The sequence below is a fragment of the Acinetobacter sp. YH18001 genome (assembly GCF_013416975.1).
GTDB classification, from domain to species: domain Bacteria; phylum Pseudomonadota; class Gammaproteobacteria; order Pseudomonadales; family Moraxellaceae; genus Acinetobacter; species Acinetobacter pseudolwoffii.
In genome coordinates this window covers 1-57,671 of sequence record NZ_VPEU01000008.1, presented here as the reverse complement: position 1 = coordinate 57,671, position 57,671 = coordinate 1, and the positions used below count along the sequence as shown (strand labels likewise).

Here is a 57,671-nt window from a genome sequence, read left to right as displayed (position 1 = left end):
GTCATGATGGTGGTCACTTTCTTATTATTGCGTGAAGACCGTCGTGCAGAGCGTGCCTTGGCAAAACGCCGTTGTATCGAACATACGCCAGTCTATGAAGATGACCAGCAGCAGCTTTCGAGCCGTTAAGTCTACAAATCGCAAAGAAAAAATGCACCCACGGGTGCATTTTTTAGCTTAGAAATATGATACAAACTGCTTAATCAACCTAGCCAAGAATTATGCTAGGATATTTGTCAATTTTCGTACAATTAGAATAGGCATCCTCCATGAAACTGTCGTCCATTCCTGTGTTAAAACTTCCTCTTATTGATATGAGTACCGATCCACTGGACTTGTTGGTCGCGGGTCTGGCTTTACGTATGAAGCAATTGGCACGTACCAGCCCAAAATTTATTGAACTGGTACATGAGCGTCAATTCCGGATCCAGATTGGCACAGATGAAGGTATGGCACGTCAGATCATTGTCAATAATGGCCAGATTGATACGGTTTCAGGTGATGCAGAGAAAGCAGATTTTGTATTGCAGTTTGCTGATAGTGAGCAGGGTGTAAAGACCTTGGTCAAAGGTGACCCGACAGCATTCATGACGGGTATGCAAAGTGGTACCATCAAAATGGAAGGTGACTTTGGCCTGCTGGTCTGGTTTAACCAGGTGGCGAAGATGATTCCACCCAAATTGCCCAAACCGGTCAAAGAAAAAATTAAATTTGCCCGGGCGTTTATTAAAGAAAAAACGGGTAAATAAAACTCTGCTCCTGACTTCCTCTCCTTTTTCAAGGAGGGCTGAGGGCAGGATTCAGCCAGTTTCAATCTGGGTAATGCCAGTCAGTTAGGGAGTTTAGATCTAAGCTCCTTAATTTTTTAAATCTTTTGCAGAAACAATTATTTTCTAATCTTGCGGTACAATACACCTGATGCCCCAGACCGTTGGGGATGAGGTTTCCAGCTACCCCATATCATTATGAATAACAATAATAAAAAACCAGACAGTTTCCTGCCTGATCTCGATTACTGAATCTGAGGGCTTTTTAATGTGGAAAATAATGTCGCTATTCAACTTCTAAATTAAAGGTCACCGGCCCATCATTGACCAAATGTACTTTCATATCCGCTGCAAAAATACCAGTTTGTACATGTTCAAATTGTGACTTTGCATAGTCAACCAGTTGCTCATACAGCTCTTTTGCAGCAGCAGGTGGCATGGCAGGGCCAAAATCTGGACGTAAACCTTTTTGGGTTTGCGCCATCAGGGTAAATTGCGAAACCAGCAGTAAACCGCCTCCGGCCTGACTGACATTCCAGCCCATTTTGCCCTGTTCATCATCAAAGAATCGGTATTTCAATATCTTATCAATCAGCTTTTTACCTTTTTCCAGATTGTCGTCCTTGCCCAGACCCAGAAAAACCAGAATTCCCTTATTTATTTCGCCAGTGGTTTCACCCTTGACCACGACTTTAGCTTCTAAAACTCTTTGTAATAAGGCACGCATTTTACATATTGACTGATAACGATAGATAGGCGTGATTGTAGCAAGAATAAAACCTGAAGCAGTATCAGATGCTAATTTTTATGAGTTTTAAATATTTGAAAATCAATTGATTAATTTTTATAAATTCATTAAAACGATTGAAGTGATAAAAATAATCTGTTTTAACAATTTTTAGTTTTTATATATCTTAGCACCTGCAGGAAAGGTAATAAATTGAGAGATTTAGAAATGTTTAAGCGTTCATTACTGGTTGCAATGCTTGCAACTGTCACAGCCACACAAGCTGCTCCTCTAACTAAAGACAATGGTGCGCCAGTCGGTGATAACCAGAACTCAATCACAGCAGGCCCAAATGGTTCAGTCTTGCTTCAAGACGTTCAATTGGTACAAAAACTACAACGTTTTGGTCGTGAGCGTATTCCGGAGCGTGTGGTACATGCGCGTGGTACAGGGGCTTATGGTGAATTCGTTGCAACTAAAGACCTGTCTGACTTAACAATTGCTTCTCTATTCAAGACCGGTACTAAGACTCCAGTTTTTGTCCGTATGTCTACGGTAATTCATGGTAAAGGTTCACCGGAAACCCTACGTGACCCACACGGTTTCGCGATCAAGTTCTATACTCAAGAAGGGAATTGGGATCTGGTCGGTAACCAGACACCGGTATTCTTCATCCGTGATGCGATCAAATTCCCGGACTTCATTCATGCAATGAAGCCAAGCCCGGTGACAAACGTACAAGATGCCAACCGTGTATTTGACTTCCTTTCGAGCCAGCCATGGGCTACCAACATGCTGACTTATGTGTACGGCAAACAAGGTGTGCCCACCAGCTACCGCGAACAGGATGGTTTCGGTGTACATGCTTACAAGCTATATAACGACAAGGGCGAATACAAATATGTGAAATTCAACTTCCGCTCGCAACAAGGCGTGAAGGGTTTGAATGTGAAAGAAGCTGCCGTGCAACAGGGCAAAGACTTCAATCACTTGACCAATGATCTTTATAACAACATTTATGCCGGCAACTTCCCGAAATGGGATCTGTATATCCAGGTACTGGATCCAAAAGATCTCGGCAAGTTTGATTTTGATCCACTTGATCCCACCAAGATCTGGCCAACTGACTTAGTTCCAGAAGTGAAAGTGGGGACATTGACCCTGAACCGCATGCCAAAGAATTTCTTCAATGAGACTGAACAGTCGGCATTTGCACCAGGTAATCTGGTTCCGGGTATTGAGCCATCGGAAGACCGTCTGCTACAAGGCCGTATCTTCTCTTACTCAGATACGCAAATGTATCGTCTGGGTGTGAATCACCAGCAACTTCCGGTGAACCGTCCAGTGGTTGCTGTAAATAACAACAACCAGGAAGGTTATATGAACGTATCTGAGCGTGACTCGGATGTGAACTATGAGCCAAGCCGCAAAGAGCCAAAAGCTGCAACTGCAAAAGCACGTGCGGTACAAACACCATTATCGGGTCATGTACAGCAAATCGGTGTGAAAGAGCAGAACTTCAAGCAGGCAGGTGAGCTGTACCGCTCGTATACTGCCAAAGAGAAAGATGACCTGATTATGAACCTGGCTGCGGACTTAGGTGCAGTAAAAGATTCAGAAACCAAGCACATCATGTTGTCTTATTTCTACAAGGCAGATGCCGACTACGGTACACGTATGACCAAAGCGGTGAAGGGCAACATCGCAACGGTCAAAGCCAAAGCAGCACAACTCAAAGACTGATTTCGATTGGTCGATCAGGATTGGTGACTAGGGTTTAAGAATTCACCTCCGCAAAGTCCTGTAGAACTCCAAACCTTTCCTGCACCCTAGGGGGAGTTCTACAGGCACTCCGTTTTACTCATCTTATCTAATCTGAATAGAATCATTTTCGATTCATGTCTCTATTTGATTTCTGTTGGAGTTCATCATGAAAGCTATGCAGCATGCAGTTTTAGCCAGTATTCTCGCGATAGGTTCCATGTTCGCAAACGTGGCCACCGCCAAGGAGATCTCCTCCCCCGCTAAAACTGTGGAAAATGTTCAGATGAGCTCACAACAGGAATTAGTTGCATTGTTTTTTGCCGCAGCCAAAACCGGCAATCACGAAGTGATTCATGAATTTCTAAAGTATGGTTTTCCGGTTGATGTACGCAATAGTGCCGGTTTTACCCCACTGATGATGGCGACCTATTATGGTCATCAAACTATTGTGACGACCTTGCTCAATCATGGTGCTGATCGCTGCGCCCGCGACAATAAAGGCAATACCGCATTGATGGGGGCACTGTTTAAAATGGAATTTGCGATTGCCAAACAGCTGCGTCAGGTCAACTGTGATGTCCAAGCCAAGCAGACCGGGCAAAAGACCACAGCTGAATTTGCCAAAGTGATTGGTCAGGAAAAACAGCTGCAGAAAATCATTCAGGAACAGGGGAAAACCCAAGGCCAGTTGTCAAAATAAAACCCATTATACTCTGATACTTTTGTCGCGAATTCAGCTAGCTGTACGTAAATCCTGCAATATTACATAAAATTTTATGCTTTAATGTTGAGATAAGCACAGCGATATTTCCTTAGTTATGGCTCCAATTATCCGTTCCCTGTTAGATACTGACTTGTACAAATTCACCATGTTACAAGTGGTATTACACAAGTTTCCGCAAACGCATAGTGTCTACCATTTTCGTTGTCGTAATCTGGAAGATACAGTCTATCCACTGACGGATATTCTGGATGATCTCAATCATCAACTTGATCTGTTGTGTCAGCTCAACTTCAAAGAAGACGAGTTGCAATATTTAAGAAGTCTGCGTTTTATCAAGAGCGATTTCGTCGACTATCTGGAACTGTTTCAACTGAAACGCCGTTTTATTCAGGCCAGTATCGATAGCGAAGGTCGTTTAGATATCACCATTGAAGGCCCGATGGTTCAGGCGATGATGTTTGAAATCTTCGTACTGGCAATTGTCAATGAACTGTATTTTAGCCGGATCCGTAGTCCTGAAGTGCTGGCTGAAGGTGAGCGCCGTTTACAGGCAAAAATACAATTATTAAAAGAATACGATGCATCGCAACATCCACATGATCCGCCATTTTTAGTGTCGGATTTTGGGACACGTCGCCGTTATAGTTTCGAATGGCAAAAGCATGTGGTAGAAGAATTCAACAAGGCTGCACCACATGTCTTCCGTGGTACCAGTAATGTGTTATTGGCGAAAGAATTGGGAATTACCCCGATTGGCACCATGGCGCATGAATTCCTGCAAGCATTTCAGGCGCTTGACGTGCGTCTGCGTAATTTCCAGAAATCTGCGCTGGAAACCTGGGTACAGGAATATCGTGGTGATTTAGGTATTGCCCTGACTGATGTGGTCGGTATGGATGCTTTCCTGCGTGATTTTGACCTGTATTTTGCCAAACTGTTTGACGGCCTGCGTCATGACAGTGGTGATCCCTATGTTTGGGGTGACAAGGCCTATGCACATTATAAAAAACTGAAAATTGACAGCAAAACCAAAATGCTGACTTTCAGTGATGGTCTGAATCTGGAAAAAGCCTGGAAACTGCATCAATACTTTAAAGACCGTTTTCAGGTCAGTTTCGGGATTGGCACCAACCTGACCAACGACATGGGCCAAACCCCCTTAAATATCGTATTGAAACTGGTGGAATGTAACCGTCAGTCGGTGGCAAAAATTTCGGACAGTCCAGGCAAAACCATGACTGATAATGATACTTTCCTGGCTTATTTGCGTCAGGTTTTCGAGATCACTGAACCTGCTTAAGCACATTTTAGACATGAGCAATTTTAAAAACCGCTTCGCTACAGGGGCGGTTTTTTTATACGAGATGGATTTTTAGCATGACTTATCTAAAATCCTGCTAATCATCTTAAAAGAAACCGCATAAGTGTAAAAATGAGCTGTGCTAAGATCAAAACAATTTGACCCATCATAGCCATGATAACGATGACAGCTTCAGCTTTTAATTTTGGTCTGCTGATCGAGGCAGAAGATTTAGTTCCCTATTTGGGCCATGAAAAACTTCGTATTGTCGACCTCAGCCGGGCTTCTGTGTATGAGCAGTTGCATATTCCACATGCCCTGCATTTACAACCCAAGCTGCTGGTTCGTCAGGAAGATCATACGATGGGGCTATTGCCGGATGTAGAAGGCTTGCAGGCCCTCATTGCTTATCTGAATATTTCGCCTGAGCATCATGTGGTGGCCTATGATGATGAGGGCGGGGCGTGGGCCGGGCGTTTACTCTGGAATCTGCATTGTCTGGGTTTTGAAAATACCAGTCTATTGAATGGCGGGATTCATGCCTGGCTAGGTGCAGGTTTGCCAACCTCGTCCGATCAGGAAATATTTAGCCCGGTGAGTCATTTAGTTCCTGTCAATCTCGAGCAAAAATCAGAGTTTCAGATTGACTATGATGAATTACACCAGCTCATTGAAAATGAACAAGTTCAACTGTGGGATTGCCGCACTGAAGATGAATATACTGGCCTGCGTCTGGCAGCGCGCCGCGGCGGTCATATTCCGGGAGCACGTCATTTTGAATGGAGTACTGCCCTTAACCGGCAAAATCATTTAAAATTGCAGCCTTTACCACGTACTCAGCAGCGTCTGGAACAACTGGGCTTTGATTTGACTCAGCCGGTTGTGGTGTATTGCCAGTCCCATCATCGCTCAGGTTTGGCCTATATTCTGGGCCGTTTACTGGGCTGGAAAATTCGAGCCTATGATGGTGCGTGGAGTGAATGGGGCAATCGCCTCAATAGTCCAATCGCTACAGGGGAGGTGCCATCTTGAGCATCACATCACGTTTAAAACAACAGTTTTTTATTAAAGCTCAACGATTAGTACCGCAACATCGCCTGTCTCGTGTGGTCGGCAAAATTGCTGCCAGCGAAAACCCGATTATCAAAACGGCTGTAATTACTGCCTTTAAGGCACAGTACGGCATTGATATGTCGATTGCTGAACAGGCCAATGCCTTGAAATTCAAATCATTTAATGAATTCTTTACCCGTGCCCTGAAACAAGGGATTCGTGCAGTTGATCCAGATGCCAGCAGCATTGTTTCACCTGCGGATGGGGCGATCTCCCAGCTGGGTAAAATTGAAAATGGCGATGTGTTTCAGGCCAAAGGTCAAAAATTTACTGTAGAAGCGCTGATTGCTGACCCGCAACTGGCTGAACCCTTCAAGAATGGTGAATTTGCGACAGTATATTTGTCACCACGTGATTATCACCGTGTGCATATGCCATTTGCAGGGACTTTGACTGAAACCTTGTATGTACCGGGGGAACTGTTCTCGGTCAATCAGGTCACGGCAGAAAACATTCCGGGTCTGTTTGCCCGCAATGAACGCATGGTCTGCCTGTTTGATACTGAAATTGGCCGTATGGCAGTGGTCTTGGTGGGTGCAATGATTGTCGCTGGTATTGAAACGGTGGCTACTGGCAAGGTTAAACCTTCTGGTCGGATCGAGTTAAACCAGCATGATCTGTTCCTGGAAAAAGGTGCGGAACTGGGCAGGTTCTACCTCGGTTCAACTGCAGTGATTTTATTTGAAGAAAATAAAATGCAGTGGGATGCCGCGTTCAATGCCAATTCTTTGGTGAATATGGGTGAAGCATTGGGGCATACGGTTTAAAAGCTGCTTTTAGCCTCCCTTTATTAAAGGGAGGTTGGAGGGATTAAATATTTTCTAGTTTAGAATAAATAAAAATCCCCCTCAGTCTCCCTTTAAAAAGGAGGAATTTCCTCTTCTATTAAGGAGAAGGTTAGAGAAAGATTTAAATAAAAAAAGCGCCATCAGGCGCTTTTTCTCATTTAAATCTTTAGCGTTTCACCACAATCGAATCAATGCCACTGTGTTGCAAGGTCTGCTGGGCAATCAGTGCCGCATCAGCCGAGTCATAAGGGCCTGAGACCACGCGATACCAGACTTTGCCATTTTCTACGCTTCTGACCACATCAGCAGACAGGCCATTCAGAATAATTTCCGCACGGCGGGCATCGGCCTGATCCGGATCATCAAAGCTGCGTACTTGCAGAATATAGCTGACCGGAGCTGTAACCGGTGCTTCGCTGACTTCCAAGCCAGGTTCGGTGCTTGCTGCAGCTTCAGGAACTTCAGGTCGAGGTGCTTCTACAATCACCACAGTATCCTGTCTTTTAGCTTCAGGTACCGCCTGTTCAGGAATCGGAGTTACTTGTTGTTGTGGCAACAAATCGTAAAAACGGTAATCCTTATTGGTGTCTTCTTCCTGGACAGATGCTGCAGTCGTTTGAGTTTTAGGCTTAACCGGTTCCCATGGCTTCCACAACATCAGTGCCATTAAAAAACTCAACACGATTAAAATGATCACGAGTGTGCCGAGCCAGGTCGGAATCAGTGGCTTTTTAGGCTTATTCGGTCTTTCAGATACACCGCGTTGCGTTTTTCCAAACACTTGGGATTTCCTCTATATGGGGTTGCCTCATAGAAAAGGCATAACAGTGGTTATGCCTGACTATTATTTCATCCTATGTGATTAAGATCCAAATGTCATTATTTAGATCAAACTGCACACCAGATTTATACTTGAACTATTTTTTCAAATAGCTGGCAGAATCTAGCCAGGTATTTTTTGAACAGCTAAAACAACAGTTTTCGTTGTGGCTTCGAGTAGAGCTTTTGTCTTGCGAGCATGCAAAACAATCTATACATGCTTACTCAAGCGAAGCTTTCGCCTTGCGAGCATGCAAAGCGGTGCTTTGCTTACATGCTCTCAGGCGCAGACACACCTAAAAGTTCTAAGCCATTACGCAATACCTGACGTACGTTCACTGATAACAGTAAGCGCGCCTGAGTCAGTTCAGCATCATCACCGAGTACTTTATTGTCGTTGTACCAGCCGTGGAACAAGGCTGCCAGCTCTTTCAGGTAGTTGCCGATTTGATGTGGCTCATGGCTGTTTGCAGCACGCACCAGAATTTCTGGATAGGCAGCCAGTTTAGCCAGAACTTCAGTTTCAGCATCCAGCTCGAGTCGGGCCGCCAGAGTACGCGCTGCCGCAGCGTCAAAATTCACGCCTGTAGAGGCCGCTTTTTCTAACATACGGCAGATTCGGGCATGCGCATACTGGATGTAATATACAGCGTTGTCTTTGCTTTGCGACACCGCTAAGTCTAGATCGAAATCGATGTGTTGTTCAGATTTACGCATCACATAGTAGAAACGTGCAGCATCGTTGCCGACTTCTTTGCGCAGATCACGCAAGGTCACGAACTGACCTGAACGAGATGACATTTGTACCATCTCGCCACCGCGCCACAGGCTGACAAACTGAACCAGAAGCACCGTTAATTTCTTCGAGTCATAGCCCATCGCATCAATCGCTGCTTTTACACGTGCGATATAACCGTGGTGATCGGAACCCCAGATATCAATAATATCGGTATAGCCACGTTGTAATTTATTCAGGTGATAGGCAATGTCAGAGGCAAAGTAGGTGGTCTGGCCATTACGGCGTTTCACCACACGGTCTTTTTCATCACCAAATTCAGTCGACTTGAACCAGATATTGCCATCTTTTTCGTACAGGAAACCACGTTGATCTAAGGTCTGTAAGGCTTCTTCAATTTTGTCGGTTAATGATTCTTCGCTGAACCATTGGTTGAAAGTGACACCAAATTCGCCCAGGTCATCTTTAATATCATCCAGAATCGCTTTGAGTGCTGCCTGTAGGAAGACACGATAGCCTGTACCAATCAACGCCTGAGAATTAAAGATCAAACCATCAATGTGCTTTTCTTTGTCGCCAGACACCACCACTTTGTTGCCATCTGCATCCAGTTCAGCAGCGAATTGCACATCTTCCGGTACATCTTTATACACATCCGCAACCGGGCGGACATAAGCATCGCCATCCTGGTCAATAATGCTTTGCGCGATTTCTTTGACATAGTCGCCTTGGTAAGCATTTTTCGGGAAGACCAGTTCCTGACCATTTAACTCTAAATAACGCAGGTAAGTTGAAGTGGCCAGAATGTCCATTTGACGGCCAGCATCATTGACATAGTATTCGCGATCTACTTTGGCACCAGTCGCCTCTAAAAGATTGGCAACGGTCATGCCATACGCGGCACCACGACCATGACCCACGTGCAGGCTAGAGGTCGGATTGGCAGAGACAAATTCAACCTGAATGCGTTTGTCCGCATTGACCTGGGTGCGACCATAAGCATCTTGCTGTGCTTGAATTTGATCGAGTACCACAAAGCGCTGGTCTGCATTGAGGAAGAAGTTAATAAAACCAGGACCTGCGATTTCCGCTTTGCTGATATCCGCCACTTCAGGAAGAACAGCAAGCATTTTTTCTGCTAAATCACGCGGCTTCATACCCGCAGCTTTAGAGGCAATCATCGCGATATTTGACGCGAAATCACCATGTGTTCGGTCTTTGGTACGCGTCAAACTGCTGGTATTGTTCCAGTCAGATGGGAGGACACCTTCAGCTTGAAGGGATTGCACTGCATGTTCTAGAGCTGCTTGGATTGCCGTGTTCATAATCAGTCGAAAATAAATGTCGCAGAAAAACAGCAAATATAGCAAATTTCATGCTCTTTAGGTAAAAGCATTTCTAGGGAATAAAATTTATACGATCACCCCACAGATTTTTTACAATCTGGTCTTTGGGAGAATGTGATCAATCGGGTGAAAATAACATCAATTTTAATAAAAATGCACCTTCAGAAGTATAAAATTTGGCTTATATTAGTGATCTTAAAATATAGAAAAAGAGCAGTCCGTGGATTCGCAACAACATCCGACCATTATTGGCAATATTCCTAAACTTCCGGCGAAATGGGCACTGATTATTGTGCCGTTTATCTTGTCTGGTCTGATGAGTGGCATCATTTCCATGATCAATATGCTGCGCAATTTAGGCTGGATTGATGGATTCATGCCACTTTGGTTTCACAATTGGATGATTTCCTGGGCAATTGCCTTTCCAGTCGTGGTGACCTTATTACCTTTTGTCCGCAAATTTACCGGACTATTGGTGGATATGTCCGGCCCTCAAGCACCGAAGTGATTGATTAAAACAACTCTGACAATAGTAAGGGTTTCAGCCTTTTAAAAATGCCGATGTGAAAAATAGGGCAGGCAAGTTTTATTTTTAAGGTTGGGCTGATTTTATTCTGTCCCCAAACAGCCTGAATCTGTTGAAGAGCCAAGCTGTATCAAAGAGAAAATGGTTTTTAAATCAGATGCTCCACCGCCGCCCGGATAATCCCGAGCACCAGACCGATACAGGCACCGACCACGACACCATTGACCCGGATCATATGCAGGTCGCCACCGACTTCATTTTCAATCTTGTCGATCATCTCGGTCGAATCCCATTCGTGAATGCGCTCGCTAATGAAACGAATCACTTTTTCACTGTACTGATCACTCAGATCCACCGCGATCCCGCTAAGACGTTTATTCAGCAGCTCACGTACCGAAGCATTCGAGATAATATTTTCTCCGACCTGCTGAATCGCAATTCTGAGATTCTCGGCAATACCGGAATCCGGTTTTTGCAAATCCTCTTTAATGGCATCACATAAAATCACCACGGCACCACTGATAAAATTCAGCACCTGCGGGCTATCGAGCAAGGCATCCTTGGTTTCATTCAGACGCTGGCTGGCTTCACTGTGGTTGTCGGCCAGTTGCAACATCCAGTGATGTCCAGTTTCCTCAATTTTAAGCCGCCAAGGATGATCCGGATCGGCCAGCATCGCTTCAACCCTCTGAATGACAGAATCGATACTGCGTTGCTGTACATCAATTCCAATCCAGCTCGCGCCTTTGGCCAGTTTCCAGACTCCCATTTCCTTGAACAGGTTGCGGGTCAGTTCCCGGGTTTCTTCAGGATGTGAGCTCATCCAGGCATGTACCACGTCTAGGCCGCGTTGCAGTACATCCTGATGAAAATCATTTTCGAGTACGGCGCGCAGCATCTCGCTGGCCAGGGTATTGATCTGGGTGTTCTTGACCCATTGCACGCTATTATTCTGGATAAATCCGGCAATCTGTTCCTGCCCGACAAATTCGAAAACTTTAGGCACGGTTTGCTGGATCACCTGGGTGACCTGGGCATTATTCTGCGGATTGGCCAGCCAGCGCCCCGCGGCCAGACTCAGGTCGGTACTGGCCAGACTGCGCTGTACAATTTGCGGAGAGAGAAAATTTTCCTGCACAAAACGGCCCATTGACTCTGCAATACGGGCCTTGTTGCGGGGAATGATTTCGGTATGGTCACGTAAAAATTTCGGGATCGGCAAGCGGCCAAAAGGATTACGGAACAGTACGGTAATCGCATACCAGTCAGCCAGACCACCGACCACACCGGCTTCTGCAGAGAGCATCAGGATATGAATCAGCCAGACATATTCTGGCAGCAGCTTGGCAGCAAGCATGAGTGCCAACCAGATCAGTACCGCGACCACCAGCGCGATGGTCGCAAAACGTTTACTGCGTTGTAAGCTCGGGGAGATAGGCTCTGTCTGCATAGATCATCCTGTCAAGAGGGATTGGCCGGTTGCGGTTGCAGCACTGCGCCGGATGGACTTAGACCATATTTAGTCCCAAGTGACTGTAAAATCAAGCGCGCATCGAAAGCATCACTAGGTGCCTGACCGGCTTTGAAGCATTCAATGGTATAGGCCACCTGAGCAGGATCCAGGGTGACAGTATAAGGACGGTCATAGAACGGGTCTGGCCAGAACCCCGGATAGCGACGGTAATAACCATATGGATAATAGCTCGGTGCCGGATAGACGATCGCCTGACGTGGCGGTTGCTGGGTACGATTACTTGGATCATTCAGCACTCTAAAGAACTGAAAGCCATTTTGCACAGTGGTCTGCGCGGCTTTGAGCAGGGTAATTTCCTCAGCCGTGCCAAAGCTCATATTGGGCCGGGCCTGAAACCCAATCCGATAGGTGTTGTTGTTGAGTGGCGTGGTACTGTAGCGGCCCAACTGATCAAACGTTAATGGTTTTGAAGGCGTCGTTGCACAACCACTCAGGTTGATGGCAGCGATCACACTCAATCCCAGTAGCATATTTTTCATGTTCGATCTCCTGATGCAATGATCCAGTCACAAAAACAGGCTTTAAAAACTGCTGTCGGGCTGGGTCAGGAAGGTTAACTCTTCATCGGTCGAGTCACGACCCAGGGTCTGGTTGCGATGGGGGTAGCGCCCAAAGCGGTCGATAATCACCTTGTGCTTTTTCTCGAACTCCAGATTGGTCGGATTGCCCAGACGCTGGAACAGCTTTAATGCGAATTCATGGATCAGTTTAGACTCACTGTGCATGAAAGGCATATATAAAAAAGCGCGTTGTTCCGGGCTGAGCTGTTGATCCAGATCCAGGCTAATAGCTTCTTGCGCCAAGGCCAGTGCCAGACTGTCCTGAGCAAAAGCTTGCGGCGAATCACGGAATAAATTTCGTGAAAATTGGTCTAGAACGATAACTTCAGCCAGACGGCCTTCGGCGGTTTTACGCCAGGACCAGAGTTCAGCCTGGGCGGCCTGCTGATGCGTGCTCATGAACTGCCGCGCGATACTTTGGTCGAATTCATGACTCTGGCTAAACCACAACGGCTGGCTGTCAGCATGGAACCAGAAGTCTAAAATATCTTGATAATTCATAACATTTACAATTCATTAGCATTTATTTATTCATAAAATCACAAATTTCACATGTCTTATAGAGGAACTTTGTGTTAAAAAATTGCCAAATTAAAAATCAATGGTTTGCCTGAAAACTAGACAGCCTATCATGTGCCGGCCAGAAATCACGTTATACTGATTAAACTGATGATTTTAATTTAATAGTTTAGCCCCTTTAAGCGAGATTGTAATGAGTCAACCTGAACCGACTTCCCAAAATGTGTTACCGACCTGGGTAGAGTCGTCACTCATCAAAGGCATGCTGCGTGGTATTGAGCGTGAAAGCTTACGTATGCAGAGTGATGGTTTCCTGTCACAGGCAGGGCATCCGCGTGCCTTGGGTTCAGCCTTGACTCATCCACATATCACCACAGACTATTCTGAAGCCTTAATGGAGTTCATTACGCCGCCGCAGGACACGATCAAAAAAGCCTTGGACTATCTCACTGATATTCACGCGATTGTGCATCGTCATCTGGAAAATGAGGAAAAACTCTGGCCGATGTCGATGCCCTGCATGCTGGATAGCCGCGATGAAAGTATTCCGTTGGCGCAGTATGGCAGCTCGAATATCGGCTTATTTAAAACCTTGTATCGTCATGGCTTGGGGGTGCGTTATGGTCGCCGTATGCAGACCATTTCAGGGGTGCATTATAACCTGTCTTTCCCGGATCATCTGTTCGAAGCCTTACAGCAGCAGGAGCAGGATGAAGCACTCAAGGACTTAAGCCTGCAGGATTATCGCAGCCACCGCTATATGGGGCTGATCCGTAACTTTATTCGTCTGACCCCACTGGTGATGTTCCTGGTCGGTGCCAGTCCGGCAGTCTGCCAGTGCTTTATGACCGGTCGTGATCATCATCTATTGCCCTTGGTAAAAGGCACCCTGTATACCCCTTATGCGACAGCATTGCGTATGGGACGATTTGGCTACCAGAACTCAGCCCAGAAACAGCTCGGCATTCACTATAATAACTTGCAAGACTATCTAGAAGGACTGCAAAAAGCAGTCAAAACGCCGTATAAACCCTTTAGTCGTCTTGGACTGAATGCAGCAGATGGCCAGCCGACTCAGATCAATGATCATGTGCTGCAAATCGAAAATGAATATTACAGTCTGGTACGTCCGAAGCAGGTGCCACAAGAGGGTGAAACCCCATCTCAAGCCCTGGAAAATCGCGGGATTGCCTATGTCGAGCTGCGGGCAGTCGATGTCAATCCATATAGCCCGATTGGCATCAATGAAGACACCGCCGGCTTCCTGGAAGTGGTGGCCTTGTATTGTTTATTGCAGGACAGTCCAGCACTTTTCGGTGAGGAGCAGGAGATCATTGAGCAGAATCAGACCGAAGTGGTAAATCGTGGCCGTGCGCCGAATGCTGCAATTCTGGCAGATGGTCAATGCTATCCGATTGAAGACTGGTGTGCCATACATCTGCAACGCATGCAGCCTCTGGCCGAGCTGCTCAATCAGACCTATGCAACCGACCTGTATAGCAATGCCATGAAAATGATGCAGATTCGGGTTGATGAAGTTGATGCGACTTTATCTGCCCTGGTGGTGGGCGATACACGCACTCAAGGCAGTATGTGGCACTTTGGCCAGCATCTGGCTCAGCAACATAGCAGTGTTTATGAAGCACATCAGCTCAGCCCGGAAACACTGGCTTATTTTGAAGAAATGTCACAAAAGTCATTGCAGCAACAACAGCAACTCGAGCAAGATAGCAGCGTCAGTTTTGCTGATTATTTAGCCCAATATCGATAAAAAATAAGAGGATTCACCATGCAATGGGGTTATCGCTTCGTGAGTGGTATGTTATTTTTGGCTGCTGTCATTGGAATGGCATTTGCCTTATATCTTGAGCATGTACAAGGCCTGGTGCCTTGTCCACTCTGTGTGTTTCAGCGTGTGGGATTAATTGGACTGGGGATCATCTCACTCATCGCATGTCTGCATAACCCTAAATCCAATATCATGAAGCGGCTCTATGCCTTGCTAGGTTCGCTGAGTATTTTATGGTCTGTGGGCGTCGCTGCCCGGCATGTCTGGTTACAGAATCTGCCACCGGATCAGGTGCCGAGCTGTGGTCCTGGCCTGGAATACTGGCTGGAAACCTTGCCAATGCAGTCGGTATTGCAACAGGTACTCAATGGTTCTGGCGAGTGTGCCACCATTGACTGGATTTTCTTGGGGCAATCTTTGCCGGTCTGGTCTCTGATCTTCTTTAGTATTTTATTGCTGGTCAGTCTATGGCAACTGCTGCGCAAATATAAAACTGCACCGGTTAAACGGCTCAGAGATAAATATTAATAAGTTCGCATTAACAAGCCCTCAATTGAGGGCTTGTTAATGCGCTGAAAGTTAAGTCAGGGCAATACCTTCCAGACTTTCCAGATCAATTGTATATTCACGAATTTGATCAAAGGCTTCATCTTCTACACTTGGATAGAACCAGCGTGCCACCTGTTCGGCGACCAGCGGATGATATTGAATCTCGAAATGGTTCAAGCCATAGAAAATAGCCTTGTGGGCATCCGGAACTTTGAGCTGGAAACGCGGATTGGGATGCTCGCCCAAAGCGCTTTTGATACTGACCAGATAGTCGCCAATCACGTGCAGGGTCTTGTTTTTGCGGTTTTCAAATTCGATCGTACCTGCAACCAGATAGGTGTCGATATGCGACGGGATCGGGGCAGGTTTACGGTTGTCATCCATAAAGCCGATCCGAAGCGCATTATGCTCCCAATCATCATCACGGACGCTGCCATGGCGTAAATCCAGAATTCCATTACTGCGAATATTGACCAGATGACCAATCAGCCGGATCAGCGGGAAATGTCCAAGTTTGTCCTGCAAGCTAAACCCAAAACGTTCCAGAACAGCACCATGATGTGGTGAGCCGAGACAGACCAGATTCTCCACCATATTGATCCAGCCATACATATTCTGCTTGCCATAAAACAGCGCACTACGAGAGACCAGACCCCCCATGCTATGCCCGATCAGGTCAATACTGGTAATTCTCGGATTGCGAGCGACCAGATCCTGCAAGGTATTGGCCAGACTGCGGCCATTGGCTGAAATTCGCCGACCAGTATTGTAATTCAGATACAGCATGGTATTGCGGTCGCGCTGGGCCAGTAATTTTTCTCCAATCCCTTCATATTTGCGATTTGACCAGTCTAAATGGTTCATGCATAAGCCATGTACAAACAGGGTAATCCGTCCGCTCAGCTCACCATTTTGCAATGAGCCATAATGATCATAGATCACCATGGGCAAGGCCAAAGGGTTTTGATATTTCAGCAGATAATCCCCAATAATGCCATTTAAGGCACTGACCAGAAAATGCAAGGAAGGCGTCAGCGGCTTATTATGCAGTTTGGGAAAACGTTCAATAATCTGGCGTAGACCGGGTGCAATCAGGGTATTGCCATAATGAAACAGCATGTCATAGGACATTTGATAGAGCCGGGCAATCGACGGAATATTCTGAATTTTTTGTGAATTATTCTCACTTAGACCAAAAATACTCATTAAAATTTCACGCTGAATACTCTTGATCAGTTCCTGAATCACGTCGTTAAAGCGCGTTGTCACCAGCTGCGCCAGACCTTCCAGTACATCGGCCTGACTCGGTGGGGTTCGGTCCCAGCGACAATAGGTTTCATGTAACGGTGTCAAACTTGGCATCTGATGCTGTCCTTTCAATGAGCCGCATGATTTGTCATCTTTCTTTTTAAAGAACTTCGCGGTATAAATTCTTTTTCTTGTCGAGTTTCCAGATATTGAGGGCCTCATTCTAAAATAGCGAGAATTACAGAATACTTCTGGCTTTTTTGTCAGACAATTTAAGTAATTAACGGGTCTTATAATGTAGTGTACTTCACATTTTTTAAATTAAATTTTGATGATGAATGGGTTTTTTGTTGGTAGTTCATGAATATTATTTATTTGCATGGCTTTAAAAGTAATGCGCACTCGATCAAGGGGACATTGCTGCAACACTACTGTGCAAAATACTCCGGGGTTCAGGTGCATTTGCCTGATTTAAATATGTCGCCACTGGCTGCGATTCAGCAGCTTTCCGAGCAGATTCAGTCAATGCAAGATGTGGCGCTGGTGGGCAGCAGTCTCGGCGGATTCTATGCGACATATCTGGTCGCACAGCATGCTGTGCCTGCTGTACTGATTAATCCGGCAATGCGACCATGGCAATTGTTTCGTGAACTGTTTGACGAGCAACTGCCTTTGCAGGTGCATCCGAACTGGTGTCTGGATGATGCAGATCTGCTGCAACTGCAACAATTGGCCCTGCCAGTTGCACAAGATGCAGACAAAATGCTGGTTCTGCTGCAACAAGGCGATGAAGTTTTGGATTATCGTGAAGCACATCGTTATTATAGTGCTGCGCGTCCCCCTGCAATGCTGATGACCGAAGCGAATGGCAGTCACGGGATGGATGATTTTGCGGAGAAAATTCCGCTGCTCTTACAGTTTTTGTTGGACTGCATAAAAAAGGAAACCGAATAACGTGTCTCAATATACGGCTCAATCTCTTGAAGTTTTATCTGGTCTGGATCCGGTACGTCGTCGTCCGGGCATGTATACCGATACCTCTCGTCCGAACCATCTGGCGCAGGAAGTGATTGATAATGCTGTCGATGAGGCCTTGGCCGGACATGCCAACAAGATTACCGTCACGGTCTGTAAAGATGGTTCATTATCTGTCGAAGATAACGGTCGTGGTATGCCAGTCGATATTCATCCCGAATATGGTCAAAGTGGTATTGAAATCATCATGACCAAACTGCATGCCGGTGGTAAGTTCAGCACCGATAACTACCAGTTTTCCGGTGGTTTGCATGGCGTGGGGATTTCAGTCGTTAATGCACTTTCGACCCGTGTAGAAGTTGAAGTTCAGCGTCAGGGCAACCTGTATAAAATGGCCTTTGAAAATGGTGAGCCGGTTGCACCTCTTGAAGTGCTGGCAGGCAAGGCGCCTAAACGTGCCTCGGGAACTACGGTACATTTCTGGCCTGAAACCAAATACTTCGATTCACCCAAATTTGCCTTAAAAGCTTTAAAGCATAATCTCAAAGCCAAAGCGGTTTTGGCTGCGGGCTTACAGATCAATTATATTGACCAGATCAATGACGAAAAGATCAGCTGGCAGTTTGAAAATGGTCTGGTCGACTATTTGATGGATGAGCTTGAGGATCGTGAAATCATTCCTGCACCGGCTTTTGTTGCAACAGGTGACGCTGAGCATGCTAGTGCCGAGTTTGCGATTTGCTGGAATGTAGAAGGCGGCGATAGCATTCAGGAGTCCTATGTCAACCTGATTCCGACCGCGCAGGGCGGTACCCATGTCAATGGTTTACGTTCAGGCGTGACCGATGCCATGCGTGAATTCTGTGAGCTGCGTAATCTGTTGCCGCGTAATATGAAACTCTCTGCGGAAGATGTCTGGGATGGTGTCAACTATATTCTGTCGCTGAAATTCCAGGAGCCGCAGTTCTCGGGACAAACCAAAGAGCGTCTGTCGAGTCGTGAAGCCTCAGGTACGGTGCAAAATATTGCCAAAGATGCATTTGCACTCTGGCTAAACCAGAATTCTGATATCGCGATGCAACTGGCTGAAATGGCCATTTCTAAAGCGGGTCGCCGTTTAAAAGCCGCGAAAAAAGTAGAACGTAAAAAAATTGTGGCCGGTCCAACCTTGCCGGGTAAATTATCCGACTGTGTTGGACATGATCTGGATCAGTCGGAACTGTTTATTGTGGAAGGCGATTCTGCGGGTGGTTCTGCCAAACAGGCGCGTGATAAAAACTTCCAGGCGATCATGCCCATTCGCGGTAAAATTCTAAACACTTGGGAAGTCTCTTCGGATGAAGTTTTGGCATCGCAAGAAGTACATAACATCGCGATTGCGATCGGTGTCGATCCGGGTTCAGATGACCTGTCCGAGCTACGTTATGGCAAAATCTGTATTCTGGCCGATGCCGATTCCGACGGTCTGCATATTGCAACTTTGCTCTGTGCCCTGTTCGTCAAGCATTTCCCGACCTTGGTGGAAGAAGGGCATTTATTCGTTGCCATGCCGCCCTTGTATCGGATTGATGACAACAAAGACGTGCACTATGCCCTGGATGATGACGAGCTCAATGGTATTTTGAAAAAATGCAAAAGCAAAAATCCGCAAATTACCCGATTCAAAGGTCTGGGCGAGATGAATGCCAGCCAGTTACGTGAAACGACCTTAGATCCAAATACACGCCGTTTGGTGCAGCTGGATTTGGATGATAGTCATTTTACCGCAGGTTTACTGGATAAGTTACTTGCGAAAAAACGTGCCAGTGACCGTAAGGAATGGTTAGAGCAAAAAGGCAATCTGGCAGATATTATTGTGTAATAGCACTCTTTTTTAGATCAAGAGCCCGCAACTGCGGGCTTTTTGCTGGCTTGAATCTAAGCCCTATTTTTTCGATCTGAGTGCTGATATTTTTATATCTGAAACCGATTAATTCTCTACTTTTAAGAAAACTCCTGCCGCTGAAACATTATGCCCAAAGCCACAACCTGAATCACCACTATTTTGCTTAAGCACTGCACGACTTCCGAGTTTGGCATCAAAGCCTAAAGAGATATCGATTTTGCAGTCTTCAGAGCGATATTGTGCCTGTGTTTTATTCAGTGGCATCGTGGTATTAAATCCACCTAGATTTGGTCCATAAATCAAACTGCGTAAGCCCATATAGAGACCTTCATATTCGATCGCATAATGTTGCTGCTGTTTGACAATTTTCAGCGTACTCCAGGCACCAAAACCGGCATGCTGTACATAAGTACCTGCAAGTTCAGTGTCCTTTTTAGGTGGAGGAAGCTGTTTTAAATTAAATTGACTACTTTTAGCATCGGGGTAAACGGAGAACCAGGCACGTGCCCATTGAGGCTTGCCAAGTTTGCTATAGCTTAAACCCACATTATTAAATGCTGTTGTAATGGCTTGTTCAGAGAAAGAGGTTTTAGCTTCATCCCGGTTCATTTCACAAAAAGATGACCAGGCAGCTTGTTGCTTAAATTGTGCTATGGCCTGTTGATAGTGTTTTTGATCATAGAATTTTTTGCCATTATTGGCGTAGCTCTTCACTTTACTGCAGCTTGTACGAAGTTCTTTTTCAAAATCTGAATCGGCAAAAGTTAGTGTACTTAAAGTTAAAATACCAATACAACATAGAGATTTATACATTGTTTTACTCTGGACGGCTTTGATCTGAATAAAACATAGCCAGCTTTGGAAGTAAATAGAGTGTCTGTTTCGATACCAGTTTAATAAAAGAGAAGCCGGTCTAAATAACAGGAGATTTAAAGAGCCGTTACTTCGGCCTGCTCCAAATTCAGTTGTAATAGCACCAGATCGCGCCATTGACCAAACTTTTGTCCAACTTGCGGCATATAAGCACTTTGCACAAAGCCCAGTTTTTCATGCAGGCGAATCGACGAGATATTTTCTGAATCAATCGCTGCGACCATGATATGCAATTGCTGTGCTTGAGCCTCTTCAATTAAATGCTTTAATAAGATAGAACCTAGACCTTGTCCTGCATAATCCGGATTTAGAAAAACTGAATGTTCTACCGTGTGTTGAAAGCCTTGAATACTACGAAACTGGTCATAGCAGGCATAGCCAGCAACACGCTGATCTTGTCTATCTTCAACCACAAAAACCGGGAAATTTTGATTCTTCAACTGCTTAAACCAGATTTTAAAATAGTTCAAATCAAAGGCTGTTCTGCTCCAGGTCGCAGTGCCATGTAGCACTTCTTGATTATAAATCTCGAGGATGGTTTCAAGATCATGCTCGGTGGCATGTCGAATTTGAAAATGATGCATATTTTTGTTCTAGTTTGGCTTGAATAAGGGATGAAAAAAAGCAGAACCGAAGTTCTGCCTTTGATCATACCTCAATTAGAAATGATACTTCACCAGTGCACTGACATCATGTTGGTCGATATTTGTACCGAACTTGTTATTCCAGACCGAATGCTCGATACCTAGATAAAGTTTAGTCTCGGGAGAAATGTGTTTACCCACATTCCATTTATATTGACTGGTCCAGTTGAGTTCACTTTTATGATCGGGACCTTCAGCAGTTGACCAATCTAGGAAAGCATCTGCCAGAAACTCTTCACTGCCAATTTTAAATGGTACCGCATAAGTGATCGTCATTTGATAATCATCTTTTTGCAGATCATTGTCGGCTTTATAGAAGTTGATGGTTGCATAGTTGGTATAAGGGATCGCTAAATTAAAACCAACACCATATAGGTAGTTGTTAAAATCACTACCCTTGGCACTGTTGCCTTCCCAAGTCGTTGCAATCAATATGTCTGTGATAGGGCCTAGTTCAAGTTTCTGGCCAGTTACCGCGCCAAGGCTTAAACGTGGTGCAACTTCAAAATAGGTTTCGTTACCATTTGGATCATTGTTGGTACGATCCGCAAAGGCAAAGAAATCGCCATATTTAAAACCGGCTGCATATTCAGCAGTAACTGTGCTTTGCTCAATTTTTTCATCTTGAGTTGAAAATGGTACTTTATAGTTTTCACCATAAAGGCCGGTCAGGCTAAAGTCTTGCCAGATTGGTTTTGCCTGGGTAAATGTTGCAGTGGTAGCCAATGCACAAAGTGCCGCGAGTTGTGTCAATTTCATTTAAATCTCTCCCCCAAGAAAGCAGAGTAAGCATACAGATTAATGCGTAAAAATAAAGTTAAAATTGATCGTTGACCTAAATATCTCCAAGTCTTCAGCATGAGGAAATATTTGATCTCATCGATAGACATTTCCGAAAATAAGAGATGAGTTTTTAAGTCATTATTATTAAAAAAAATTTAAATCAGGCAGTATAAAAACCAAGAAAGCTTTATTGAAATAATAAAGCTGAAACTCTCTTTAATCGAATTTAAATCTCACTGTTTTTTTAAGTGTTTTGAGTTTGCAAGATTGCCATCTCATCATTCATCAAAAAGAGAAAGCACAATAGCGATGTATTTTTAGGGCGAATATTTTGCTAAAAAGCATGAAAATGTTTGGCTCGATGAAGCTATTTGGCCGGTATTTAAGCGACTATAGCTGCCAGAATCTTTAAATTCCTGTTCATTTTGTGTAATAAATTCAAGCTTTAATCAAAGTTTTTTGTTTATTTATTAAACTGTTTGGCTTGTGGAGAAATCATCCTGACCGGTCATTTCCTGCATACAAAAAGCCATAAGAACATTGTGTTTAGGGGAAGATATAAGAATTTTTGAAAATCTTTAAGAAGAGTAGAAAACAATCACCAGCCTAGCAGAGGGAAGGATCATTGTAAGGCTTGTCACGCTTATATTTCCCAGAAAATCTACTTGATTATTGCTTCTGAGATTTTCAGATAAACTCTTCAGATTTTGCCATTATTTCAGCTCATGAATAGAGTGGTTTGGATGTTATTTGTACTTTTTTATAAGAATATTTCGCTATTAATTTTTGATGAAATCATATGAATGATAATGTAATTGAGAGAGGTCAATAACCCTATTTTAAGCTGAGTAAACAGTTGTCACAATCCATTATTCTTTTGCTAAAAAGCCAAAATAGGACTTGCATATTTTCAAGATAGGGCTGATATTCGAGATATAAGGACACGGTTCTGCAGACTCAAAAATGTGTTCATCATTCAAAGTGGAGGGTGTAATTCCAATCATTTGAAGAAGTGAAATGCGATGCGAAACAGCAAGCTACAAACGTGCCAAGATAAAAATTTTTGCACTCAAAAAGTTACAAAGATTGAGGATGGTAATTTATGAATATTGAACTTCGTACAGATAAACACATTCAGAATAGCGAGCGTTTAATTGATTATGTACGTGAAGAATTAAATCAAGAATTCCAGCGCCATAGTGAGCGTATTACTCATTTTTCAGTCCATCTCAGTGATGAAAATGGCGCCAAAGGCGGTGATGATGATATTCGCTGCATGATAGAAGCGCGTCCTGCAGGGTTAAAACCCGTGGTCGTCAATCATCGCGCTCACAATGTGGATACTGCCATTCGTGGTGCGATTGACCGGCTAAAACGCAGTCTGGAACATGTGATTGAGAAAAAAGACAATGTTCGTCCTGGTGCCTTAGCACTGGCAGATACAGATACTGCAGCAGAGATTGACGAGTAATGCTGACCGATTTTAAAAAGCCCTGCGGGGCTTTTTTTGTATGAAATAAAAATATAATAGTGAGAAGCGCAACAAAGCCGCACGTTATTCGGCATAATAGTCGAAAACGAATGAAAGTGAGCTCCATCATGTTAACTGCGCAACAACAGCTTTTTGTGCAAGCACTCGAAGAATTAAATCTGGATCAGGTAAAGCAGCTTTTGGCAGATGGACTCAATCCAAATTTTATTGATCATGACAAAGGCCCGGTAATTTCGGTCTGGTCAGATGGTTTATTTAAATGGTGGGAAGAGGTATGCGAGTTATATGAAGCCGGCACCCCACTTTCAGCTGAAGAAAAACAGGCAAGATTGGCTGTACATTTACAAATTCTGGAAGAATTGATCCAGGCCAAAGTGAATTTGCATCTCTGGGATGCAGAAGAAATTTATGGCCCATTATGGGATGCTGCAAGTGCCGCATGTGCACCTGCCGTGCAGCGTTTACTCGATGAAAAAGTTGATCCAAATAGCAAAGATGAAGATGGCATGACCATTTTATCTTCGATCAGTGACCTGTTCTTCGATTGTGATTTTGATGAAATTAACTGGTCAGAAGCCTTGGATGAAGAAAAACAGACGCTAGAACTCCTGCGTAGTCATGGCGCAAAAATGAGCAAAGAACTGGGTTAAATTTTAATAAAGAGCACCAAGATGACAATATTAAAAACTTTGGGTTTAATTGCACTGACTGGTTGCAGTGCATCACTTTTCGCAGCAGATTTTGAATTTGATCGACCAGGTGAAGGTCTGAGTACAGGCATTACCCCGGTCGGAAATGTTGCCTGGGAGCAAGGTTTGCCCACAGCCCGCTACAGCAAGTCGGGCGAGAAAACGGTAACGACACTGAATGCAGATATGTTGTTACGTACCGGACTTAGTGATGGTCTGGAGTTGCGTCTGGGCTGGGAAGGCCCTGTCTGGTCACAAGTCAAATCCAACGGTCAGACGAATGAAAATGATGGTCTGGGCGATGTCAGTATTGGTCTGAAAAAAGCCATTGATCTGGATGATGACAAACTGAGTCTGGCCTTGCTGGCCGAAGCAGTTATTGCGACAGGCAATGCCGGTTTCAGTAATGAAGAAGATATTTACAGCCTGGGTTCTGTCGTATCGTACCAATATAATGACTTGGTCAGTACCGCATTGACTATGCGTTATGAATGGCAGGACAGCAATTGGGCCATAGCTGCGATTCCATCGATCGGCTACCAGATCACCGATCGCTGGTCAGGCTATTCGGAACTGATTTACCGTAAAGCTGAAAGCATCGATAATGAATACGCGCTTGGCACTGGGGTAATGTATGCACTTAATGACCGGGTTCAGCTGGATGCCAGTGTGGGAGTTGATCTGGACGGTGCAGAGCGAAGCTACTTTTCAGGTTTAGGCGTATCCTTCTTATTCTAGGACACTCCAGTTTCGTGATGATCAGAAACCCGCAATTTCAGAGCTGGGGCAAAATACTTGCCCCGGTCATCTTGGGAAGCTTCGTGTTTAGCAGTCCAGCTCAGGCCGAAACAGCGCTCTTGTCTGCCGAGCAGGCTTTTCCTGTTCATGTGATTTCTACCAGTCAGCAACAGGCTGAACTGAGCTGGCAGATTCCGGATAACTATTATCTGTATCAGCATAAAATTGAAGTGCGGCAGGGCAATCAGCCTGTATTGCTTGAATTACCGCCTGCTAAAGATCTGTATGATGACAACTATGGGCATACCCAGGTGTATTATCAGCAGTTAAAGTTTCAGATTCCGACGCAGGCCAACCAGTCCTATCAGGTGAGCTGGCAGGGCTGTGCCAAAGACCGAATCTGTTATCCGCCGCAAAGTATTCAGTTCAAGACAGATCTGTCAGGTCTGGTGCAATTTGAAGCTGCCGGCCCAGGAAGCAAGCGCTTACTTGATCTAAACGGGTCATCACTACAACACAATACCCTGTTTAATACAGCGGCTTCCTCAGAATCTACAGCGGATGCATTTTCTGCAACCTCTAGCGGGCAACCCGCAGTCGGTGCGGCACAAGACCAAAAATGGTCAGCTCAATTGCTTGAACGCTCTTTGGGTTATGGACTGTTACTGTTCTTTGGCTTAGGAATCTTGCTGGCTTTTACCCCATGTTCCTTGCCGATGCTGCCGATCCTGACCTCGCTGATTGTACGGGACAGCAAAGGTGTCAAAGCCTGGATGATCGCCCTGACTTTTGTCAGCAGTATGGCCGCGGTCTATGCGGTGCTGGGTTTAATTGCGTCTTCGGCCGGCCTGAATTTCCAGCGTTGGTTGCAGCAACCCGGTACCCTGATTGCGTTTAGTGTGTTGTTTGTCCTGTTTGCCCTGAATCTGTTTGGACTGTTTGAAATCAAACTGCCACAACGTCTGGTTCAGCGTCTGGATCGGGCTCAGGCCATGCAGCAGGGTGGTAGTTTGGTCAGTGCTGGAGTCATGGGCATGATCTCGGCGCTGCTGGTCGGGCCATGCATGACCGCACCGTTGGCGGGTGCACTCTTGTTTATTTCCCAGACCCAAAGCCAGTGGCAAGGTGCCTTGCTGCTATTTACCCTCGGTTTTGGCATGGGCACACCTTTACTGTTGGCCAGTATTTTGGGTGCACGGGTACTACCTAAAGCCGGGCACTGGATGAATCAGATCAAAGTGCTCTTTGCCTTTATCATGCTGGCGCTGGCACTGTATTTTATTCGCCCACTGATTTCAGAAGCGACTTTACAGTGGTTATCCTTAGGCTTGGGCATGGTCTTTGTGACCTATGTACTGTTCCGGATTTTCTGGCATCGTACCAGTCTGAGGTGGTTGTATATCCTGTGTCTGGTGATAGCGCTGCCTTATATCAGCTATAGTCAATATCAGCATAGTCAGCGGTTTTTTGTTGAGCAGTCCAGTACAGAAGCCCAGTGGCATGTGGCACGCAGCGCAGCAGAATTTCAGCAGATTTTGAATATAGCACCGCAAGGGCAAAAGATCGTGATTGATGTCTATGCCGACTGGTGTGTCGCTTGTCAGCCGATTGAACATCGTATTTTAAAATCTGCACAGGTACAGCAGGCTCTGGCACCTTATTTCCTGATCAAGCTGGATTTAAGCCAATACAATGCCTCGCATCAAATGCTGTTAAATCAATGGGAAATTCTGGGACCACCAACCTATTTATTTCTGAATGAGCAGCAACAGGAAATTCGCGGTTTACGTTTGACCGGTGCTTTTAGCGAAGCAGAATTGCTGGCCCAGCTGCAACGTCTGGCTCAAAGCTCAACTCCATAATCTTCATAATCATCGAAAAAGCTGAACCCGTTTAAGAAACCTGCATCTGTGCAGTCACCGGCTCAACATAGGCTTTGACCCGATTACGTCCACCGGCTTTGGCCTGATAAAGCGCCTGATCGGCCTGACTGAGTAGCTGTTGTGGGCGTAACTCGGCTTTGGAAATAGCAATTCCGAAACTGGCAGTCACCGGAATCGGCTCACCTTCATCACTCATCATCTGTAATTGCTGAATCGCGCTGCGGCAGCGTTCTGCTACTTGTTTGGCTTTTTCCAGACTGGTATTTTTCAGCACCAAAATGAACTCTTCACCGCCAAAGCGGCCCACTACATCACTTTCGCGTAACTGTTGGCTTAATACAGCACTGACTTCAACCAAGGTTTCATCGCCCTTATGATGACCATACAGATCATTAATTTTCTTAAAGTGATCCAGATCTAAGAGAACCAGGGCGTAATGGGGTACAGCCGTAGCATTGAGCTGATCCAGACATTGATTGATACTGCGCCGGTTAAACAGGTTGGTGAGCGGATCAATCTGACTGAGCTGCTTGATGAGTTCTTCACGATGACGCCATTGGCTGAGTAAAATTTCAAATAACACCATGCATACAGCTAAAATTGGGACAATGAAATACAGCATTGAAAACAGCCAGAAAGCATTATAAAAATGTTTGTCCTGAATGTTGAATAAAGGAGAATAAGGCAATTGCTGACTGAAGCTCAAATAAGCGCAACCGCCTAAAAAGAGCGAGGCTGGAATCAGCATGCTATAAACCAGCCTGCGATGAAACAGCACCAGTCCCACCATAATTAAACAGACATAGGATGTGGTGGCCACAGGACTGATCACCCCCACGACATAGGCATCACGGCACAGCGAAATCACAAAAGTACCGACTGCCAGATAGGGCAAATAACGTTCCACCAGAGGATTGCCCTGAAATTTATAACAGGGATAAATCAGTGCCAATAAAATCACTAAAAAGCTGCTGTTCAGGATAACTTGGGTATGAACCCGTTCTAACTGAACATATTGCCAATACTCTGGATTGAATAAAACAAAGATATCCCAACCGAGCCAGGTCAGATGTACGCCGCAGCCCAAAGTTAGCATCAGGATGCACTTTTTGAGAATACTCCAGTTCATCACGACTTCATCTTCGACCAGATATTTCGTGATTCTGTGTTTGATTATTTTTTGTAATACAGGCGATATTCGCTTCATGTTGTCGGTCTGACTTAAATTATTATGGCAACTTTTTAAGATTTATTGACTGTTTATAGCTTTATTTACATAAGATAACATAAGTTTTAACGCTTGATAAACCACAATATTTAATGCGTCTGCAAAATAGGAATTTCTAATATTAAAGCTGGTTTTGTTCTAAATTCAGAATGATGTGTTTTATCTGTGCTAATTATTTCATGCAACCTAAGCCTTAAAATGGCTGCATTAGTTAGATAGCCCCATAGATGAGAGCGAAGCCATGAAAGTTTTACAGATTGATTCCAGTATTTTAGGCGATGCCTCTATTTCGCGTCAGCTGACTCAGGCGTTGGTAAGTCAGTTACAACAAAAACATGCTCAGGCCATCGAGCTTGAATATCTCGATCTTGCTGCGCAGCCGATTCCACATCTCACGGCTGAAATTTTAATGGGTCAGAATGCAGAACAGACTGCATTAGGCGAAGACATCCTGCAACAGTATTTACAGGCAGATATCGTGGTGATTGGCGCGGCCATGTATAACTTTGGCTTACCATCGACCTTAAAAGCCTGGATTGACCGGATCTGTGTGGCGGGACGTACGTTTAAATATACCGAACAAGGCCCTGTCGGTCTGGCGGGCAATAAAAAAGTATATATTGCCAGCAGCCGTGGCGGAGTTTATGGGGAGCAAAGTCCTGCCGATTTTCAGGAAGCTTTTTTGAAAACCGTGTTTAACTTTACCGGCGTAACCGATATTGAAGTGATTCGTGCGGAAGGCGTGAACATGGGCGAAACGATCAAGGCACAAGCCTTAGAGACGGCATTGCAGCAGGTTCAAGCCATCTAAATATCCAAAAACAACTCAAAAGGTCAGCCTATGCTGGCCTTTTTTATATGGGTGAACAGTGATTAATCTCGATCCAGACGGTGCGCGAAGGCTGCCAGATCGCTCAGCGCCTGTTGGGCTTCCTCAAACCAGGCACTGAACATCTGAAAGTTATGCCACATGCCGGTATACAGTTTAAATTCCACATCGACACCCGCCTGTTCGGCTTTTTCCTTAAAACGACTGGCATCATCCAGTAGAATTTCCTTGGAACCGACCTGAATATGAGTTGGGGGCAAGCCGCTTAAATCGGCGAAAAAGGGCGAAACTTCCGGATCACCCCGATCGATGGCACGCGGGACATAATATTCAATGCCAGTTTCAACTGTTTCCAGAGACAGCAGGGCATCATGTTTCTGGTTATAGCGCAACGATTCACTGGTCATGGTCAAATCCAGCAAAGGAGACAACAGAATCAAACCACTCACTTGTGGGAGGTTTTCTTTTTGTAATTTGAGCGCCAAGGCCAGCGCCAGATTGGCCCCACAAGAATCACCGGACAGGATGATATCTTTGGCCTGAACGCCTTGATCGAGCAATAAGTTATACACATCAAACAAGGCTTCCAAGGCCTCTGGATAGGCAGATTCCGGTGACAGCGGATAATCTACATGCAGTACCTGCATCTGGGTTCGAGCCGCAATTTGAGTCATAAAGGCACGATGGGTATTTAAAGAGCCTAAATAAAATGCCCCGCCATGAATATGAAAAATCAGCTGGGTCGACTCTTGCTGCGGCTTAATTTCCTCTGCGCGCAGACCCGCCAGACGTAGCGAACGAATCTGTACGGTTTTGTCTTGTGGAAAGAGTTTGCACATCTGCTCCAGTGCAATGCGCATTGAACTTGGTGGAAGATTGAATCTGCTCGGGGCACGAATGACTGTCTTTAAGATGCTTTCTGTAATTAATTGTTTTGTTAACGGGCTTATCTTCATTTTCCTTCCATCTTTTTGTGCTTTTATTGATCATGTAGATTATTTACCAACCATATTTACAAGGTTACACTAAATAGTCACAGCTAAAAATTGAAAAATTGTTGTGACTTTTTAATACTACAGAGGTCTATTTTCAGACTAAGGAAATGAAGAAAAATGAAAAAAATAGCGCTTATGTTAGGACTACTAGGCTTATCTGTACTGGCAAATGCCGCAGATCCTTTAAATGGCACGGTTTGGAAAACCATTGATGATAAAACCAAGCAGCCTAAGGCCATGGTTAAATTTACTGAACAAAAGAACGGTACGCTGTCAGCAAGTATTCAATCTGTGTTAACACCAGGTGAAGAAAATGCCTGTACCAAGTGTGAAGGTCCGTACAAGAACAAGTCACTCAAAGGCTTGACCATTGTGAAAGGTCTTAAGAATTCAGGTGGTACCAGCTATGACAGTGGTTCAATTCTGGATCCGCAATCTGGTAAAACTTACAAACTAAAAGGCCAACTGGCAGATGGTGGCAAGAAACTTGAGCTTCGTGGCTTTATTGGTGTGGCAGCATTAGGCCGTAACCAGACTTGGGTTCGTGCAAACTAATCCAGTTCGATAGAAAGATAAAAGCCTGACTGCTGTCAGGCTTTTTTGTATGGATTATTTAGAATAATAATTAATTACTTAAGGTGCGATAAGCCGCGTCATCAAAACCGGCAATAAAACCTGTGGGCGTGGCCAAGATCGGACGTTTAATTAAACTGGTATGAGTGCTTAATGCGGCAATTAAAGCATCTTCACTGGACAGCGCCGTTTGCTGCTGTTCTTCAGTCAGTTTGCGCCATGTGGTTCCTTTTTTATTTAATACCACATCCTGACCCAGCGCATTCAGCCAGACTTTAATGGTATCAGCATCGATGCCCTGTTTCTTATAGTCATGAAATTCATAGCTCAACCCCAGCTCAGTCAGTAGGTCAAAAGCTTTTTTCATCGAATTGCAGTTTTTAATCCCGTAAATTTTTAACATATTCGCCATCTAACACATCTTAAATCATGGCCTAGCTTAACCAAATTCGCAGCAGTCGACCATGCAAAATAGAATGATTAGAAAACAATTTAAAATAGGGAGGCAGAATCGTCATCAAAATGACATCAATGCGCTTTAAAATGATTAACCAGAAAAACAACAATAAAAAAAATAATAATTTTAGGCAGTGGAAATAGAAAACCCGCATTTAATCATCCTGATCATGCGGGTCTCAATTCAACGTCCATTGTCACATCCATGAAAAACAAGCTAAATGTTTTAGTTTGTTTTATTTTCTTCCTACGGCGTCCTGTCCTTATATTGTCATCCTGACATGTCCCTGTGCCGTGAGGCTATAATGCTCTGTTATGACATCGAGATAAACCCAAAAAATACGTCATGTCATGTAAGCAATAAGCCTTAATTGAGTGAATAGGTGTGCACTCAACTGATAGGTATCTTTTTATAGTTTGTAGTCGATGATCACTGGGGCATGATCGCTAAACCATTGTTCCTTATACACCCAGGCATTGACGGTACGCTCTTTCCAGTCTGGTGAGCAGGCCTGATAATCAATCCGCCAACCGACGTTCTTGGCTCGGGCTTGTCCGCGGTTTGACCACCAGGAATACAGTTCAGCTTCTTTGCGTACTTCGCGGAACGTATCGACATAACCGAGTTCATCATAGATATGATCTAGCCAGGCGCGCTCATGTGGTAAACAGCCGGAAGCTTTCTGGTTGCCGGACCAGTTTTTAATATCAATCCGTTTATGCACGATGTTGTAATCACCGCAGACAATCACCGATTTATTTTCATCGCGCCATTGTTTCAGGATTTTGGCATATTCTTCCAGAAAGTGATCTTTACGCGCTTGTGCTTCATCGCCTGATGAGCCGGAAGGTAGATACAATGAACAGATATGGGCCGTTTGCTCCAAACCTAAATCAAATTCGGCTGCAATAAAACGGCCTTGCGAATCTGCCAGTTCAAAGCCCAGACCATCGGTTAAAGAGACGAAGGGCAGGCGGCTATAAATCGCGGTACCGGCATAACCTGGACGTTCGGCAGGGAATAGATGAGTATACCAGCCTTCCGGTTTAAATTTATCGGTCCACTGCACATGGGTGATCCGGCTTTCCTGCATACAGATCACATCGGCATCCGACTGTTCCATCCATTCCAATAGGCCTTTGCTCACCGATGAGCGTAAACCGTTGACATTAATTGAAACGACACGAAGAATTTTTTGATCACCTGGATAGCTACTCTTTGGTATCATGCGCAAGTCTTACCTTAATTAATGGATTTAGGAGCACCTCATGCCAACGCCAGCTCAGTTTAACCCGCAAGCTTTTATCGAACTCGCATTATCACGCGGTGTGCTTAAATTTGGTGAGTTTACTTTAAAATCGGGACGTGTGAGTCCCTATTTTTTTAATGCGGGTCTGCTGAATGATGGTGAAGCCTTAACATTGCTGGCTTCTGGCTATGCAGCAAAATTAACGGCATGTGACCATGTGGAAGTGGTTTTTGGTCCTGCATATAAAGGTATTCCTTTTGTGGCAGCGACCGCTGTGGCGCTATCACAAAATCATGGGGTGAGTGTGCCTTGGGGTTTTAACCGCAAAGAAGCCAAAGATCATGGCGAGGGTGGCGTGCTAGTCGGTGCTTCTGTAGCAGGTAAAAAAGTCTGGATCATTGATGACGTGATCACGGCAGGAACAGCGATTCGTGAAGTCGTGACAATCTTGAAAAATGCCGGTGCACAAATCGCAGGTGTTTTGGTTGCACTTGACCGTCAGGAAAAAGGTCAGGGCGATTTATCAGCCATTCAGGAAGTGCAGCAAGAGCTCGAGATTCCTGTACATGCCTTAATTACCATGAAAGATTTGATGGACTATCTGGAAACCAAGGGCGATCAAGAAGCTTTAGCTAAAATGGAAGATTATCGAGTTAAATACGGGATCTAAGCGGTGATCCTTATCGTAAAGGAAGCTACAGCTTCCTTTTTTGTTTTAAAGTTCAATTGATGTAGAAATTAAGCATGCAAATACAGGGTGAATACTTAAAAAACTAAGTCAAAGTGCTGTAATTCAAAGATTTTTAATATTAAAGACTTTCAATCTTGATGTAGATGAATACAGTTTAAAATACTGGAAATTGACAATAATATTCAGTGATTCTGTACGCATTTGCTTACGTGAGTTCAAGCCGTTTGCGTCTATACGTGCTGTGCTGCATTGCCTATGATGAATTCATCAGGAACAGGATGTTCCATAAAAGAATAACAAGAGATAAATACAAGGAAAGTAAGGTAAGACAGGAGTCATACCCAGCGAACCAACACGAAAATCCCCCGGCAGGATGCTGGGGGATTTTCATTTTTAGCGATTCATGCAGGCCCAGATGTAACAGGCTTAGGCGCGGGGAGAATAAATAAGGTGAGTTACTGGTTTAAATGACTGGAATAGGTTTAGAGAGCATCACCAACCGATCGCTTTTGAAGATTGTTAATCTTTAGAGCCAAAAAAAGCACCTTAAGGTGCTTTTTTTATTGCTGGGCTAAATTATAGCGCAACGATATTGATCGCGTTCGGGCCTTTTTGACCTTCAACTACGCTGAAAGAAACGCGTTGGCCTTCAAACAATGTTTTGAAGCCAGAACTGCTAATTTCTTTAAAATGAGCAAAAACGTCAGGACCTGATTCTTGTTGAATAAAACCAAAACCTTTAGTTTCGTTAAACCATTTCACTGTACCGGTAACTGTAGTAGACATAATATAACCTATCAAATTTTTAATAATTTTAGCCATTGAAATGACTATGGATAACTTTGAAAAACAACAAGAATTGAAATAAAGATCTGAAAAAACTGAGGATTATAAAATAACACTGCGGTACTTAAAGAAGTTTAACTAAACAACACTTTTTTCTAGTTGAGTACAGCATAACCTAAATCAGCAAATATTCAAGTTTTTTATATTTATTATTTATTTTTCTTATAAATATACGTGGATCTTTCTTTTTAAATATGTGCTGGTCAATTTTTTTAGTATGACTGACTGTATAAAAGATTTACTCAAGCAAAACAACAAACATACATTTTACTTACGTTACTTTATGTTAATCAAACTGAACCAGTACGCGGCAATATTTTTCTAAGTGAATGTATTTTATAACATTGGGTAAATTTGTAGCTGGCTTGTTTAAGATAGTTCTGGTCATTGTTCAGCTATTCAAAGGCCCCTATATTAAAAACACATGGAAAAATTAACTATAAGAATTTCTTAATTTTAATTTAAAACCAGAATAAGAGTGAGTCTCATGGATTACTGGAATTGTGTTTTATTAATCTCCATTATTGCAGTTGTAGGCCTAACGATTATTATCCTGCTAGTCGGCTGTAAAATCTGGAAAAACCTGATCGTCACTTTACTGATTTCGACCATAATGAGTTTTTTGATTATCTATGCCATCAACTTTATCTTTGGAAAGAGTCTGCATTTCCTTTGGGGTCACCGGGAAGTCGGGAATCTTGACTTTATGCTTGAAATTGGGCTGATGAGTCTGGTGATTGGTGGGGTAATCACCTTTATGATTATGTTAGGCACCTTGATTGCCAAAAGTAATGATAAACAGAGTGAGGAATAGAAACAGAGAGCAGGCAGTAGCAATGTTTTCTCTGGACAATACACAGCCTCCTTCTCTTGAGTCAATTTAATAACAGCCGACGAAGTATGAATGGGTTTTTCATACTTCGTCGTGGTCTTACCTTTTATCTTAAAAATGATAATCCGTCCTTAAAACATCATTTTAAGTCCTAAAGCATAGATCCAGACCCGGTCAGAGCCGGATGCCTGCTGCCAGACAGCCTGTTTGTTTCCTTTGCTATATTCATAGCCAACCTGCAGATAAGGCATGACTTTTTTACTGATCTCATAACGGGTTTCCAGTCCTAATGTCGCATGACTCAGACCAGATTTTTTCGCATTCGCAGCTTGATCATTGAAAATGAGATCCAGTTCAATAAAGGGCTGCATAATCAGTTTCTGAGTCAGCAACAGGTCACGTTCTGTTTCCAGTTTGAATCCGACAAAATCATCTTCACCGACATAGAGATAGGCATCGGTTTCAAAAAAATAAGGGGCCAGGCCATGCAGTCCAAGCACTGCATCGAAACGTTCATTTTGTAGGGAAGCTGTATGCTGGCTTATATTTTCCTGACGGTAGCGCAAACCGGTTTGTACATCCCAGAAATTGGAAATATTACGGCTATACAGGATTTCGGCCGCATAGTCAGCCTGACTCGATTCAGATTTATCTGCCTGCAGCTTGAGAAAAACCTTGTTTTCATCAGTACCAATTCTGGCTTCATTCTCTGATTTAAAAGCGCCATTTCCAGCTGAATTGATTTGCCATTTCTGGTCCAGAATGACTTGGCTATAAATCTGTGCACCATGTTCTTTCCGATGGTCATGCTCCGCAGTAGCGCCAACAGGTTTTTCGTGCCCTACAGATTCTTGATCAGATAAAGATCGAGCTTGTTGGGTATGTGAGCGTAGATCCGGCACTGCAATAGGAGCGCTGTGATGTACTGCGGTTTTGCTAGGATGATGATCCTGATGATCCGCTGCCAATATACCGAAACTCGCCACGAGCAGTGCACTGCTTAATACCGATTTTAAAAAGAGCTTAGTGATGTGCATGGCTTTCTCCTTGATCCACTGCTGGCTTTGACGGCATTTGTTGCGGCGAAGCATGAGAAGCTTGATCGTCATTCACATGTGCCACAATCAGCTTATTCATCATGCCGGCACTCATGTGATAGAGCAGATGGCAGTGAATCGCCCATTCTCCCAGTTCATCTGCCGTTAATAAGGTTGTGAGCGTTTTTCCAGGTGGCACAATCACGGTGTGTTTATTTGGCATCTGTGCAGCAGATTGACCATTTTCCAGCTGCATAAACATGCCATGTAAATGCATCGGATGCGCCATCATGCTGTCATTGATAAATTTCAAACGGATCCGTTCGCCATATTGCACCTGCAATGGTTCGGCATCACTGAATTTTTTACCATTGATGGTCCAGATATAACGTTCCATGGTTCCACCCAGACGAATCACCAGTTCACGTTCTGCGGCTCGGGTATCGGTTTGTGGCGTCAGGGCTTTGAGGTCTTGATATTGCAATGCTTTATGCCCTGCAGGCGTAGACATATTGGCCCAACCCTCAACCGGTGGATGAGACGGATTTGTCTTGGGTATAGCACTGTGACCTGCGTGCTGGGCATACTCATCATGTTTAGGCGTATCTGTTGCAGATTGCGTGGTCTGACTGCTGTGTGCGGTATGAGACATGTCATGCTGTTCGCCATGTCTCATATCTTCCATGGTCAATAAGGCACGTGGACGTGGCGTCGGTAATTGAATCGGATGCGTCGCTGGATCAGCCTCATTGTGCAAGCTGCCAATGGCAAAGCCTGAACGGTCGATCGATTCGGCTTCAATCTGGTAATGAGGTGCAGTTGGTTCCACAATCACATCATACGTTTCAGCAGTCCCGATACGGAACTCATCTACAGCGACCGGCTGTACAGCTTGTCCATCGGCGCTAACCACGGTCATTTTAAGCTGGGGAATACGTACATCGAAAAACGACATGGCCGAGGCATTAATGAATCGCAGACGAACCTTTTCATTCGGTTTAAATTGGCCGCTCCAGTTCTGTTGCGGGGTTTTGCCATTGATTAAAAAGGTATAACCGCTGACATCAGACAGGTCGGTTTTCAACATGCGCATCTGGTTCCACATTTTGCGATCTGACCAGGTGGCCTTGAGACCGTCACGTTTTACCTGCTGGAGTACATCGCCCACGGTTTCACGCTGATTCTGATAATATTCAGCCGATTTTTTTAAATTATTCTGAATCTGCTGGCTGTCCTGTTCATGAAAATCCGACAGCATCACCACATAATCCCGCTCGGTTTTTTCATGCTCAGGCATCGGTGTTTGTGCTTTAGGATAAATCACCAAGGCACCATATAAGCCGTCCTGTTCCTGGCCTTTGGAATGCGCATGATACCAATAGGTACCGTTTTGACGAACCTTGAAACGATAAGTAAAAGACTGCTTCGGTTTGATACCCTGAAAACCATTAAATCCAGGGACACCATCCATTAGGCCGGGCAGGAGCAGGCCATGCCAGTGCAGCGAGGTATCTTGATTCTTCAGGTTGTTTTGTACATGAATGACTGCATCATCACCTTCTTCAAATTCCAGCAAGGGTGCAGGGAATTTTCCGTTTACAGTGATACGCTTGACCGTCTTTCCGGTGAGATTGATCGGGCTTTCATCAATGACCAGATGATATTCTTTTACGGCTGCAAACAGGGCAGACGACGAGATGAGACCGAAGCCCAGACACAGGCTTTGACTGATTTTAAGCAACATAACTTAATCCTTAATGAATAAAAAAATTGAATATTCAGGATTAAGTTTTGGGTGGGCGCAGGATTTCCTGCCAATAACCGGCAAGGTGTTTGGCATGATAAGTTGGGAGGAGGGTTCTTTCTAGAGAATGATGGTCGAATACTGTCAGTTCAGGGGCCGAAATTTGCAAGCCGCTCATCTGGCTTTGACAGGCCATCGTACTGCAATCCAGACAGTCTTGTGAGTGCTGTGGCGTATCCGGAAAACAGTCAGCCTGTGTCAGGTCTTGATCTGAGTTATGCGCAGATTCATGCATAGCATGAGAGGTGGAGGCTTTTACCATATCCAGACAATGGCTGCTCATCTGTTCAGACGACATGACCAAATGCATGGTTGTTGCAGAAGCAATAGACACACTGCTCCAGCCTATGGCAAAAACCATAAGCATCACCAACCAGATCTGTTTGACGAGCCGTGTGAGCAAAGTCCACCCTGAAAAAATACGCTGCATGTTTGAGCAATAAAAGCATAAACGCAGTGACTGCAATTAGCAAATCCTGTGCGAGATTATTTTTAGTCAGCTACATCACACTTTTATAGGTTCAGGTTTCAGTTTCGCACTTTTCACATTTTTTACAATCCAGCAGCATGCCGAGCTTTTCTTTGCGACCTTGCTCGGTCATCACCCAGGGCCGATTTTGCCACGGCGGGGTATGCCGTACATGCTGGCCATGTCCGCAGGCCAGCTCTGCAACCCAATGCTGTTCTTCATCCAAATGAAAACCGATAATTGCCTGTTGCATGGCAAACCTCCTTTTGAGCTCAATCTGCCTCAGTACTTATCTAAAAATCTATACAGAACAAGTCATGCAAAATCACCATAAACAAAAGAATCCACACAAGCTATACTCCTTGCTAAGTCATTTTTTGAAAAAGAGCAGAGACACATGCGCGTACTTGTTGTGATGGATCCCATCGAAAATGTAAACCTGAAGAAAGACTCGACCATGGCCATGCTTTGGGCAGCAGCACGCCGTGGGCATGAGCTTGGTTATGCATTACAACAAGATTTATATATTGAACAGGGCAAAGCTTTTGGTTTGATAGCGCCGCTACAGGTGTTTGAAGACTACGATCACTATTATGAACTCGGTGAAAAAAAGAAAGAATCCATCGCTGCTTATGATGTGGTGTTAATGCGTAAAGATCCACCTTTTGATATGAATTTTGTCTACACCACTTATATTCTGGAGCAGGCAGAACGCGAAGGTGCATGGATTATTAACAAGCCACAAAGCCTGCGTGACTGTAATGAAAAACTGTTTGCGACCCAGTTCCCGCATCTGCAAGTTCCGACACTGGTGACTTCGCAGCAAAGCCTGATTCGTGAGTTTCTCAAAGAACAGGTCGATGTGATTGTGAAACCGCTGGATGGCATGGGGGGTACTGGAATTTTCCGCCTGTATCAGGATGGCATCAATATTGGTTCAACCATTGAAATGCTGACCAATAACGGTACCCAGCCGATTATGGCACAGCGTTATATTCCTGAAATTGTCGAAGGTGATAAACGTATCCTGATGATTAATGGCGAGCCAGTACCATATTGCTTGGCCCGTATTCCACAAAATGGTGAAGTGCGCGGCAATCTGGCGGCAGGCGGTCTGGGAGAAGCACGTCCACTGACTGAAAATGACCGCGCTATTGCGGCAAAAGTAGGCCCTTATCTTAGAGAAAAAGGTCTGGTTTTTGTAGGACTGGATGTAATTGGTAATTATGTCACTGAAATTAATGTAACCAGCCCAACCTGTATCCGTGAAATTGATGACCAGTTTGGAACCTCAATTGCCGATGATCTGTTTGCTGTATTAGAGGCAGGCCGTTCGCAGCAGGTTTAAACCAGACAGAAAAAGAGCCTCATCTGAGGCTTTTTTTTATTAAGCATATCGCTTAAATAAAAGCAGCGTCATCAATATCCCTGAGATAGAAAGACAGGCTGTGACTGTCGCGATATGGGCCCATTGTTGTGTCGTGGATATCAGTGCCGCACTCAGAGGAGGTACAAAGAATTGCCCACAGGCTGAAACCTGTAAAACCAGACCGACACTGGCGGCTGCGGCATTGGCATGCGGTGCATAGCGCAGGGTAATCGCAAAAATTGTGGTCGGAATCATCCCGCCAATGAGTGAAAACAGTACGGCACTCACAAGCTGTAATTCAAATAACAGCCAAGAGCTTGCCGCAAAAGCCAGCAAGCTGCTGCACAGCATGGCGATAAATCCTGTGCTTAACAGGGTTTTGGGTTTCCAGCCACCTTGCAGCAACATACCTGCGCCAAAGGTACCGCCTAAATTGGCAAGCACCACCATCGAGACCAGAGCCCCTGCGACTTTTAAGTCAATCCCATGTTCGACATACAGGGTAGGCAAGAATCCAGTCACGGTTATCCACTGACTGGTATAACAGGCAAAAATAATGGCCAAACACAAAATCGGTGGGTGAGTCAGGGTCACTTTAATAATTTGCCAGAAGGAGGTATTTTCTGTGCCGGCTTGCGGGTGATTCGGCTGTACCGGTGTGACCGCTTCAAGATATAAATACCGTTTAATCATCACTGCAATGAGCAGACAGAGACTCCCTAAAATGGCCCAAATGCTTTGCCAGTTCAGGTATTCAAGCAACATGGGAATGGTAAAGACAGCAAGACTGACACCAACCCCCATATAGGAACTCCAGAGTCCCATTTTAAAATTGAGTGTTTCAGCTCGGCTGATACGTTTGAGAATGGCAGGGGCACATAAGGAGATAGTTAAAAATCCGATCCCTTCAGTAAAACGGAAGAAATACAACGCCGCGACATGCTGAATCCAGAGGCCTGCCATACTGCTGAGGCCTAAAATGATCAACGCCAAGATCAGGCAGCGTTTTAAACCGACTTTTTCTGACAATGCACCAATACACAAGGCAAACAGCATCCCCGCGCCTTGAACCAGAGACAGGGAAAAACCGGCTTGCGTAAAGCTGAGACCTAAATCCTGTTGTAAAATGGGAATAACCGCAGAAAGTTTGCCGACATGGATCGCAGCCAGATAACCGGCCAAGATAATCCATACATCACGACATGATATTTTTGACATCTATCCGAACTGAGTCCATTTAAAGCATCTGCTTGTACATCAAGCATCATTCATATATAGATATGAATAACATGAAAGTTTTATAAAATTTATAGGATTTAAGCCTAAGATTATCGGCCAATGATAAGAGAGGAGGTAAACGGGAGAAAACGGAAGACCGCTGTAAATAAAGCGCTCTTCGTGGCAAAGTTATTGATAATATAATGAGAAAACTATTTAAAATTGATATGCTATGTCACTTAAGTCGAAGGAAAAGTGCAGACCTTATAAATAAAACGAGTCTAAACTTGAAGTTTGCGTGAAAAAAACAATTAATGCCTTGTTGAAATAAAGTAAATAAACTTTCAAGGCCCTACAATTGTGATTACAATTGACCACTTAAATCAGATTTCCTGTTCCCTTTTTTAAATTGAAGAATTAGACCGTGACCGACGCTCAGCAAAAACAGCCTAAACATGTCATGATGATGGCCGCAGGTACGGGTGGACATGTGTTTCCAGCGTTAGCCGTTGCAAAAAACTTACAACAACAAGGGATTGAAGTGTCTTGGCTGGCTACGCCTGCAGGCATGGAAAATCGTTTATTAAAAAATCAGAATATTCCTGTTTATCAAATTGATATTCAGGGTGTGCGTGGTAATGGTTTTGTACGTAAGGCCTTGGCCCCTTTTAAAATCATGAAAGCGACTTTTAGTGCCATGAAATACATGAAGCAGCTAAAAGTCGATGCCGTAGCCGGCTTTGGTGGTTATGTGGCAGGGCCGGGTGGTCTGGCTGCGCGTATTCTAGGCATTCCGGTGCTGGTTCATGAGCAGAATGCGGTGGCCGGTTTTACCAATAGCCAATTGTCGCGTGTTGCCAAGACGGTGTGTCAGGCGTTTCCGGACACCTTTCCCGCACAGGATAAAATTGTGACCACGGGCAATCCGGTGCGCCAAGAAATTAGTGACATTTTAAATCCGTCCTGGCGTTATCAGGAGCGTGAAAAAGCAGGATTACCCTTACGCATTTTAATCGTAGGTGGATCTTTGGGAGCGCAGGCCTTAAATGAACGGGTGCCTGAAGCCTTAAAACAGTTCAATGTGCCTTTAAATGTCTATCATCAGTGTGGTCAAAACCATGCTGAGGCGACGCGTGCACGTTATGCCAATGCTCCGGCAAATCTGCACGTCGAAGTACAGCCGTTTATTGAAGATATGGCCAAAGCCTATAGTGATGCCGATGTGGTGATCTGTCGTGCTGGCGCATTGACGGTGACTGAAATTGCGACGGCAGGTGTGGCTGCAATTTTTGTACCGCTTCCAAGTGCGGTGGATGATCACCAGACTGCCAATGCCGGCTTTCTGGCCAAGATTAATGCGGCAAAGATTTGCCCACAGGTCAGCATGACCCCGGAAAGTTTAAAAACCTTATTAGAGCCGATGCTGAATCGCCAGCTATTAATGGAAATGGCGGTAAAAGCACGTCGACAGGCTCAACCCGATGCGACTCAACATGTGGTCCGTTTAATTCAAGAATTATCATTCGAGTAAACTATGTCTCCAGTAACCCCAGCTGAACAAGCGAAAAAATTAATTAAAGTGCCGGAAATGCGCCGTATCAAACACATTCATTTTGTGGGCATTGGCGGTGCAGGCATGTGTGGTATTGCCGAAGTATTGAAAAATCAGGGCTATAAAGTTTCCGGTTCAGATATCAAGGCATCCAATACCACGGCGCAGCTGGAAGAAAATGGGATCAAGGTTTATATCGGGCACACTGCAAATAATATTAAAGGGGCCAATGTGATCGTGGTGTCTACTGCGATTGACAAGGAAAACCCGGAAATTAAAACCGCGATTGAAAGTCGTATTCCTGTGGTTCGCCGTGCAGAAATGCTGGGTGAGCTGATGCGTTACCGTCATGGTATTGCGGTTGCCGGTACTCATGGCAAAACCACGACCACCAGTCTGCTTACCTGTATGCTGGCAGAAGAAAACATGGATCCAACCTATGTGATCGGCGGTTTGCTGAACCGTACCGGTATGAATGCTGCTCTGGGTGCCAGCCGTTATATCGTGGCAGAAGCCGATGAATCGGATGCCTCTTTCCTGCACTTGGAACCTATGGCTGCTGTAGTGACCAATATCGATGCCGACCATATGGATACCTATGGCGGTAGCTTCGATGTGCTGAAAGATACTTTTATCCAGTTCCTGCAAAAACTGCCATTTTATGGCCTGGCCGTGGTCTGTGGTGATGATGCCAATATTCGTGAAATCATGCCACGAATTGCACGTCCAGTGCTGACCTACGGTTTTAATGAAGACAATGACATTCGCGCGATAGATGTCGATCAGGACGGCATGCAAACGCACTTTACCGTATTGCGTAAAGAGCGTGAGCCATTACGTGTAACCGTGAATCAGCCAGGTTTGCATAATGTCCTGAATGCCTTGGCTGCGATTGGTGTCGCGACCGATGAAGGCGTGTCTGATGCTTCTATTTGCCGTGCACTGGAAGGTTTCAGTGGGGTAGGCCGTCGCTTCGAAGTTCAGGGCGAATTTGAAATTGAGGGTGGTAATGTAAAACTGGTGGATGATTATGGTCATCATCCAAAAGAAGTCGAAGCCACCATTAAAGCCGCGCGTCAGAGTCATCCGGATCGTCGCCTGGTGATGATGTTCCAGCCACACCGTTATAGCCGTACCCGTGACTGTTTTGATGATTTTGTGGAAGTGCTTTCTACTGTAGACCAGTTATTGTTACTGGATGTTTATCCGGCCGGTGAAAAACCGATTGTAGGGGCGGACAGCCGTACTTTAGCCCGCAGCATTCGTTTACGTGGCGAAGTTGAGCCAATTCTGGTCGATGCGGTGGACGGTAATCTGAATCAGATCATGAGAAAAGTATTGCAAGCAAATGACTTGTTATTAACCCAGGGCGCAGGTAATGTTGGAGCAATCTCAGTCGAACTTGCGCAAAATCACTTATATATAAAATAGTCATCTTGCATGACTGAATTGAATTGACCAGATTGAAAAAAGTTTAAGGATATAAACGTGTCAAATGCTTCAAAATTCGGAAAAGTTGCCGTGTTGCTTGGTGGTAAATCTGCAGAGCGTGAGGTTTCTCTAGACAGTGGTACGGCGGTACTTGAGGCATTAGTGCGTTCAGGGGTCAATGCGGAAGCTTTTGACCCGCAGCAACGTAGTGTCACAGAACTGGTAAATTATGACCGTGCTTTCATTGTATTGCATGGTCGTGGTGGTGAAGACGGTCAGATTCAGGGTGTACTGGAATGGCTAAATGTGCCCTATACCGGTACGGGGGTACAAGGCTCTGCAATCGGCATGGACAAGGTCAAGACCAAGCAGGTCTGGCAGGGTTCGGAATTGCCGACAGCGCCTTATCGTATTGTTACCAAAGATTCCGATGCAGCTGATATCGTCAATTCTTTAGGCCTGCCTTTGATTATCAAACCGGTACATGAAGGTTCCAGTATCGGCATGAGCAAGGTTGAAAAAATTGAAGACTTTGCAGAAGCAATTGCCAAGGCAACTGAACATGATGCCGTGGTGATGGCAGAACAATGGATTACCGGCCGTGAATTCACCATTGTGGTTTTAAATGGTCAGGCGCTGCCTGTGATTCGTCTTGAACCACCTCAAGATGTTGCTTTCTATGATTATGAAGCCAAATATAACCGTAATGATGTGCAATATGGCATTCCATGTGGTTTGACCGAAGCTGAAGAGCAACAGTTAAAAGCCCTGAGTCTGCGTGCATTTCAGGCAGTCGGTGCCAGCGGTTGGGGCCGGATTGATGCCATGCAGGATGAACAGGGCAACTTCTGGCTGCTGGAAGTGAATACCGTACCGGGCATGACCAGTCATTCTTTGGTGCCAAAAGCGGCAGCTGCAGTCGGTTATAGTTTTGATGACCTGTGTGTTGCGATTCTGGAACAGACCCTGACCGGGTCGGCACACTAAATATGGCTCAACTTCCTGTTTCCATGCGCCGTAAACGTGCTGCGATTACCTCAATTCACGACAAGCCGCCGACACGCAAAGAAAAGCTGTCCAATTTTGGTGGCTGGTTATTGTTGTGTATTGCAGTGCTGGTGCTGGCCTTTGGAATATTGGGCTTATATAAAGTCATGACCAATACCGAAGTGGCAGAGCTGGGCGTGTTAGGTACCCGCTCGGCTGCTGAACAGCGTCAGGTCATGCAATATGTGTCACCGGTTGTGACCGAAAACTATTTTACTTCGGATCTGGAAGCGATCCGAGATCGTACCCTGGAGCTGTCCTGGGTGGATCGGGTGGTGGTTTCCCGAGCATGGCCAAATGGCATTCGGGTACGGATCATGCCACATCATGCGATTGCACGTTGGGGCACAGGACGTTTATTGAGTGACAGTGGTGTCATTTTCACCGAAGTCACACCCAAGAATTATGAGGCATTACCGTTACTACATGGGCCGGCGAGCCATGCAGAAACCATGATGCGTCGTTATAATGAAATTAATCAGTTATTTTTGCCACACGGCATTCGTCTAAAAGAACTCTATCTCACCGAGCGAATGACCTGGTTTATGCAGTTTGATTCGGGTTTAAGAATAATTGTTGATAAAGATCAGACCATGAGCAAATTACAGCGCTTGAGCCATCTGTCTCAAAGCGACTTAAAACCGGTCTGGTCTAAAATTTCGGCCATCGACCTGCGTTATCGCAATGGATTGTCGATACAGTGGAAAAATTCAATTCCGCCTAAAATTGTAAATGGGCATTTTATTGTAACCATTGATGACACGGGCGTTGAGAATAATGTAACAGTAAAGCCATAATGATCGGCTTTAAAAAATAGAGGCATTCAAGCCATAAATCTAACAAACATGTAATGGTAGTAGTGAATAATGAGTGAAGCTGTTCCCTCGGTTGTGGCGATTGACATTGGGACACACAAAGTTTCAGTTTTGATTGGCAAGGTACACGCGCCAGACAATATCCAAGTGATTGGTATGGCTACCGCTCGTAACCGAGGCATGAGTAAAGGGAAAATTGTCAGTCTCGATAAAGTTATTACCGCAATTAAAAATGCCGTCCAAGAAGCAGAAGATATGGCGGAGTGTCGGGTGCATTCTGCTTGGGTTTCTATTCCAAGTGCCGAATTAAAAAGCTTTTATGCTTCAGGTCGAACCTCGATCGACAATAGCGAACATGCGATTACCACCAGCGAAGTGGTTCGTGCACTGGAGTTGGCCAAAGCCAGTCATTTGACTTCAGACCATTATCTGGTCAGTGCTGTGCCTTTGGGCTTCGAGCTGGATGACTCATCAGAGTGGGTGCTGAATCCGATTCGAATGTCTGCACATAGCATGACTGGTCATTATCATCTGATGATGCTGCCGATTAGCACCATGCAAAATATTGACCGTGCCCTCAAGGGCGCCAATATTGGTGTGGAGAAAATGGTGGTCTCAAGTCTGGCAACTGCTGAGGCCAGTCTGCTCAAAGATGAAAAAGAATATGGCGTCTGTCTGGTCGATATCGGTGCCGGCACCACCAATGTGGCGGTGTATGTGGATGGTCGTCTGGCCTTAACCCATACCTTCCAGCGTGGTGGCGAGCATGTGACCCGTGATATTGCGGCGGTGTTACAGACCACGACCGAAGAAGCTGAACGCCTGAAACTGCTGTATGGCTGTGTAGACCTGAAAGTGGTTAAGCCTGACCATATGATTCAGTTCCAGGGGATTGATGGGCCACAAACCATCAGCCGGATTGAGCTGACCGAAATTATCATGGCGCGTTATGACGAGATTCTTGGATTGGTGCGTGATGAACTGGTGAAAAATGGCGCGATCCAGGGCTTGTATCATGGTGTGGTCCTGACCGGTGATGCCAGTCATATTGAAGGTATGGTGAGTTTTGTACGCCGTACCTTGGGTGTGTCAGCTCATTTGGGTAATCCACCAACGCAGGTGTATGCCGATGAACAGCATCAGGCAGCGCTACGCCGTTCGCAATATAGTACGGTCGCGGGTTTGCTGATGTTTAGTCAGAGTGATACTCAAGACACGATTGTAGAACAGGATGATGTAGAGCGATTATCGTTAACTCAGCGCGTCAAGCGGGCTTGGTCTGGCTTTAATGACACCTTGAAATCAATCTTTTAAGTCGATTTTTATTGTGAATATTGTTGAGAAGATGTAGTTAATCGGGCTTGTACTTGACAAGTTAACGCATGAGCAGCATTCTTAAAAACAATTTTATTAAGATTAAGGCAGTGTACGGGCTTAGTGACTGCCAATTATGAATTAGGAATTTTATAGGTCATGGCCTCATTTGAATTTTTCGAAGACGATCATAGCGATAGCAATGGTCAAGCCCGTTTCACTGTGTTTGGTGTAGGCGGTGCGGGTGGTAATGCTGTACAACACATGTTGCAGTCTGATATCCAGGGCGTAAAGTTTGTTTGTGCCAATACGGACAAGCAGGCACTCGATCGCATGGAAGCCGAATTTAAAATTCAGCTGGGTGAGCAAAGTACCCGTGGTCTGGGTGCAGGTGCCAATCCGCAAGTGGGTCAGACTGCCGCAGAAGAAAGCCGTGAACTGATCCGCCAGCAGCTTGAAGGGACCGATATGGTCTTTGTCACTGCGGGTATGGGCGGTGGTACCGGAACGGGTGCTGCGCCAGTGGTTGCTGAAATTGCCAAAGAAATGGGTATCCTGACGGTTGGTGTGGTGACGACGCCATTCAACTTTGAGGGCAAGCGCCGTTTACAATCTGCGGAAAAAGGCATTGAAGCGCTTGAGCAGCATGTCGACTCATTGATCATCATTCCAAATCAGCGTTTATTGAAAGTCTTCCGTGATATTTCAATGAAAGATGCCTATAAAAAAGCGGATGATGTGCTACTGAATGCGGTACGCAGTATTTTTGATCTTGTGGTACGTCCGGGTCATATCAACCTTGACTTCGCCGATTTGAAAACAGCGATGAGTACTCGTGGTTATGCCATGATGGGTGTTGGTTTAGGTCGTGGTGAAAATCGTGCCCGTCAGGCTGCTGAACAGGCTATCCGTAGCCCATTACTCGATAACGTAACCATCATGAATGCCAAAGGTATTCTGATTAACGTAACGGGTGGCGATGATGTCACTTTCGGTGAAATTGAAGAAATCACCGATGTTGTTAACCAGATTGTCGATTTGGATGAAGGTCAGGTGTTCTACGGTACGGTATTTGATCCGGATGCACGTGATGAAATCAGTGTGACCGTGATTGCAACGGGTTTAACCCGTCATGCAGCGGATTCAGTTGAACCGACTAAACGTACCAATGTACAGGCAACGCGCCCAGCAGCAGCTTCACAGGCTGTGGTAGAAGATGACGATGTACCAGCGATTCAGCGCCAACAGCATGAAACCGCTACGCCAGCGAATGCTGCAGCATCAGTTTCGAGCCCGCGTCCAACGCCAATGAGTATTCAGGATTATCTTAAGAATCAACAGCGTAAATAACATGTAACATCATGTGTTTACCATGATTACACAGGAAAGGTGGCTTTTAAGCCACCTTTTTGTTTTTTCTCAATGGCCAAATATGCTAACGTATAGCGGTTTTATTGATGAACAGATGAAAGAAGCATGTTGAAACAACGTACCCTGAAACGTATCGTGAAAGCGAGCGGAATCGGTCTTCACAGTGGGCAAAAAGTCATGATTAACTTTGTGCCGCACCATGCCGATGGGGGAATTGTGTTTCGTCGTATTGACCTGAATCCGCCGGTCGACATTCCTGCCGATGCGATGCTGATTCAGGAAGCTTTCATGTGCTCGAATCTGGTTCAGGAAAATGCCAAAGTCGGTACGATTGAACATGTCATGAGTGCGATTGCCGGTTTAGGAATTGATAACCTGATTATCGAAGTCTCTGCCTCTGAAGTGCCGATTATGGATGGCAGTGCAGGCCCGTTTATCTATCTGCTCATGCAAGGTGGTCTGCAAGAACTAGATGCTGCGAAAAAATTCGTCAAGATTATTAAACCGGTTGAAGCACTGATTGATGATAAGCGTGCCATTTTTAGTCCGCACCATGGCTTCCAGCTGAATTTCACCATTGATTTTGATCATCCTGCTTTTAAAAAAGAACATCAGTCCGCCAGTATCGATTTCTCGACTGAAACTTTTGTTTATGAGGTTAGTGAAGCACGTACCTTTGGTTTTATGAAAGATCTGGATTATCTCAAAGCCAATAATCTGGCACTGGGAGCCAGTTTGGAGAATGCCATTGGTGTGGATGAAACCGGAGTGGTGAATGAAGAGGGTCTAAGGTTCTCTGATGAATTTGTACGCCATAAAATTTTGGATGCAGTCGGGGATTTGTATCTGCTTGGACATCAGATCATTGCCAAATTTGATGGTTATAAATCTGGACATGCTTTGAATAATCAGCTGTTGCGCAATGTGAAAAGTGATTCAAGCTGCTATGAAATTGTAACATTTGATGACGAGGCCAATTGTCCAATCATGTATGTGAATGTGACATAAGTCATTGTGTTTGTGTCTTTATGTTTTAGTTATTGCGTCAATAGTGTGACATGTGTCGCATAATACTGCTTTTCTAATTTATTACATTTGATTGCTATGTTACTTTTTATTGCTTGCCAAACGTAGCAAAGCTTGGCTAAGCTTAGGGTCGCTTATAAAGTCAGCTGCACCACGAAGTAATTCCTGTGTTTCTGCATTTAAGGCTCTTTCAGGTGTTGCTGCAACAGGTTGCGTTTGTGAAGGATTCCGCAAACAAACTTGAAGTTTTGTAAGATCTGTTAATTCATTTATTTGAGAGAGTTGTGAAATGTATTGCTTTTGAAGATAGGCCAATTGACTGATCATGGCCTGGTTTTCACCGGTAATCGTTAACACACCATTTTGATAGCACACAACTTGCCAGCGTTCCGGTTGGGGCAATAGCGGTTGTACGAGTTTCGTAAGTTTCTGCCAGGCAGCAACTTGTGATGAGAGAAACGAAAAGTTTCCTGTTTTTATCTGTTTTCTGGTTTGTTGAAAAACGTTGACAGGTTCTGACATACATAATTCCTACATGTTTATGTCTTAATCTTATGCGCTTCTTTTAGTGGATATCAAGGATAGAGATCTTCAAGGAACTCGATTAAAGCAGTTTAGAGAGGTTTTTTATGCATATGCGACGTATTTTGTTGGCATTTTCTTTATCAGTTTCAGCTGCTTCGGTAGCCTTTGCAGATTTAGTCAATCTAAATCAAGAAAATGGTTCAACAGATCGTATCGAGCAATTGACGCGTACTCTGGCACAGGGTGCATATACTCATCCAGATGATATCGATATTCCAGCGCAAACCAAATTGAATGTCCAGCTACGTGAAAAGCCAGTTGAGCTTAACAATCGCACGCTGGCACAGAAGTATGCAAATACCTCATCTAATCGAGCTGCTGCAAATAGTGCTTATTCCTGGCTGATCGCTCATCCCTTACCCAATTCTCGCGTAAGTTCAAATTACGGTGGTCGTACCATGGGTGGCCGTGCTGAAAATCACTCAGGTCTTGATCTTGCAGCGCCAAGTGGTACACCAATTTATGCCACAGGCCCAGGTATTGTAACCAAATCAGGTTGGGGTACGGGTTATGGTCAATATGTTGAAATCAATCATGGCAATGGCTATTTAACACGTTATGCTCATGCTTCACGTCTTATTGCACGTGTGGGAGAACAGGTACAGGCAGGTGATCATATTGCCAACGTTGGCTGTACTGGCCGCTGTACCGGTCCACACTTGCATTATGAAGTTGTAAAAGACGGTCAACGTAAAAACCCATCTACTTATTTGGCCATGTTACCTTAAGTATAGACCTGAATTTCTATTAGGCTCTTTATACATAAGCATCTCTCCAATAAGCATTTCAAAGCGATTAAGCTAAGGCTCTTCAACCCACATTGAAGGGTTCTTCAGATAATCGCTTTTAAGTCTGATATTATCACCAACTATTATAATGAATGTATAATAAATCTCCTATATTGACTATTTTTTGTTATGTTGTGTAATTAAACGTCACCAATCATTTAGTTCCTAAATAGTACTGCCAAATCGCATTCAGCCAGAGCCATACCTGCTGAGGTCTCAAATATGGTACATATAAGACATTAAATTAGGCTTTTAGGAACTGTAGATTATGGCGTTTTATGGCGATACAGACGCGCAAGAAACCCAAGAATGGCAAGATGCATTTGACTCTGTTTTGCAACACATGGGTACCGAGCGTGCAGCATTTTTGTTAGAAAAACTTTATCAACGCGCAATTGCAAAGCATGTTCCTATTCAGCGTTTAAATACTCCCTACTTAAATACGATTTCCGTTGAAGAACAACCGGCAATGCCGGGCGACCAGGATATGGAACGCCGGATTCGTGCGCTGGTTCGCTGGAATGCCTTGGCAATGGTATTGCGCGCGAATAAAACCGGTGATGACCTCGGTGGTCACCTGGCGAGTTTTGCTTCTTCCGCAACCCTTTACGATGTGGGCTTTAACCACTTCTTCCGCGCCAATAGCGACAGCTTCGGCGGCGACATGATCTATTACCAGGGTCACTGTGCACCTGGTATCTATGCGCGTTCATTTTTAGAAGGCCGTTTGACTGAAGAGCATCTGAATAATTTCCGTCGTGAAGTGGGTGGTAAAGGTCTGCCATCTTATCCGCATCCTTATTTGATGCCGGACTACTGGCAGTTCCCAACCGTATCGATGGGTCTGGGTCCAATCATGTCGATTTATCAGGCACATATTCAAAAGTACCTGATGAACCGTGGTCTGATTAAAGAAGAAGATCGTAAAGTCTGGGCGTATTTGGGCGATGGCGAGATGGACGAGCCGGAAAGTCTGGGTGCAATTTCTTTAGCAGGTCGCGAAAAGCTCGATAACCTGATCTGGGTGGTGAACTGTAATTTGCAACGTCTGGATGGTCCGGTACGTGGTAATGGCAAGATCATTCAGGAACTTGAGTCACTATTCCGCGGCGCAGGCTGGCGTGTGATTAAAGTTGTGTGGGGCCGTCATTGGGATCCACTACTAGATAAAGATAAATCCGGTGCACTGAAAGCCGTGATGGAAGAAGCAGTCGATGGCGATTTCCAGCGTTACCAGGTAAAAGGTGGTGCTTACGCGCGTGAAAAGTTCTTCGGTAAATATCCAGAAGCCAAAGAGCTGGTTAAAGATTTAAGCGATGAAGATATTGATAATCTGAACCGCGGTGGCCACGACCCGTACAAAGTCTTTGCTGCTTATGCCGAAGCATGTACGGCCAAAGGTCAGCCGACCGTGATTCTGGCGAAAACCGTCAAAGGTTATGGTTTGTCCGAGGAAATCGAAGCAGTCAACAAAACGCACCAAATCAAGAAGATGCAAATCAATTCTTTGAAATATGTGCGTGACCGTTTCAACCTTCCTTTCACCGATGAACAGCTTGAAGAAGTGCCGTTCTACCGTCCAAGCGAAAATTCACCTGAATTGAAATATATGAAGGCACGTCGTGAAGCGCTAGGTGGCTACCTGCCTGCACGTCGTAAGGAAAGCGAACAGCTGGCGATTCCTGGACTTTCAGTATTTGATTCGGTCTTGGCTGGTTCAAATGGTAAAGAACAATCGACCACGATGGTGATGGTACGTTTAATCTCTGCACTTCTTAAAGAGAAAGCGATTAAAGACCGTGTTGTACCAATCGTTCCAGATGAAGCGCGTACCTTTGGTTTGGAAGGCATGTTCCGTCAGCTTGGTATTTATGCCGCGCATGGCCAGAAATATACTCCTGAAGACCAAGAACAGCTGATGCATTACCGTGAAGCCAAAGACGGCCACATGTTGCAGGAAGGGATTAACGAAGCCGGTGCGATGAGTGCATGGGCGGCATTAGGCACCAGTTATTCCACCAATAACCTGCCAATGATTCCAATGTATATGTATTACTCGATGTTTGGTTTCCAGCGTATCGGTGATATTGCATGGGCAGCAGGCGATGCACAGGCACAAGGCTTCTTGCTGGGTGCAACTGCGGGTCGTACTACACTGAACGGTGAAGGCTTACAGCATCAGGATGGTCATTCACACATCTTGGCCAACACCATTCCAAACTGTGTCTCTTATGATCCATGTTTCGGTTATGAATTGGCGGTGATCGTACATGACGGTTTACAACGTATGTATGTGAACCAGGAACGTGTGTTCTATTACCTGACCGTAATGAACGAAAACTACGAGCATCCGGAAATGCCAAAAGGTGTTGAAGAAGGTATCAAGCGTGGTATGTACTTACTGGAAGAAGATGAAAAAGCCACTGTTCAGTTACTGGGCTCAGGTGTAATCCTGCGTGAAGTGATCAAGGCGGCGAAGATTCTGCGTGAGGAATATCAAATTCATTCGAATGTCTACAGTGTGACCAGCTTCAATGAACTGGCACGTGACGGCATGGCATGTGAAGAATACAACCGCCTGCATCCACTGGCTGAGGATGTGAAAGAAGCATGGATATCGAAACAGCTACGCGGTACCGAAGGTATTGTGGTGTCTGCAACTGATCATATGCGTGCCTATAGCGAACAGATTCGTGCCTATCTTCCAGATGGCCGCCCATTTGTGGCACTCGGTACCGATGGTTATGGCCGTTCAGATACACGTGGTAATTTACGTAGCTACTTCGGTGTCGATGCTGCCCATATTGTGGTGGCAACTCTGAAAAAACTGGCAGATGAAGGTGAAGTTGATCCGCGCCTGGTGAAAGACGCGATCTCGACGTTTGAGCTGGATACCGATCGTCCGGTGGCTTGGGCACCGCAAGACACCCCATCTGTACATGCTGTTGCTGACTACAAAGAGGAGAACTAAGCATGCAAATTACGACTCCCGATATTGGTGTAGATCAGGCAACCGTGGCCGAAATTCTGGTCAAAGTCGGTGATACGATTGCGATTGATGACAGCATCGTGTTGCTTGAATCCGATAAAGCCTCTGTTGAAGTGCCCAGCACTTCAGCAGGGGTGGTGAAAAGCATTCTGGTCAGTCAGGGTGATGAAGTGACTGAAGGCGCGGTACTGATTGAACTGCAAGCTGAAGATGGCAGTACGGATGTGGTCGAGCCACAGCAAGCAGATGCCTCACAAAAAACCTCAGAAAATACACCTACGTCTTTGCCTGATCAGGAAATCATGCAAGAACTGGCATCACATCAGCCAAAAGTTTCTGCTGCGCCTGAGGCTCAAGCAAGTTCACAAGTGGTCGATGTTCAAGTCCCCGATATTGGTGTAGAGAAAGCCACTGTCGGTGAAATTCTGGTCTCTGTCGGTGATGAAATCGAGGTGGATCAAAGCATCGTGGTGGTGGAATCGGACAAGGCGACTGTTGAAGTGCCAAGTACGGTTGCAGGTACGGTGGAATCCATCGACATTAAAGAAGGCGACACGATTAAAGAAGGTGTGGTGATTCTAAAAGTGAAAACTTCAGGATCGACCCCGACTGTTGCAGCAGAAGCGCCAAAAGCTGAAGCTGCGCCAGTTCAAGATGCTAAAGCGGAGCCAGTGGCTCAAGCTGCAGCAGCACCTGCGGGTGATGTTGAAGTGATGGTGCCTGATCTGGGTGTAGACAAAGCAGCTGTGGCTGAAATTCTGGTTTCTGTCGGTGATACGGTTGAAAAAGACCAGAGCATCATCGTGGTGGAATCAGACAAAGCCACGGTTGAAGTGCCAAGCACAACTGCTGGGGTAATCAAGGCCATTCATGTTGAGCTGGGACAAAATGTCTCTGAAGGCATTGCACTGATGACAGTTCAAGCTGAAGCGCAAGCAGAGGCTGCACCTGTTGCGGCTAAAGCGGAAGCACCGAAAGCAGCTGTTACACCAGTAGAGACCACCAAAGCAGCACCTGCTGCATCTTCTACTCCAGCGGTGGCGACCTCTGACAATGCCGACAAGCTGACCAAAGAGCAGAATATCGCCAACTCGAAAGTCTATGCCGGCCCTGCTGTACGTAAACTGGCACGTGAACTGGGCGTAGTATTGTCAGAAGTTCAGGCTTCAGGTTCCAATGCCCGGGTGATGAAAGAAGATCTGAAAGCGTATGTCAAAGCGCGCCTAACTGCGCCGCAGGCTGCTCCTGTAGCCGCTGCTGCTCAAGCCGCAGGTCTACCAAAATTGCCAGACTTCAGTGCTTTTGGTGGTGTGGAAGAAAAAGCCTTGACGCGTTTGCAACAAGTGTCTATTCCGCAGTTGTCGCTGAATAATTTCATTCCGCAAGTGACCCAGTTTGATGCAGCCGATATTACTGAACTGGAAGCGTGGCGTAATGAGCTGAAAGGCAACTTCAAGAAAGAAGGCCTGAGCCTGACCATTATGGCCTTCATCATCAAAGCAGTTGCGCACTTGTTAAAAGAAGAGCGCGAGTTTGCTGGTCACTTGGCCGATGATGGCAAGTCAGTCCTGCTACGTAACGAGATCCATATGGGGATCGCGGTGGCAACGCCAGATGGTTTAACGGTTCCGGTATTGCGTCATCCCGATCAGAAGTCGATTAAACAGATTGCCACTGAGCTGGGAAGCTTGGGTCAAAAAGCGCGTGACAAGAAATTGTCGCCAAAAGATCTGCAAGGGGCGAACTTTACCATTACCAGCCTGGGCTCAATTGGTGGTACTGCATTTACGCCGCTGGTGAACTGGCCGCAAGTGGCAATTCTGGGAATTTCACCTGCCACCATGCAACCCGTCTGGAATGGTGAAGGCTTTGATCCACGTTTGATGCTGCCGCTTTCATTATCCTACGATCACCGTGTGATTAATGGTGCAGATGCTGCGCGTTTCACCAACAAGCTGACCCAGCTGCTCAAAGATATCCGTACTTTATTGATTTAATCTGATCAGATTATTTCAATCATAGACCCTGCTTCGGCGGGGTTTATTTTTGCCACATTGAAAAATAATGGATTTGATTCTATACTTGGCGCACTTCATTGGGGAGTAGCCGCCTTTTGCGCAAAGCAGAAGGGTGATGGTCAACATATTTGTCCTGAACCGGACATGGTCATCATAGCAAAAAACCAAATGAGCTTCTCGAAGCTTTCTTTTGTTGGCAAGACCTTTGATTTACCACTCTGCAGATTTTGGCTAGCAGGAGCGGTGAGTCATTGGTATTGGATGCTAGCCAGAGAAAGACCTCATGTATGAATTCTTACTGTCGACCGCAATCGTGGCACTGGCTGAAATGGGTGACAAAACCCAACTGCTGGCTTTGCTGCTTGCCGCACGTTTTCGCAAACCCGTTCCTATTTTAGTTGCTATTTTATTGGCGACGCTGATTAACCATGGCCTTTCTGCGGTATTGGGACAATGGATCACCACGGTGATTGGGCCGGAAGTGTTGCTGTGGATTGTGTCGATTGGTTTTATTGCGATGGCGGCCTGGATGCTGATTCCGGATGAACTCGGAGATGAAAATGCCAGTATCAATAAATGGCAAAAATTCGGGGTATTTGCTGCGACCTTCATTTTGTTCTTTCTGGCAGAAATTGGCGATAAAACCCAGATTGCCACAGTCGCGCTGGCAGCACGTTTCGATAGTATATTCTGGGTGATGCTCGGTACCACTTTGGGGATGATGCTGGCCAATGCACCTGCGGTATTTCTAGGAGATAAACTGGCGAACAGGCTGCCGATCAGCCTGATTCATAAAATTGGCGCGGCCATTTTCCTGGTGATTGGTGTCGCCACTCTGCTTCAATATTATTTATTTTAAAAATACAGTAATAATTGCATGAATCCTGAGCTAAAAGCTCAGGATTTTTTATGCCTAAAATAAGCTTAAAACTTTGATAAGTAGTGTGATATGGCCAGTTTTATTGATTGTAAGTTCAACTAAATACTTATATGTTATATGGGTATAAAACAGCACTTTTAAATTTAAATCGGGGAATATATACATGGTTTTTGAACGCACCACATCGCAGGTCCTGTTTGATAACGGGACACATAAATGCATCAGTTTTACCAGTCTGGTCAAAGGTGAAGGCGTTCAGGCAAACCAGTTTTTAATCATTGATAACGAGCGGGCGGCGGTACTCGATCCGGGTGGTGATCTCACCTATGTTCCGCTAACCATGGAACTGAATAAATACACCCGGTTGACCAATCTGGATTATGTCATGGCTTCGCATCAGGATCCTGACATCATTACTTCGATGCCACGCTGGCTGGTATATACCGATGCCAAAGTGGTGGCTTCCAAGCTCTGGGCGCGTTTTTTGCCACATTTAAACTCGGCCTTTATGAGTGACCGGATGAAAGGCAACTGGCTGGATCGGCTGGTCGAGCTCCCGGATCACGGCCAGATCATTCCCCTGGGCAATGCCAATATCGTGGCGGTGCCAGCGCATTTTCTGCATTCGGTGGGCAATTTCCAGTTTTATGATCCGATTGCCAAGATCCTGTTTTCGGGAGATATGGGTGCATCGATGGTCGATGATGCTGCCAAACCATTGGAAAACTTTGCTGCGCATATCCCAAAAATGAAAAGCTTTCATCAGCGTTATATGTGCAATAACAAGGTGATTCGTCTTTGGGTGAACATGGTGCGGGGCATGGATATCGAGATGATTGTGCCGCAGCATGGCACGCCTTTTATGGGTAAAGAGCAGATCACCCAGTTTCTGGACTGGATTGAAACGCTGCAATGTGGCACCGACCTGATGGACGAAACTGTTTTTACCTGTCCTGAATAGTTCACAGAAAAATAAAATTTTTCTTGTGTAGAAAAACAACATTTTTTATATTTCTTCTCCAAAAAACTTTTTTTTGATCATGAGAACTTATAAGAAATGTTATCTCAAGTTCCAACACCAGATGCATGTTTAAGCTGCGGGGCGTGCTGCGCCTATTTCAGGGTTTCGTTTTACTGGGCTGAAGGGATTCATATGCCTGAGCATTATACGGAACCTGTAACAGCAGTTTATTCATGTATGGCTGGAACCAATCAAAAAAATCCACGCTGTATTGCACTGGATGGCACCATTGGCCAGCAGGTCAGTTGCGGTATGTACGAGCTGCGCAGTTCATCCTGCAAAGAAGTACAGATCGCCGATGATCAATGCAATAAAGCCCGTTTGGCACATAATATGTTGCCTTTTATTCAGATTGAAAATGATGAAGCTGACAATGATGACAGTTTTGAATACGTCAGCTAAATCGACCCAAAGCAGAGTTTAGGCTCTGCTTTTTAGCTTTTCAAAGTATCGGGATTGAGTTCAA

Annotated in this window: 55 protein-coding genes and 1 riboswitch (1 of these 56 running past the window's edge); of the genes, 34 read left to right on the top strand and 21 right to left on the bottom strand. The window is 45.1% G+C overall.

The features are described from left to right. Positions 1 to 129 carry the end of a ciprofloxacin tolerance protein AciT gene (aciT, locus tag FTV48_RS04675; protein ID WP_074383829.1) on the top strand. The gene continues 207 nt to the left of window position 1, outside the view, so the window shows 129 of its 336 coding nt (coding positions 208-336); the start codon falls outside the window, past its left edge; its stop codon occupies positions 127 to 129. A 140-nt stretch (positions 130 to 269) separates the two neighbouring features. Further along, positions 270 to 749, top strand: a complete 480-nt coding sequence (locus tag FTV48_RS04670) for an SCP2 sterol-binding domain-containing protein (RefSeq protein WP_100329538.1) — start codon at positions 270 to 272, stop codon at positions 747 to 749. Positions 750 to 1,053: 304 nt separating this feature from the next. Here FTV48_RS04670 and dtd read toward each other — a convergent pair whose 3' ends face one another. After that, complete coding sequence (gene dtd, locus FTV48_RS04665; protein WP_179999528.1) at positions 1,054 to 1,494, bottom strand: D-aminoacyl-tRNA deacylase; 441 nt, start codon at positions 1,492 to 1,494, stop codon at positions 1,054 to 1,056. A 228-nt stretch (positions 1,495 to 1,722) separates the two neighbouring features. Between dtd and FTV48_RS04660 the strand changes: the two genes are divergently transcribed. The 5 genes from FTV48_RS04660 (at position 1,723) to asd (ending at position 7,162) form a co-directional block, all read left to right on the top strand. Further along, a complete protein-coding gene (locus FTV48_RS04660; protein WP_179999544.1) occupies positions 1,723 to 3,237 on the top strand; it encodes a catalase in 1,515 nt (504 codons plus the stop codon). A 187-nt stretch (positions 3,238 to 3,424) separates the two neighbouring features. Beyond that, positions 3,425 to 3,958 carry an ankyrin repeat domain-containing protein gene (locus FTV48_RS04655; protein WP_179999526.1) on the top strand — a complete coding sequence of 178 codons (534 nt, stop codon included), beginning with the start codon at positions 3,425 to 3,427 and terminating at the stop codon, positions 3,956 to 3,958. A 118-nt stretch (positions 3,959 to 4,076) separates the two neighbouring features. Continuing rightward, positions 4,077 to 5,282 carry a nicotinate phosphoribosyltransferase gene (gene pncB / locus FTV48_RS04650; protein WP_100357001.1) on the top strand — a complete coding sequence of 402 codons (1,206 nt, stop codon included), beginning with the start codon at positions 4,077 to 4,079 and terminating at the stop codon, positions 5,280 to 5,282. Positions 5,283 to 5,465: 183 nt separating this feature from the next. Beyond that, positions 5,466 to 6,314: a sulfurtransferase gene (locus FTV48_RS04645; protein ID WP_074383834.1), complete on the top strand. Its 849-nt coding sequence runs from the start codon at positions 5,466 to 5,468 to the stop codon at positions 6,312 to 6,314. Then, positions 6,311 to 7,162, top strand: coding sequence for an archaetidylserine decarboxylase (asd, locus tag FTV48_RS04640; protein WP_159138403.1), 852 nt, complete (start codon positions 6,311 to 6,313; stop codon positions 7,160 to 7,162). Before FTV48_RS04645 ends, asd begins: the two co-directional genes overlap by 4 nt. A gap of 187 nt (positions 7,163 to 7,349) precedes the next feature. Here asd and FTV48_RS04635 read toward each other — a convergent pair whose 3' ends face one another. Then, the gene (locus FTV48_RS04635; protein WP_074383835.1) at positions 7,350 to 7,964 is read right to left on the bottom strand and encodes an SPOR domain-containing protein; all 615 of its coding nucleotides are present in this window, start codon (positions 7,962 to 7,964) and stop codon (positions 7,350 to 7,352) included. 308 nt (positions 7,965 to 8,272) lie between these two features. Further along, complete coding sequence (gene argS, locus FTV48_RS04630) at positions 8,273 to 10,063, bottom strand: arginine--tRNA ligase (RefSeq protein ID WP_179999524.1); 1,791 nt, start codon at positions 10,061 to 10,063, stop codon at positions 8,273 to 8,275. A gap of 241 nt (positions 10,064 to 10,304) precedes the next feature. On the opposite strand from argS, the gene FTV48_RS04625 reads away from it, so the two are divergent. Further along, a complete protein-coding gene (locus FTV48_RS04625) occupies positions 10,305 to 10,592 on the top strand; it encodes a DUF2798 domain-containing protein (RefSeq protein WP_005173318.1) in 288 nt (95 codons plus the stop codon). A gap of 166 nt (positions 10,593 to 10,758) precedes the next feature. Here the strand turns inward: FTV48_RS04625 and FTV48_RS04620 are convergent, their stop codons facing one another. Genes FTV48_RS04620 through FTV48_RS04610 form a run of 3 tightly spaced genes read right to left on the bottom strand, consistent with a single transcriptional unit; the run spans position 10,759 to position 13,205 of the window. After that, complete coding sequence (locus tag FTV48_RS04620) at positions 10,759 to 12,060, bottom strand: DUF445 domain-containing protein (RefSeq protein WP_179999522.1); 1,302 nt, start codon at positions 12,058 to 12,060, stop codon at positions 10,759 to 10,761. Between the two features lie 11 nt (positions 12,061 to 12,071). After that, positions 12,072 to 12,623 carry a hypothetical protein gene (locus FTV48_RS04615; RefSeq protein ID WP_179999520.1) on the bottom strand — a complete coding sequence of 184 codons (552 nt, stop codon included), beginning with the start codon at positions 12,621 to 12,623 and terminating at the stop codon, positions 12,072 to 12,074. 42 nt (positions 12,624 to 12,665) lie between these two features. Beyond that, positions 12,666 to 13,205 (bottom strand): DUF924 family protein, encoded by a 540-nt coding sequence (locus FTV48_RS04610; RefSeq protein WP_005173312.1) that lies wholly within the window; start codon positions 13,203 to 13,205, stop codon positions 12,666 to 12,668. Between the two features lie 211 nt (positions 13,206 to 13,416). Between FTV48_RS04610 and gshA the strand changes: the two genes are divergently transcribed. Further along, the gene (gshA, locus tag FTV48_RS04605; protein ID WP_074383841.1) at positions 13,417 to 14,994 is read left to right on the top strand and encodes a glutamate--cysteine ligase; all 1,578 of its coding nucleotides are present in this window, start codon (positions 13,417 to 13,419) and stop codon (positions 14,992 to 14,994) included. 18 nt (positions 14,995 to 15,012) lie between these two features. Then, complete coding sequence (locus FTV48_RS04600; protein ID WP_074383842.1) at positions 15,013 to 15,540, top strand: disulfide bond formation protein B; 528 nt, start codon at positions 15,013 to 15,015, stop codon at positions 15,538 to 15,540. A 51-nt stretch (positions 15,541 to 15,591) separates the two neighbouring features. Here the strand turns inward: FTV48_RS04600 and FTV48_RS04595 are convergent, their stop codons facing one another. Then, positions 15,592 to 16,923 (bottom strand): hypothetical protein, encoded by a 1,332-nt coding sequence (locus tag FTV48_RS04595; RefSeq protein WP_005173301.1) that lies wholly within the window; start codon positions 16,921 to 16,923, stop codon positions 15,592 to 15,594. 246 nt (positions 16,924 to 17,169) lie between these two features. Here FTV48_RS04595 and FTV48_RS04590 point away from each other — a divergent pair, with 246 nt between their 5' ends. Next, positions 17,170 to 17,763, top strand: a complete 594-nt coding sequence (locus FTV48_RS04590; protein WP_005094963.1) for a YqiA/YcfP family alpha/beta fold hydrolase — start codon at positions 17,170 to 17,172, stop codon at positions 17,761 to 17,763. A 1-nt stretch (position 17,764) separates the two neighbouring features. Continuing rightward, positions 17,765 to 19,645 (top strand): DNA topoisomerase IV subunit B, encoded by a 1,881-nt coding sequence (gene parE, locus FTV48_RS04585; protein WP_159516500.1) that lies wholly within the window; start codon positions 17,765 to 17,767, stop codon positions 19,643 to 19,645. A gap of 108 nt (positions 19,646 to 19,753) precedes the next feature. On the opposite strand, the gene FTV48_RS04580 is transcribed toward parE, so the two are convergent. From FTV48_RS04580 to FTV48_RS04570, 3 genes are all read right to left on the bottom strand, one after another. Beyond that, entirely contained in the window at positions 19,754 to 20,482 is a 729-nt protein-coding gene (locus tag FTV48_RS04580) for a hypothetical protein (RefSeq protein ID WP_074383844.1), read from the bottom strand. A gap of 116 nt (positions 20,483 to 20,598) precedes the next feature. Next, positions 20,599 to 21,126, bottom strand: a complete 528-nt coding sequence (locus FTV48_RS04575) for a GNAT family N-acetyltransferase (protein ID WP_159516499.1) — start codon at positions 21,124 to 21,126, stop codon at positions 20,599 to 20,601. 75 nt (positions 21,127 to 21,201) lie between these two features. Continuing rightward, on the bottom strand, positions 21,202 to 21,945 hold the full coding sequence (locus FTV48_RS04570; protein ID WP_005094972.1) for an outer membrane protein OmpK: 744 nt from the start codon (positions 21,943 to 21,945) through the stop codon (positions 21,202 to 21,204). Between the two features lie 1,126 nt (positions 21,946 to 23,071). Between FTV48_RS04570 and FTV48_RS04565 the strand changes: the two genes are divergently transcribed. The 4 genes from FTV48_RS04565 to dsbD all read left to right on the top strand — a co-directional run bounded on the left by FTV48_RS04565 (position 23,072) and on the right by dsbD (position 26,750). Beyond that, positions 23,072 to 23,440, top strand: a complete 369-nt coding sequence (locus tag FTV48_RS04565; RefSeq protein WP_005094974.1) for an HPF/RaiA family ribosome-associated protein — start codon at positions 23,072 to 23,074, stop codon at positions 23,438 to 23,440. A gap of 128 nt (positions 23,441 to 23,568) precedes the next feature. Then, positions 23,569 to 24,111, top strand: a complete 543-nt coding sequence (locus FTV48_RS04560; RefSeq protein ID WP_005094976.1) for a hypothetical protein — start codon at positions 23,569 to 23,571, stop codon at positions 24,109 to 24,111. Between the two features lie 21 nt (positions 24,112 to 24,132). Then, complete coding sequence (locus tag FTV48_RS04555; RefSeq protein WP_159516498.1) at positions 24,133 to 24,888, top strand: transporter; 756 nt, start codon at positions 24,133 to 24,135, stop codon at positions 24,886 to 24,888. A gap of 17 nt (positions 24,889 to 24,905) precedes the next feature. After that, positions 24,906 to 26,750: a protein-disulfide reductase DsbD gene (gene dsbD / locus FTV48_RS04550; protein WP_218945868.1), complete on the top strand. Its 1,845-nt coding sequence runs from the start codon at positions 24,906 to 24,908 to the stop codon at positions 26,748 to 26,750. Positions 26,751 to 26,781: 31 nt separating this feature from the next. On the opposite strand, the gene FTV48_RS04545 is transcribed toward dsbD, so the two are convergent. Beyond that, positions 26,782 to 27,978, bottom strand: coding sequence for a GGDEF domain-containing protein (locus tag FTV48_RS04545; RefSeq protein ID WP_179999518.1), 1,197 nt, complete (start codon positions 27,976 to 27,978; stop codon positions 26,782 to 26,784). 262 nt (positions 27,979 to 28,240) lie between these two features. On the opposite strand from FTV48_RS04545, the gene FTV48_RS04540 reads away from it, so the two are divergent. Then, the gene (locus FTV48_RS04540; protein ID WP_005094985.1) at positions 28,241 to 28,810 is read left to right on the top strand and encodes an FMN-dependent NADH-azoreductase; all 570 of its coding nucleotides are present in this window, start codon (positions 28,241 to 28,243) and stop codon (positions 28,808 to 28,810) included. Between the two features lie 62 nt (positions 28,811 to 28,872). On the opposite strand, the gene FTV48_RS04535 is transcribed toward FTV48_RS04540, so the two are convergent. After that, positions 28,873 to 29,784, bottom strand: a complete 912-nt coding sequence (locus tag FTV48_RS04535; protein ID WP_005094987.1) for an alpha/beta hydrolase — start codon at positions 29,782 to 29,784, stop codon at positions 28,873 to 28,875. Positions 29,785 to 29,940: 156 nt separating this feature from the next. Here FTV48_RS04535 and FTV48_RS04530 point away from each other — a divergent pair, with 156 nt between their 5' ends. Further along, entirely contained in the window at positions 29,941 to 30,378 is a 438-nt protein-coding gene (locus FTV48_RS04530; RefSeq protein ID WP_005173279.1) for a DUF2147 domain-containing protein, read from the top strand. A 70-nt stretch (positions 30,379 to 30,448) separates the two neighbouring features. Here FTV48_RS04530 and FTV48_RS04525 read toward each other — a convergent pair whose 3' ends face one another. Further along, positions 30,449 to 30,799 (bottom strand): Spx/MgsR family RNA polymerase-binding regulatory protein, encoded by a 351-nt coding sequence (locus tag FTV48_RS04525; RefSeq protein ID WP_034609159.1) that lies wholly within the window; start codon positions 30,797 to 30,799, stop codon positions 30,449 to 30,451. 463 nt (positions 30,800 to 31,262) lie between these two features. After that, entirely contained in the window at positions 31,263 to 32,081 is an 819-nt protein-coding gene (locus FTV48_RS04520; RefSeq protein WP_005094995.1) for an exodeoxyribonuclease III, read from the bottom strand. A gap of 40 nt (positions 32,082 to 32,121) precedes the next feature. Here FTV48_RS04520 and pyrE point away from each other — a divergent pair, with 40 nt between their 5' ends. Then, the gene (gene pyrE, locus FTV48_RS04515; protein WP_005094997.1) at positions 32,122 to 32,772 is read left to right on the top strand and encodes an orotate phosphoribosyltransferase; all 651 of its coding nucleotides are present in this window, start codon (positions 32,122 to 32,124) and stop codon (positions 32,770 to 32,772) included. Positions 32,773 to 33,369: 597 nt separating this feature from the next. Here the strand turns inward: pyrE and FTV48_RS04510 are convergent. After that, entirely contained in the window at positions 33,370 to 33,579 is a 210-nt protein-coding gene (locus tag FTV48_RS04510; RefSeq protein WP_005094999.1) for a cold-shock protein, read from the bottom strand. Between the two features lie 547 nt (positions 33,580 to 34,126). Here FTV48_RS04510 and FTV48_RS04505 point away from each other — a divergent pair. Next, on the top strand, positions 34,127 to 34,453 hold the full coding sequence (locus FTV48_RS04505) for a hypothetical protein (protein WP_005095001.1): 327 nt from the start codon (positions 34,127 to 34,129) through the stop codon (positions 34,451 to 34,453). Positions 34,454 to 34,602: 149 nt separating this feature from the next. Here FTV48_RS04505 and FTV48_RS04500 read toward each other — a convergent pair whose 3' ends face one another. From FTV48_RS04500 to FTV48_RS04485, 4 genes are all read right to left on the bottom strand, one after another. Beyond that, positions 34,603 to 35,508 (bottom strand): copper resistance protein B, encoded by a 906-nt coding sequence (locus FTV48_RS04500; protein WP_179999516.1) that lies wholly within the window; start codon positions 35,506 to 35,508, stop codon positions 34,603 to 34,605. Then, positions 35,495 to 37,252 carry a copper resistance system multicopper oxidase gene (locus FTV48_RS04495; RefSeq protein ID WP_179999514.1) on the bottom strand — a complete coding sequence of 586 codons (1,758 nt, stop codon included), beginning with the start codon at positions 37,250 to 37,252 and terminating at the stop codon, positions 35,495 to 35,497. Before FTV48_RS04495 ends, FTV48_RS04500 begins: the two co-directional genes overlap by 14 nt. A 40-nt stretch (positions 37,253 to 37,292) precedes the next feature. Further along, complete coding sequence (locus FTV48_RS04490) at positions 37,293 to 37,673, bottom strand: hypothetical protein (protein ID WP_253602679.1); 381 nt, start codon at positions 37,671 to 37,673, stop codon at positions 37,293 to 37,295. Between the two features lie 160 nt (positions 37,674 to 37,833). Then, the gene (locus FTV48_RS04485; RefSeq protein WP_004281307.1) at positions 37,834 to 38,034 is read right to left on the bottom strand and encodes a DUF3565 domain-containing protein; all 201 of its coding nucleotides are present in this window, start codon (positions 38,032 to 38,034) and stop codon (positions 37,834 to 37,836) included. 144 nt (positions 38,035 to 38,178) lie between these two features. Here FTV48_RS04485 and gshB point away from each other — a divergent pair, with 144 nt between their 5' ends. Beyond that, positions 38,179 to 39,129: a glutathione synthase gene (gene gshB, locus FTV48_RS04480; RefSeq protein ID WP_005095009.1), complete on the top strand. Its 951-nt coding sequence runs from the start codon at positions 38,179 to 38,181 to the stop codon at positions 39,127 to 39,129. 39 nt (positions 39,130 to 39,168) lie between these two features. Here gshB and FTV48_RS04475 read toward each other — a convergent pair whose 3' ends face one another. Further along, on the bottom strand, positions 39,169 to 40,368 hold the full coding sequence (locus FTV48_RS04475) for a CynX/NimT family MFS transporter (RefSeq protein ID WP_179999509.1): 1,200 nt from the start codon (positions 40,366 to 40,368) through the stop codon (positions 39,169 to 39,171). Positions 40,369 to 40,792: 424 nt separating this feature from the next. Here FTV48_RS04475 and murG point away from each other — a divergent pair, with 424 nt between their 5' ends. The 7 genes from murG (at position 40,793) to lpxC (ending at position 48,906) form a co-directional block, all read left to right on the top strand. Next, entirely contained in the window at positions 40,793 to 41,899 is a 1,107-nt protein-coding gene (gene murG, locus FTV48_RS04470; RefSeq protein ID WP_074383857.1) for an undecaprenyldiphospho-muramoylpentapeptide beta-N-acetylglucosaminyltransferase, read from the top strand. 3 nt (positions 41,900 to 41,902) lie between these two features. After that, positions 41,903 to 43,351, top strand: a complete 1,449-nt coding sequence (murC, locus tag FTV48_RS04465; protein WP_100534532.1) for a UDP-N-acetylmuramate--L-alanine ligase — start codon at positions 41,903 to 41,905, stop codon at positions 43,349 to 43,351. A gap of 57 nt (positions 43,352 to 43,408) precedes the next feature. Beyond that, on the top strand, positions 43,409 to 44,338 hold the full coding sequence (locus FTV48_RS04460; protein ID WP_005173261.1) for a D-alanine--D-alanine ligase: 930 nt from the start codon (positions 43,409 to 43,411) through the stop codon (positions 44,336 to 44,338). 2 nt (positions 44,339 to 44,340) lie between these two features. Beyond that, positions 44,341 to 45,195: a cell division protein FtsQ/DivIB gene (locus FTV48_RS04455; protein WP_074383860.1), complete on the top strand. Its 855-nt coding sequence runs from the start codon at positions 44,341 to 44,343 to the stop codon at positions 45,193 to 45,195. Between the two features lie 69 nt (positions 45,196 to 45,264). Continuing rightward, positions 45,265 to 46,527: a cell division protein FtsA gene (gene ftsA / locus FTV48_RS04450; protein ID WP_005173256.1), complete on the top strand. Its 1,263-nt coding sequence runs from the start codon at positions 45,265 to 45,267 to the stop codon at positions 46,525 to 46,527. A 159-nt stretch (positions 46,528 to 46,686) separates the two neighbouring features. Continuing rightward, on the top strand, positions 46,687 to 47,877 hold the full coding sequence (gene ftsZ, locus FTV48_RS04445) for a cell division protein FtsZ (protein ID WP_005095029.1): 1,191 nt from the start codon (positions 46,687 to 46,689) through the stop codon (positions 47,875 to 47,877). A 126-nt stretch (positions 47,878 to 48,003) separates the two neighbouring features. Beyond that, complete coding sequence (lpxC, locus tag FTV48_RS04440; RefSeq protein ID WP_179999507.1) at positions 48,004 to 48,906, top strand: UDP-3-O-acyl-N-acetylglucosamine deacetylase; 903 nt, start codon at positions 48,004 to 48,006, stop codon at positions 48,904 to 48,906. 99 nt (positions 48,907 to 49,005) lie between these two features. Here the strand turns inward: lpxC and FTV48_RS04435 are convergent, their stop codons facing one another. After that, a complete protein-coding gene (locus FTV48_RS04435) occupies positions 49,006 to 49,446 on the bottom strand; it encodes a DciA family protein (RefSeq protein WP_005095034.1) in 441 nt (146 codons plus the stop codon). 107 nt (positions 49,447 to 49,553) lie between these two features. Between FTV48_RS04435 and FTV48_RS04430 the strand changes: the two genes are divergently transcribed. The 6 genes from FTV48_RS04430 to FTV48_RS04405 all read left to right on the top strand — a co-directional run bounded on the left by FTV48_RS04430 (position 49,554) and on the right by FTV48_RS04405 (position 57,607). Continuing rightward, entirely contained in the window at positions 49,554 to 50,237 is a 684-nt protein-coding gene (locus tag FTV48_RS04430) for a M23 family metallopeptidase (protein WP_005173245.1), read from the top strand. Positions 50,238 to 50,565: 328 nt separating this feature from the next. Continuing rightward, the gene (aceE, locus tag FTV48_RS04425) at positions 50,566 to 53,268 is read left to right on the top strand and encodes a pyruvate dehydrogenase (acetyl-transferring), homodimeric type (protein ID WP_179999505.1); all 2,703 of its coding nucleotides are present in this window, start codon (positions 50,566 to 50,568) and stop codon (positions 53,266 to 53,268) included. Positions 53,269 to 53,270: 2 nt separating this feature from the next. After that, on the top strand, positions 53,271 to 55,283 hold the full coding sequence (locus tag FTV48_RS04420; RefSeq protein ID WP_179999503.1) for a 2-oxo acid dehydrogenase subunit E2: 2,013 nt from the start codon (positions 53,271 to 53,273) through the stop codon (positions 55,281 to 55,283). Positions 55,284 to 55,371: 88 nt separating this feature from the next. Then, positions 55,372 to 55,499: riboswitch (yybP-ykoY riboswitch) on the top strand. Positions 55,500 to 55,587: 88 nt separating this feature from the next. Continuing rightward, positions 55,588 to 56,163: a TMEM165/GDT1 family protein gene (locus FTV48_RS04415; RefSeq protein WP_005173234.1), complete on the top strand. Its 576-nt coding sequence runs from the start codon at positions 55,588 to 55,590 to the stop codon at positions 56,161 to 56,163. Between the two features lie 184 nt (positions 56,164 to 56,347). Beyond that, on the top strand, positions 56,348 to 57,145 hold the full coding sequence (locus FTV48_RS04410; protein WP_074383865.1) for an MBL fold metallo-hydrolase: 798 nt from the start codon (positions 56,348 to 56,350) through the stop codon (positions 57,143 to 57,145). Between the two features lie 96 nt (positions 57,146 to 57,241). Beyond that, entirely contained in the window at positions 57,242 to 57,607 is a 366-nt protein-coding gene (locus tag FTV48_RS04405) for a YkgJ family cysteine cluster protein (RefSeq protein WP_074383866.1), read from the top strand. Positions 57,608 to 57,671: the final 64 nt, after the last annotated feature.

Bases quoted from the DNA above. Each gene is read 5' to 3' on its own strand.
- murC (WP_100534532.1), top strand. From the start codon at position 41,903: ATGTCTCCAGTAACCCCAGCTGAACAAGCGAAAAAATTAATTAAAGTG.
- FTV48_RS04430 (WP_005173245.1), top strand. From the start codon at position 49,554: ATGCATATGCGACGTATTTTGTTGGCATTTTCTTTATCAGTTTCAGCT.
- gshA (WP_074383841.1), top strand. From the start codon at position 13,417: ATGAGTCAACCTGAACCGACTTCCCAAAATGTGTTACCGACCTGGGTA.
- FTV48_RS04590 (WP_005094963.1), top strand. From the start codon at position 17,170: ATGAATATTATTTATTTGCATGGCTTTAAAAGTAATGCGCACTCGATC.
- FTV48_RS04530 (WP_005173279.1), top strand. From the start codon at position 29,941: ATGAAAAAAATAGCGCTTATGTTAGGACTACTAGGCTTATCTGTACTG.
- FTV48_RS04575 (WP_159516499.1), bottom strand. From the start codon at position 21,126: ATGCATCATTTTCAAATTCGACATGCCACCGAGCATGATCTTGAAACC.
- argS (WP_179999524.1), bottom strand. From the start codon at position 10,063: ATGAACACGGCAATCCAAGCAGCTCTAGAACATGCAGTGCAATCCCTT.
- FTV48_RS04565 (WP_005094974.1), top strand. From the start codon at position 23,072: ATGAATATTGAACTTCGTACAGATAAACACATTCAGAATAGCGAGCGT.
- FTV48_RS04615 (WP_179999520.1), bottom strand. From the start codon at position 12,623: ATGAAAAATATGCTACTGGGATTGAGTGTGATCGCTGCCATCAACCTG.
- FTV48_RS04540 (WP_005094985.1), top strand. From the start codon at position 28,241: ATGAAAGTTTTACAGATTGATTCCAGTATTTTAGGCGATGCCTCTATT.
- aceE (WP_179999505.1), top strand. From the start codon at position 50,566: ATGGCGTTTTATGGCGATACAGACGCGCAAGAAACCCAAGAATGGCAA.
- FTV48_RS04660 (WP_179999544.1), top strand. From the start codon at position 1,723: ATGTTTAAGCGTTCATTACTGGTTGCAATGCTTGCAACTGTCACAGCC.
- FTV48_RS04580 (WP_074383844.1), bottom strand. From the start codon at position 20,482: ATGTATAAATCTCTATGTTGTATTGGTATTTTAACTTTAAGTACACTA.
- lpxC (WP_179999507.1), top strand. From the start codon at position 48,004: ATGTTGAAACAACGTACCCTGAAACGTATCGTGAAAGCGAGCGGAATC.
- FTV48_RS04435 (WP_005095034.1), bottom strand. From the start codon at position 49,446: ATGTCAGAACCTGTCAACGTTTTTCAACAAACCAGAAAACAGATAAAA.
- gshB (WP_005095009.1), top strand. From the start codon at position 38,179: ATGCGCGTACTTGTTGTGATGGATCCCATCGAAAATGTAAACCTGAAG.
- FTV48_RS04670 (WP_100329538.1), top strand. From the start codon at position 270: ATGAAACTGTCGTCCATTCCTGTGTTAAAACTTCCTCTTATTGATATG.
- FTV48_RS04485 (WP_004281307.1), bottom strand. From the start codon at position 38,034: ATGCAACAGGCAATTATCGGTTTTCATTTGGATGAAGAACAGCATTGG.
- FTV48_RS04505 (WP_005095001.1), top strand. From the start codon at position 34,127: ATGGATTACTGGAATTGTGTTTTATTAATCTCCATTATTGCAGTTGTA.
- FTV48_RS04500 (WP_179999516.1), bottom strand. From the start codon at position 35,508: ATGCACATCACTAAGCTCTTTTTAAAATCGGTATTAAGCAGTGCACTG.
- pncB (WP_100357001.1), top strand. From the start codon at position 4,077: ATGGCTCCAATTATCCGTTCCCTGTTAGATACTGACTTGTACAAATTC.
- pyrE (WP_005094997.1), top strand. From the start codon at position 32,122: ATGCCAACGCCAGCTCAGTTTAACCCGCAAGCTTTTATCGAACTCGCA.
- FTV48_RS04455 (WP_074383860.1), top strand. From the start codon at position 44,341: ATGGCTCAACTTCCTGTTTCCATGCGCCGTAAACGTGCTGCGATTACC.
- FTV48_RS04570 (WP_005094972.1), bottom strand. From the start codon at position 21,945: ATGAAATTGACACAACTCGCGGCACTTTGTGCATTGGCTACCACTGCA.
- ftsZ (WP_005095029.1), top strand. From the start codon at position 46,687: ATGGCCTCATTTGAATTTTTCGAAGACGATCATAGCGATAGCAATGGT.
- dsbD (WP_218945868.1), top strand. From the start codon at position 24,906: ATGATCAGAAACCCGCAATTTCAGAGCTGGGGCAAAATACTTGCCCCG.
- FTV48_RS04560 (WP_005094976.1), top strand. From the start codon at position 23,569: ATGTTAACTGCGCAACAACAGCTTTTTGTGCAAGCACTCGAAGAATTA.
- FTV48_RS04490 (WP_253602679.1), bottom strand. From the start codon at position 37,673: ATGGTTTTTGCCATAGGCTGGAGCAGTGTGTCTATTGCTTCTGCAACA.
- FTV48_RS04535 (WP_005094987.1), bottom strand. From the start codon at position 29,784: ATGAAGATAAGCCCGTTAACAAAACAATTAATTACAGAAAGCATCTTA.
- FTV48_RS04525 (WP_034609159.1), bottom strand. From the start codon at position 30,799: ATGTTAAAAATTTACGGGATTAAAAACTGCAATTCGATGAAAAAAGCT.
- FTV48_RS04520 (WP_005094995.1), bottom strand. From the start codon at position 32,081: ATGATACCAAAGAGTAGCTATCCAGGTGATCAAAAAATTCTTCGTGTC.
- ftsA (WP_005173256.1), top strand. From the start codon at position 45,265: ATGAGTGAAGCTGTTCCCTCGGTTGTGGCGATTGACATTGGGACACAC.
- FTV48_RS04420 (WP_179999503.1), top strand. From the start codon at position 53,271: ATGCAAATTACGACTCCCGATATTGGTGTAGATCAGGCAACCGTGGCC.
- FTV48_RS04600 (WP_074383842.1), top strand. From the start codon at position 15,013: ATGCAATGGGGTTATCGCTTCGTGAGTGGTATGTTATTTTTGGCTGCT.
- FTV48_RS04475 (WP_179999509.1), bottom strand. From the start codon at position 40,368: ATGTCAAAAATATCATGTCGTGATGTATGGATTATCTTGGCCGGTTAT.
- FTV48_RS04595 (WP_005173301.1), bottom strand. From the start codon at position 16,923: ATGCCAAGTTTGACACCGTTACATGAAACCTATTGTCGCTGGGACCGA.
- FTV48_RS04645 (WP_074383834.1), top strand. From the start codon at position 5,466: ATGACAGCTTCAGCTTTTAATTTTGGTCTGCTGATCGAGGCAGAAGAT.
- FTV48_RS04555 (WP_159516498.1), top strand. From the start codon at position 24,133: ATGACAATATTAAAAACTTTGGGTTTAATTGCACTGACTGGTTGCAGT.
- FTV48_RS04510 (WP_005094999.1), bottom strand. From the start codon at position 33,579: ATGTCTACTACAGTTACCGGTACAGTGAAATGGTTTAACGAAACTAAA.
- FTV48_RS04655 (WP_179999526.1), top strand. From the start codon at position 3,425: ATGAAAGCTATGCAGCATGCAGTTTTAGCCAGTATTCTCGCGATAGGT.
- FTV48_RS04610 (WP_005173312.1), bottom strand. From the start codon at position 13,205: ATGAATTATCAAGATATTTTAGACTTCTGGTTCCATGCTGACAGCCAG.
- FTV48_RS04415 (WP_005173234.1), top strand. From the start codon at position 55,588: ATGTATGAATTCTTACTGTCGACCGCAATCGTGGCACTGGCTGAAATG.
- FTV48_RS04620 (WP_179999522.1), bottom strand. From the start codon at position 12,060: ATGCAGACAGAGCCTATCTCCCCGAGCTTACAACGCAGTAAACGTTTT.
- FTV48_RS04405 (WP_074383866.1), top strand. From the start codon at position 57,242: ATGTTATCTCAAGTTCCAACACCAGATGCATGTTTAAGCTGCGGGGCG.
- FTV48_RS04410 (WP_074383865.1), top strand. From the start codon at position 56,348: ATGGTTTTTGAACGCACCACATCGCAGGTCCTGTTTGATAACGGGACA.
- dtd (WP_179999528.1), bottom strand. From the start codon at position 1,494: ATGCGTGCCTTATTACAAAGAGTTTTAGAAGCTAAAGTCGTGGTCAAG.
- FTV48_RS04545 (WP_179999518.1), bottom strand. From the start codon at position 27,978: ATGAAGCGAATATCGCCTGTATTACAAAAAATAATCAAACACAGAATC.
- FTV48_RS04495 (WP_179999514.1), bottom strand. From the start codon at position 37,252: ATGTTGCTTAAAATCAGTCAAAGCCTGTGTCTGGGCTTCGGTCTCATC.